The sequence below is a fragment of the Rhodococcus sp. DN22 genome (assembly GCF_036669995.1).
In the GTDB taxonomy this organism is placed as follows: Bacteria; Actinomycetota; Actinomycetes; order Mycobacteriales; family Mycobacteriaceae; genus Rhodococcus_F; species Rhodococcus_F erythropolis.
In genome coordinates this window covers 288,358-343,770 of sequence record NZ_CP133326.1, presented here as the reverse complement: position 1 = coordinate 343,770, position 55,413 = coordinate 288,358, and the positions used below count along the sequence as shown (strand labels likewise).

The 55,413-nt window shown below is 62.0% G+C and carries 63 protein-coding genes and 3 tRNA genes (2 of these 66 cut by a window edge); 26 read left to right on the top strand and 40 right to left on the bottom strand.

Annotation, left to right across the window (positions count from 1 at the left end; all coding sequences use genetic code 11):
* From RA302_RS01560 to RA302_RS01540, 5 genes are all read right to left on the bottom strand, one after another.
* Positions 1–206 carry the 5' portion of a hypothetical protein gene (locus RA302_RS01560; RefSeq protein WP_161121138.1) on the bottom strand. 52 nt of this gene lie to the left of the window's left edge, so 206 of the gene's 258 nt are visible here — the first part of the coding sequence; the start codon lies at positions 204–206; its stop codon lies off the left edge, out of view.
* Positions 207–391: 185 nt separating this feature from the next.
* Complete coding sequence (locus RA302_RS01555) at positions 392–937, bottom strand: DnaB-like helicase N-terminal domain-containing protein (RefSeq protein WP_161121139.1); 546 nt, start codon at positions 935–937, stop codon at positions 392–394.
* Positions 937–1,299 (bottom strand): hypothetical protein, encoded by a 363-nt coding sequence (locus RA302_RS01550; RefSeq protein WP_161121140.1) that lies wholly within the window; start codon positions 1,297–1,299, stop codon positions 937–939. Before RA302_RS01550 ends, RA302_RS01555 begins: the two co-directional genes overlap by 1 nt.
* Positions 1,299–1,847 carry a hypothetical protein gene (locus tag RA302_RS01545; RefSeq protein ID WP_161121141.1) on the bottom strand — a complete coding sequence of 183 codons (549 nt, stop codon included), beginning with the start codon at positions 1,845–1,847 and terminating at the stop codon, positions 1,299–1,301. Before RA302_RS01545 ends, RA302_RS01550 begins: the two co-directional genes overlap by 1 nt.
* A gap of 101 nt (positions 1,848–1,948) precedes the next feature.
* Positions 1,949–2,203, bottom strand: a complete 255-nt coding sequence (locus RA302_RS01540; RefSeq protein WP_308251807.1) for a hypothetical protein — start codon at positions 2,201–2,203, stop codon at positions 1,949–1,951.
* A 45-nt stretch (positions 2,204–2,248) separates the two neighbouring features.
* On the opposite strand from RA302_RS01540, the gene RA302_RS01535 reads away from it, so the two are divergent.
* A complete protein-coding gene (locus RA302_RS01535; protein ID WP_338479127.1) occupies positions 2,249–2,932 on the top strand; it encodes a helix-turn-helix transcriptional regulator in 684 nt (227 codons plus the stop codon).
* Positions 2,925–4,136: a tyrosine-type recombinase/integrase gene (locus RA302_RS01530; protein ID WP_161121143.1), complete on the top strand. Its 1,212-nt coding sequence runs from the start codon at positions 2,925–2,927 to the stop codon at positions 4,134–4,136. The genes RA302_RS01535 and RA302_RS01530 overlap by 8 nt, the downstream gene beginning before the upstream one ends.
* On the opposite strand, the gene RA302_RS01525 is transcribed toward RA302_RS01530, so the two are convergent.
* Complete coding sequence (locus tag RA302_RS01525) at positions 4,133–4,588, bottom strand: hypothetical protein (protein WP_161121144.1); 456 nt, start codon at positions 4,586–4,588, stop codon at positions 4,133–4,135. The two genes, RA302_RS01530 and RA302_RS01525, sit on opposite strands and share 4 nt — an antisense overlap.
* A gap of 243 nt (positions 4,589–4,831) precedes the next feature.
* Here RA302_RS01525 and RA302_RS01520 point away from each other — a divergent pair, with 243 nt between their 5' ends.
* Entirely contained in the window at positions 4,832–5,014 is a 183-nt protein-coding gene (locus RA302_RS01520; protein ID WP_161121202.1) for a helix-turn-helix domain-containing protein, read from the top strand.
* 93 nt (positions 5,015–5,107) lie between these two features.
* On the opposite strand, the gene RA302_RS01515 is transcribed toward RA302_RS01520, so the two are convergent.
* The 3 genes from RA302_RS01515 to RA302_RS01505 all read right to left on the bottom strand — a co-directional run bounded on the left by RA302_RS01515 (position 5,108) and on the right by RA302_RS01505 (position 6,170).
* Positions 5,108–5,180: transfer RNA gene (locus tag RA302_RS01515), tRNA-Arg, on the bottom strand.
* 82 nt (positions 5,181–5,262) lie between these two features.
* Positions 5,263–5,354: transfer RNA gene (locus tag RA302_RS01510), tRNA-Ser, on the bottom strand.
* A gap of 96 nt (positions 5,355–5,450) precedes the next feature.
* Complete coding sequence (locus RA302_RS01505) at positions 5,451–6,170, bottom strand: dienelactone hydrolase family protein (RefSeq protein WP_113683463.1); 720 nt, start codon at positions 6,168–6,170, stop codon at positions 5,451–5,453.
* A 61-nt stretch (positions 6,171–6,231) separates the two neighbouring features.
* On the opposite strand from RA302_RS01505, the gene hisC reads away from it, so the two are divergent.
* From hisC to RA302_RS01490, 3 genes are all read left to right on the top strand, one after another.
* Positions 6,232–7,308 carry a histidinol-phosphate transaminase gene (gene hisC, locus RA302_RS01500; RefSeq protein WP_166501654.1) on the top strand — a complete coding sequence of 359 codons (1,077 nt, stop codon included), beginning with the start codon at positions 6,232–6,234 and terminating at the stop codon, positions 7,306–7,308.
* A gap of 100 nt (positions 7,309–7,408) precedes the next feature.
* A complete protein-coding gene (locus RA302_RS01495; protein ID WP_166501653.1) occupies positions 7,409–9,103 on the top strand; it encodes a bifunctional UDP-sugar hydrolase/5'-nucleotidase in 1,695 nt (564 codons plus the stop codon).
* A 37-nt stretch (positions 9,104–9,140) separates the two neighbouring features.
* On the top strand, positions 9,141–10,010 hold the full coding sequence (locus tag RA302_RS01490; protein WP_095969529.1) for an MYG1 family protein: 870 nt from the start codon (positions 9,141–9,143) through the stop codon (positions 10,008–10,010).
* Between the two features lie 20 nt (positions 10,011–10,030).
* Here the strand turns inward: RA302_RS01490 and RA302_RS01485 are convergent, their stop codons facing one another.
* Positions 10,031–11,041, bottom strand: a complete 1,011-nt coding sequence (locus RA302_RS01485) for an alpha/beta hydrolase family protein (protein WP_206029860.1) — start codon at positions 11,039–11,041, stop codon at positions 10,031–10,033.
* Between the two features lie 399 nt (positions 11,042–11,440).
* On the opposite strand from RA302_RS01485, the gene RA302_RS01480 reads away from it, so the two are divergent.
* Both RA302_RS01480 and RA302_RS01475 read left to right on the top strand, forming a co-directional pair.
* Positions 11,441–12,061, top strand: coding sequence for a LysE family translocator (locus RA302_RS01480; protein ID WP_095969527.1), 621 nt, complete (start codon positions 11,441–11,443; stop codon positions 12,059–12,061).
* Between the two features lie 25 nt (positions 12,062–12,086).
* Positions 12,087–12,494: a DUF4259 domain-containing protein gene (locus RA302_RS01475; protein WP_095969526.1), complete on the top strand. Its 408-nt coding sequence runs from the start codon at positions 12,087–12,089 to the stop codon at positions 12,492–12,494.
* Here the strand turns inward: RA302_RS01475 and RA302_RS01470 are convergent.
* From RA302_RS01470 to RA302_RS01415, 12 genes are all read right to left on the bottom strand, one after another.
* Positions 12,488–13,414 carry a D-isomer specific 2-hydroxyacid dehydrogenase family protein gene (locus RA302_RS01470; protein WP_095969525.1) on the bottom strand — a complete coding sequence of 309 codons (927 nt, stop codon included), beginning with the start codon at positions 13,412–13,414 and terminating at the stop codon, positions 12,488–12,490. The genes RA302_RS01475 and RA302_RS01470 overlap by 7 nt on opposite strands.
* An 89-nt stretch (positions 13,415–13,503) precedes the next feature.
* On the bottom strand, positions 13,504–14,547 hold the full coding sequence (gene yut / locus RA302_RS01465; RefSeq protein WP_019746465.1) for an urea transporter: 1,044 nt from the start codon (positions 14,545–14,547) through the stop codon (positions 13,504–13,506).
* Positions 14,548–14,581: 34 nt separating this feature from the next.
* Positions 14,582–15,529 (bottom strand): urease accessory protein UreD, encoded by a 948-nt coding sequence (locus RA302_RS01460; protein ID WP_047888769.1) that lies wholly within the window; start codon positions 15,527–15,529, stop codon positions 14,582–14,584.
* Positions 15,526–16,167, bottom strand: coding sequence for an urease accessory protein UreG (gene ureG, locus RA302_RS01455; protein WP_019746463.1), 642 nt, complete (start codon positions 16,165–16,167; stop codon positions 15,526–15,528). The genes RA302_RS01460 and ureG overlap by 4 nt, the downstream gene beginning before the upstream one ends.
* Before the next feature lie 10 nt (positions 16,168–16,177).
* On the bottom strand, positions 16,178–16,891 hold the full coding sequence (locus tag RA302_RS01450) for an urease accessory protein UreF (RefSeq protein WP_019746462.1): 714 nt from the start codon (positions 16,889–16,891) through the stop codon (positions 16,178–16,180).
* Entirely contained in the window at positions 16,875–17,522 is a 648-nt protein-coding gene (ureE, locus tag RA302_RS01445) for an urease accessory protein UreE (protein ID WP_019746461.1), read from the bottom strand. Before ureE ends, RA302_RS01450 begins: the two co-directional genes overlap by 17 nt.
* A gap of 9 nt (positions 17,523–17,531) precedes the next feature.
* Entirely contained in the window at positions 17,532–19,250 is a 1,719-nt protein-coding gene (locus RA302_RS01440; protein ID WP_003943847.1) for an urease subunit alpha, read from the bottom strand.
* 35 nt (positions 19,251–19,285) lie between these two features.
* A complete protein-coding gene (locus tag RA302_RS01435; RefSeq protein WP_003943812.1) occupies positions 19,286–19,723 on the bottom strand; it encodes an urease subunit beta in 438 nt (145 codons plus the stop codon).
* Positions 19,724–19,752: 29 nt separating this feature from the next.
* Complete coding sequence (locus RA302_RS01430; RefSeq protein WP_003943837.1) at positions 19,753–20,055, bottom strand: urease subunit gamma; 303 nt, start codon at positions 20,053–20,055, stop codon at positions 19,753–19,755.
* A gap of 51 nt (positions 20,056–20,106) precedes the next feature.
* On the bottom strand, positions 20,107–21,792 hold the full coding sequence (locus tag RA302_RS01425) for an ammonium transporter (protein WP_020905829.1): 1,686 nt from the start codon (positions 21,790–21,792) through the stop codon (positions 20,107–20,109).
* A 569-nt stretch (positions 21,793–22,361) separates the two neighbouring features.
* Complete coding sequence (locus RA302_RS01420; RefSeq protein ID WP_238054107.1) at positions 22,362–23,357, bottom strand: squalene cyclase; 996 nt, start codon at positions 23,355–23,357, stop codon at positions 22,362–22,364.
* Positions 23,358–23,449: 92 nt separating this feature from the next.
* The gene (locus RA302_RS01415) at positions 23,450–24,145 is read right to left on the bottom strand and encodes an Imm52 family immunity protein (RefSeq protein ID WP_225320230.1); all 696 of its coding nucleotides are present in this window, start codon (positions 24,143–24,145) and stop codon (positions 23,450–23,452) included.
* 245 nt (positions 24,146–24,390) lie between these two features.
* Between RA302_RS01415 and RA302_RS01410 the strand changes: the two genes are divergently transcribed.
* Complete coding sequence (locus tag RA302_RS01410; RefSeq protein ID WP_154606700.1) at positions 24,391–24,528, top strand: hypothetical protein; 138 nt, start codon at positions 24,391–24,393, stop codon at positions 24,526–24,528.
* 267 nt (positions 24,529–24,795) lie between these two features.
* Here the strand turns inward: RA302_RS01410 and RA302_RS01405 are convergent, their stop codons facing one another.
* Positions 24,796–25,197 (bottom strand): hypothetical protein, encoded by a 402-nt coding sequence (locus RA302_RS01405; protein WP_042950357.1) that lies wholly within the window; start codon positions 25,195–25,197, stop codon positions 24,796–24,798.
* Positions 25,198–25,278: 81 nt separating this feature from the next.
* On the opposite strand from RA302_RS01405, the gene RA302_RS01400 reads away from it, so the two are divergent.
* On the top strand, positions 25,279–25,461 hold the full coding sequence (locus tag RA302_RS01400) for a hypothetical protein (RefSeq protein ID WP_125461318.1): 183 nt from the start codon (positions 25,279–25,281) through the stop codon (positions 25,459–25,461).
* A 50-nt stretch (positions 25,462–25,511) separates the two neighbouring features.
* On the opposite strand, the gene RA302_RS01395 is transcribed toward RA302_RS01400, so the two are convergent.
* Positions 25,512–25,751 (bottom strand): hypothetical protein, encoded by a 240-nt coding sequence (locus RA302_RS01395; RefSeq protein ID WP_113683461.1) that lies wholly within the window; start codon positions 25,749–25,751, stop codon positions 25,512–25,514.
* A gap of 72 nt (positions 25,752–25,823) precedes the next feature.
* Between RA302_RS01395 and RA302_RS01390 the strand changes: the two genes are divergently transcribed.
* A complete protein-coding gene (locus tag RA302_RS01390; protein WP_238054106.1) occupies positions 25,824–26,120 on the top strand; it encodes a hypothetical protein in 297 nt (98 codons plus the stop codon).
* Here the strand turns inward: RA302_RS01390 and RA302_RS01385 are convergent, their stop codons facing one another.
* The 5 genes from RA302_RS01385 to RA302_RS01365 form a co-directional block, all read right to left on the bottom strand.
* Entirely contained in the window at positions 26,121–27,548 is a 1,428-nt protein-coding gene (locus RA302_RS01385) for a hypothetical protein (RefSeq protein WP_225320229.1), read from the bottom strand.
* Complete coding sequence (locus RA302_RS01380; protein WP_166501651.1) at positions 27,545–27,883, bottom strand: hypothetical protein; 339 nt, start codon at positions 27,881–27,883, stop codon at positions 27,545–27,547. The genes RA302_RS01385 and RA302_RS01380 overlap by 4 nt, the downstream gene beginning before the upstream one ends.
* A gap of 53 nt (positions 27,884–27,936) precedes the next feature.
* Positions 27,937–28,329, bottom strand: a complete 393-nt coding sequence (locus RA302_RS01375; protein WP_046377755.1) for a hypothetical protein — start codon at positions 28,327–28,329, stop codon at positions 27,937–27,939.
* A gap of 91 nt (positions 28,330–28,420) precedes the next feature.
* Positions 28,421–29,104 carry an MspA family porin gene (locus RA302_RS01370; RefSeq protein WP_166501650.1) on the bottom strand — a complete coding sequence of 228 codons (684 nt, stop codon included), beginning with the start codon at positions 29,102–29,104 and terminating at the stop codon, positions 28,421–28,423.
* A 590-nt stretch (positions 29,105–29,694) separates the two neighbouring features.
* Positions 29,695–30,546 carry a glycoside hydrolase family 43 protein gene (locus tag RA302_RS01365; RefSeq protein ID WP_225320427.1) on the bottom strand — a complete coding sequence of 284 codons (852 nt, stop codon included), beginning with the start codon at positions 30,544–30,546 and terminating at the stop codon, positions 29,695–29,697.
* Between the two features lie 252 nt (positions 30,547–30,798).
* Here RA302_RS01365 and RA302_RS01360 point away from each other — a divergent pair, with 252 nt between their 5' ends.
* On the top strand, positions 30,799–31,293 hold the full coding sequence (locus tag RA302_RS01360) for a DUF1877 family protein (RefSeq protein ID WP_019746449.1): 495 nt from the start codon (positions 30,799–30,801) through the stop codon (positions 31,291–31,293).
* An 88-nt stretch (positions 31,294–31,381) separates the two neighbouring features.
* Here RA302_RS01360 and RA302_RS01355 read toward each other — a convergent pair.
* The 3 genes from RA302_RS01355 to RA302_RS01345 form a co-directional block, all read right to left on the bottom strand.
* Positions 31,382–31,471, bottom strand: a tRNA-Ser gene (locus tag RA302_RS01355).
* 50 nt (positions 31,472–31,521) lie between these two features.
* Positions 31,522–31,947: a MarR family transcriptional regulator gene (locus RA302_RS01350; protein ID WP_020968140.1), complete on the bottom strand. Its 426-nt coding sequence runs from the start codon at positions 31,945–31,947 to the stop codon at positions 31,522–31,524.
* Positions 31,948–32,075: 128 nt separating this feature from the next.
* Positions 32,076–33,314, bottom strand: coding sequence for a lactate 2-monooxygenase (locus RA302_RS01345; RefSeq protein WP_003943926.1), 1,239 nt, complete (start codon positions 33,312–33,314; stop codon positions 32,076–32,078).
* On the opposite strand from RA302_RS01345, the gene RA302_RS01340 reads away from it, so the two are divergent.
* Positions 33,313–34,302, top strand: coding sequence for an NAD(P)H-quinone oxidoreductase (locus RA302_RS01340; RefSeq protein ID WP_007731765.1), 990 nt, complete (start codon positions 33,313–33,315; stop codon positions 34,300–34,302). The genes RA302_RS01345 and RA302_RS01340 overlap by 2 nt on opposite strands.
* A gap of 15 nt (positions 34,303–34,317) precedes the next feature.
* On the opposite strand, the gene RA302_RS01335 is transcribed toward RA302_RS01340, so the two are convergent.
* A complete protein-coding gene (locus tag RA302_RS01335) occupies positions 34,318–35,520 on the bottom strand; it encodes a cysteine desulfurase-like protein (protein WP_007731767.1) in 1,203 nt (400 codons plus the stop codon).
* A 132-nt stretch (positions 35,521–35,652) separates the two neighbouring features.
* On the opposite strand from RA302_RS01335, the gene RA302_RS01330 reads away from it, so the two are divergent.
* The 4 genes from RA302_RS01330 (at position 35,653) to RA302_RS01315 (ending at position 38,987) form a co-directional block, all read left to right on the top strand.
* Positions 35,653–36,222: a bacterial proteasome activator family protein gene (locus RA302_RS01330; protein ID WP_166501649.1), complete on the top strand. Its 570-nt coding sequence runs from the start codon at positions 35,653–35,655 to the stop codon at positions 36,220–36,222.
* A 157-nt stretch (positions 36,223–36,379) separates the two neighbouring features.
* Positions 36,380–37,222, top strand: coding sequence for an ABC transporter ATP-binding protein (locus RA302_RS01325; protein WP_166501648.1), 843 nt, complete (start codon positions 36,380–36,382; stop codon positions 37,220–37,222).
* Positions 37,215–38,102, top strand: a complete 888-nt coding sequence (locus RA302_RS01320; RefSeq protein WP_166501647.1) for a glycosyltransferase family 2 protein — start codon at positions 37,215–37,217, stop codon at positions 38,100–38,102. The genes RA302_RS01325 and RA302_RS01320 overlap by 8 nt, the downstream gene beginning before the upstream one ends.
* Positions 38,103–38,138: 36 nt before the next feature.
* A complete protein-coding gene (locus RA302_RS01315; RefSeq protein WP_003943943.1) occupies positions 38,139–38,987 on the top strand; it encodes an ABC transporter permease in 849 nt (282 codons plus the stop codon).
* Here the strand turns inward: RA302_RS01315 and RA302_RS01310 are convergent, their stop codons facing one another.
* The 3 genes from RA302_RS01310 to rfbB form a co-directional block, all read right to left on the bottom strand.
* Positions 38,988–40,556 carry a glycosyltransferase family 39 protein gene (locus tag RA302_RS01310; protein WP_225320228.1) on the bottom strand — a complete coding sequence of 523 codons (1,569 nt, stop codon included), beginning with the start codon at positions 40,554–40,556 and terminating at the stop codon, positions 38,988–38,990.
* A 3-nt stretch (positions 40,557–40,559) separates the two neighbouring features.
* On the bottom strand, positions 40,560–42,461 hold the full coding sequence (locus tag RA302_RS01305; protein WP_166501646.1) for a glycosyltransferase: 1,902 nt from the start codon (positions 42,459–42,461) through the stop codon (positions 40,560–40,562).
* Between the two features lie 81 nt (positions 42,462–42,542).
* The gene (gene rfbB / locus RA302_RS01300; protein ID WP_166501645.1) at positions 42,543–43,547 is read right to left on the bottom strand and encodes a dTDP-glucose 4,6-dehydratase; all 1,005 of its coding nucleotides are present in this window, start codon (positions 43,545–43,547) and stop codon (positions 42,543–42,545) included.
* Positions 43,548–43,645: 98 nt separating this feature from the next.
* Between rfbB and rfbA the strand changes: the two genes are divergently transcribed.
* Genes rfbA through RA302_RS01280 form a run of 4 tightly spaced genes read left to right on the top strand, consistent with a single transcriptional unit; the run spans position 43,646 to position 47,166 of the window.
* Entirely contained in the window at positions 43,646–44,521 is an 876-nt protein-coding gene (gene rfbA / locus RA302_RS01295; RefSeq protein ID WP_166501644.1) for a glucose-1-phosphate thymidylyltransferase RfbA, read from the top strand.
* A 1-nt stretch (position 44,522) separates the two neighbouring features.
* The gene (rfbC, locus tag RA302_RS01290; protein ID WP_166501643.1) at positions 44,523–45,128 is read left to right on the top strand and encodes a dTDP-4-dehydrorhamnose 3,5-epimerase; all 606 of its coding nucleotides are present in this window, start codon (positions 44,523–44,525) and stop codon (positions 45,126–45,128) included.
* Between the two features lie 51 nt (positions 45,129–45,179).
* The gene (locus RA302_RS01285; RefSeq protein WP_166502882.1) at positions 45,180–46,271 is read left to right on the top strand and encodes a trypsin-like peptidase domain-containing protein; all 1,092 of its coding nucleotides are present in this window, start codon (positions 45,180–45,182) and stop codon (positions 46,269–46,271) included.
* Between the two features lie 34 nt (positions 46,272–46,305).
* The gene (locus tag RA302_RS01280; RefSeq protein ID WP_166501642.1) at positions 46,306–47,166 is read left to right on the top strand and encodes a hypothetical protein; all 861 of its coding nucleotides are present in this window, start codon (positions 46,306–46,308) and stop codon (positions 47,164–47,166) included.
* On the opposite strand, the gene RA302_RS01275 is transcribed toward RA302_RS01280, so the two are convergent.
* From RA302_RS01275 to RA302_RS01265, 3 genes are read right to left on the bottom strand one after another with little or no spacing between them, the layout of a single operon-like run.
* Positions 47,152–48,123, bottom strand: a complete 972-nt coding sequence (locus tag RA302_RS01275; protein ID WP_166501641.1) for an alpha/beta hydrolase — start codon at positions 48,121–48,123, stop codon at positions 47,152–47,154. The two genes, RA302_RS01280 and RA302_RS01275, sit on opposite strands and share 15 nt — an antisense overlap.
* A 19-nt stretch (positions 48,124–48,142) precedes the next feature.
* Positions 48,143–49,069, bottom strand: a complete 927-nt coding sequence (locus RA302_RS01270; RefSeq protein WP_166501640.1) for a PIN domain-containing protein — start codon at positions 49,067–49,069, stop codon at positions 48,143–48,145.
* A gap of 54 nt (positions 49,070–49,123) precedes the next feature.
* Positions 49,124–49,600 (bottom strand): GtrA family protein, encoded by a 477-nt coding sequence (locus RA302_RS01265; RefSeq protein ID WP_078377459.1) that lies wholly within the window; start codon positions 49,598–49,600, stop codon positions 49,124–49,126.
* A gap of 63 nt (positions 49,601–49,663) precedes the next feature.
* On the opposite strand from RA302_RS01265, the gene RA302_RS01260 reads away from it, so the two are divergent.
* From RA302_RS01260 to RA302_RS01240, 5 genes are all read left to right on the top strand, one after another.
* Positions 49,664–51,097, top strand: a complete 1,434-nt coding sequence (locus tag RA302_RS01260) for an FAD-binding oxidoreductase (protein ID WP_003943934.1) — start codon at positions 49,664–49,666, stop codon at positions 51,095–51,097.
* Entirely contained in the window at positions 51,094–51,855 is a 762-nt protein-coding gene (locus tag RA302_RS01255) for a decaprenylphospho-beta-D-erythro-pentofuranosid-2-ulose 2-reductase (protein ID WP_019746424.1), read from the top strand. Before RA302_RS01260 ends, RA302_RS01255 begins: the two co-directional genes overlap by 4 nt.
* Positions 51,856–51,945: 90 nt before the next feature.
* Positions 51,946–53,799 carry a galactan 5-O-arabinofuranosyltransferase gene (locus RA302_RS01250; protein WP_084325026.1) on the top strand — a complete coding sequence of 618 codons (1,854 nt, stop codon included), beginning with the start codon at positions 51,946–51,948 and terminating at the stop codon, positions 53,797–53,799.
* 73 nt (positions 53,800–53,872) lie between these two features.
* Complete coding sequence (locus RA302_RS01245; protein WP_024487671.1) at positions 53,873–54,481, top strand: TetR/AcrR family transcriptional regulator; 609 nt, start codon at positions 53,873–53,875, stop codon at positions 54,479–54,481.
* Between the two features lie 99 nt (positions 54,482–54,580).
* Complete coding sequence (locus tag RA302_RS01240) at positions 54,581–55,213, top strand: hypothetical protein (RefSeq protein ID WP_198586327.1); 633 nt, start codon at positions 54,581–54,583, stop codon at positions 55,211–55,213.
* A 22-nt stretch (positions 55,214–55,235) separates the two neighbouring features.
* Here the strand turns inward: RA302_RS01240 and RA302_RS01235 are convergent, their stop codons facing one another.
* Positions 55,236–55,413: the final stretch of an MspA family porin gene (locus tag RA302_RS01235; RefSeq protein ID WP_020968119.1), read on the bottom strand. Its footprint extends 494 nt past the window's final position; 178 of the gene's 672 nt are visible here — the last part of the coding sequence; its start codon lies beyond the right edge, outside the window; its stop codon occupies positions 55,236–55,238.

The window sequence follows — 55,413 nt, the reverse complement described above, 5'->3', positions numbered from 1 at the left end:
AGAATCTCGACCGTCTGATGGGTGTTCAGATGCTTGAGAAAGGCGTCGAGGCATTCGCCTTGGGATGTCGCAGCGGCCAAGTCCAAGCGCGTCAACTCTTCCGGCGATAGACCACCGAGCATTGTCTTCACACCTGTGGTGTCATCCCGCTCGATGCCGGAGACGAGGGCAGCCAAGTCGCTGCGTCCAGATTCGTTGTCATCCATAGAGATTTCTCCTGAGGTTTGTGAGATGGGGCTTGCATTGAAGACACGGAATCGGGTGTCCATCGGTGTCTGTTCCGAGCCACCCGCGGCGGCAATCGGGATGGTGAGGGCGAGTCGTCGGCGGTGGATCGTCCGCTTCCTCGCCGTACCTGTTGGGCATATCTGCCTCCTGAAAGATGGGATGTTCACGCGGCAGCTCCAGAGGCTTCGCGTAGGGAAGTCAGTCGCTTCGAGTGCTCGCGGCATTCGCTGCCAGCGCGCACCAGATAGCCCAGCAATTCATGCTCAGGCAGAGATGAACTCAGCTCCGTCAGAGCGGTGCCGAGCTGTTCGTACCGTCGTCGGTACGACTCGCCCACCACGGCCGCTGCGTAGGACATGACCGCCTCGCCAGCAGCAGCAGATGTCGCAGCATCCGTCAGGCACTTCGACAAACGCATACCGTGCTCGCCGGCCAACTTCCCGCCGCGCATCAGATCATCCGCGAGCAGAGCCGCATCAACTTCCCGAGTGCCCCGAGCGCGTTCCCGGATCAATCCGAAAACCGTTCGATGGTAAGGGTTTTCGAGATCATCGTCGGTGACGAACGTGACAACAGAGAGACGGTCGGAAGGATTCGAGTACAGCAGTGAACCGATCAACATCACTTCCGAAGACGGGGTTTGCACACCGATCGGATGCACCCTCGAATGAACCCGAGCGCTCGGCTCAACCTTCACAGCCGATGTCATCACGCACCCCGTCCCGCGTCGTTGATCAATGCGAACGCCGCAGTCGTCAGGTCCGCTGCAAGCTGGATCGCGGCCTCCGGTGTCAGCAGGAAGGGATCAGTGACAACGCCGCCTCGGATGTTCACTCCGTCGATGCTCACGTACCGCTGAACGACGTCGGTATCGGTCCACCTGTGAACTGAAGTGCGAACGCCAACCGATTTGTTCGGCTGCTCGAAGTCGCACTGCGCCAACAAGACTGGTCGGCAATGATCCTCGTAGATATCGCCGTCCGGCTGACGAGCTGCCGGCAACTGTCGAATGCGACCGAAACCAGCGGGGTCCGAGTAGAAGCCATCGAGATCGGAGTAGGTAGGAGACATCACGCCACCGCCGAATCATCAGACGTGCCGCGAGCAAGGTCGATGACAAGCAGCAGCAGGTGCGCCAACTCGGCAGCCTCACTCAGGGTGAAGCGGGTCTCGGAGCCTTTAACTGTGGTCGGCTTCTCGCCGCTGTTCTGCTCAGCTTTCCTGCGCATCAACACGAACGGTTCCACTTCGTTTGCCTGCTGCATCAGCTGCACCTCGGCCCGCGCAGAGAGTCGGTAACCATCCATAATTGTGCCGGGATGCAGATCCAGGCGCGTAGCCCAGGCGCGGGATGCCACGACGTGGTGAGCACCGTGCTGAGACACGATGTCGCAGTCGGGATCAGCCCATGTTGGCCGGCCACCAGCCAGAAGCTCCACCGGCTCCAGCAGGGATTCGATCGCGTTGAAGTAGAAGGCGCGACGTTCGAGCTTCCACAGCGCACTCTCGGGCGTCAGGCCCCTGTCTGCGGCCAGCGCAGCGAAATCCAATTCCATCCGCTCGTACTCGCTCAACACGTCGGGTGCACTGTCGACATCGGATGCGTTATCGTGAGACATCTGGATCTCCTCTTGAGTGGGGTTGGTTCGGGAGCCCTCGCCGCTCGTAGCTCTAACTACGGGATTCACGGCGGGGGCTTTCTTGTTTTTGCGGGCACGGATCATGCAGCACTCCCGCCGACTTCCTGAGCGGCGAGCCAGGCATCGACATCGCTCCAGCGGTAGCGGACACTCCCGTTCTCGAACTTGATGAACTTCGGCCCAATGCCATTCATGCGCCAAACAGCAAGACCTTGAACCGTCTTACCGAGGTATTCCGCCAGCTCGGGCGGCTTGGCCAACGAAGCGCGGTCGTCGGGAGACTTCACCATCACGTCCCCGGATGCGATGCGCCTCGATGCAGATTTCGTGGTCACGATTCCTCCGTTCATATTTCTACTCATTCAGTCATGATTTCTGACATGGATGATGATGCCACGATTGTGATTCACGCGCAAGTAGATTCATGGACATTGAATCTGATATCGTCATATTTCATGACAACGAGTTCGGAAGGTTGGCCCGAGGCGCTGACCAAATCAGTCGTCGCGCAGATCAGCAGCTACCGCAAAAAGCGTGGTCTCAGCTATCAACAACTAGCTGACAAATGCACTGAACTCGGCTACCCAACTCTCCGCACCACACTCGCGAATCTTGAAGCGCACAAACGGAAGTCGCTCACGCTGCATGAGCTGATAATCCTCGCGGCTGCACTCGACGTTCCGCCGGTTGAGCTACTTTTCCCCGGCATCCCGGATGGCGAAGTTCAGATCCTTCCGAACAAGAAGCAGAACGCATGGGAAGCCTTGCAGTGGTTCACAGGAGAGACGCCCACACTCGATCCCGCTGACGCCCCTGAGCCCACTGACCCCAACTACCACATCTCACTGATACGAGACATGAAATATGGCGTCCGCCAAAACCAGTTGGTCACCGACGAGGAGCTTGAGAACATCAGCTCGGGCGATGACACCCAGAATGCGAATCTCGCTTTTCGGATGCTTCTCAATGCAATCGCGCCGGACCTACTGACAAACGTCAACCTCGACGTGCTGCGCAAGGCCGGCTTCACCATCAACGAACCGAAGGATGACACCGATGTCTAGACAACGAATCGCCATCGGGCAATGGGGAAAGATCTCGTCTAAGCAGGTCACTCCCGGCCGATTCCGTGCCTGGGCACGCTACCGCGACCAAGACGGCGAAACCCGCACCGTACAAGCATTCGGAACAAGCGGCGCCCAAGCCGAAACACGCCTACGCGCAGCACTCCACGAGCGCGCACAATCCAACCAATCCGACATCACACCAGCCACCGACATCGCCACACTCAGCACGCTCTGGCTAGCCGAAATCGAAGCCGGCGGCGAAGTCCTCCCCCAAACCCTCGCCCAATACCGAACCGACGTCGAGAAGACCATCTGCGCACCGCACACCGGAATCGCCGGCGTCACCCTCCGCGAAGCCACCACATCCCGCCTCGACAGATTCATCAAACGCGTCAGCGCAGAACACCCAGCCAAAGCACGACGCATCAAAACCATCCTCAGCCAAATGCTCGGCCTCGCCGTACGCCACGACGCACTCGACACCAACCCCGTCCGAGAAGTCGCCCGCATCAAAGGCACCAAAAAAAATGTCCGAGCACTCACACTCGACGAACTCGCCACACTCCGCCGCCGAGTCCAACTCTGGGAAACCGGCAACGACGACCCCGACAAACAACACACCGGCCGCCCCCGAACCAAAGGCCTACTCGACTTCGTCGACGTGCTACTCGGTACCGGCGCACGCATCGGTGAAGTCCTCGCGATCCGCTGGGAATCCGACGTAGACCTCACCACCAACCCTGCCACCGTCACCATCTCAGGCACAGTCGTACGCCTACCCGGCAAAGCCGCAGACGGCGGAGGACTCATCCGGCAGTCACACCCCAAGACAGACGCCGGATACCGCACCGTCAAACTCCCAGCCTTCGCCCGAGACACCCTCATGCGCCTCTACCTCAACGCCACACCCACCGCAGACGACCTCGTATTCCCCTCCGCAGCCGGAACACTCCGAGACCCCCACAACGTCCGCAGACAATGGCGCGACGCCCGCGGCGAACAATTCGCATGGGTCACCCCCCACAGCTTCCGCAAGACCGTCGCCACACTCATCGACAGAGAAGCCACCACCGAGGACGCAGCAAGCCAGCTCGGCCACTCAGGCACCGCAGTCACCCGCAAGCACTACATCGAGAAAGCCGCCTCGGCCCCCGACCTCACCGACCTACTCAACCAACTCGGACGACACGCCGGCACCTAGCACTGCGCGCCGTCTCGGATGATGGTCGCAGCTTGGAACTTGCTCGAAAGGCCCGTCTGAGCAAGTCCCAGATTGTCCAACGCAAAAGAGGATGTACCCAAGGTCACGCCCCCGGTGTCCTCAGCGGACGATCCACATTGGATGTCGACATGCCACCCGCCTGACTCGCCTGAGTGCATGTCCACTACGTCCTGCATGACCCGGGTCATTTGCGCGGCCGGATACCGCATCGGGACCACCACTGTGATGTAGCGAGGTCCATTCACTCGCGTCCAGTAGTCGGGGACCGTGTACGGCGTTGTTGTCACTGGGCCCATGGTCGTGGTGGTAGTGGGCACCAGGACGGTTGTGGAGGACGCCATGCCTTCCCTCGTCGTCTCCCCCTTGCCGCAACCAACGAGAGCCAGCACCGCAACACCACACACCAACACACCCGAGACAGTCCGATTCATCAGCAATACATACCAGACCAATCGGACCGGAACCCCCACATCCACCCCACCGAGTCAGTGGGTCACGAGTGGGTCAGCACTGAGTTAGACCCAGTACTGAGTCAGTGGGTCAGTGGGTATTAGTACAACCCACTGACCAACTCACTCACCCAGGCGAAACAGCACACCCAAGAACCACACACCCTTAACTCACTCAACCCCCAATGAAAGGACGCTATGACCGAGAACCAGACCACCGAGTTCATGACCCTGCGAGAGGTAGCCGAGTGGATCCACATTGCCCCGGATACCCTCCGCTACTGGCGCACGATCGACAGTGGGCCGGCGTCATTCAAGGTCGGTAAGCGAGTCCTGTACCGACGTAGCGAGGTGGAGGAGTGGTTCACGGCACAAGAGTCAGCCACTCGTCGAGGTGGTCATGCCTGACTAATTCGTGTCGATTACGTGTCGCAGTGACTTAGTAACGAGACACAAGAAAGCCCCTCACTGGCATCTCTGCTGGTGAGGGGCTTCCTGTTGTGCGCCCGAAGGGATTCGAACCCCTAACCTCTTGATCCGTAGTCAAGTGCTCTATCCGTTGAGCTACGGGCGCATGTTCTGTTGTCTTGCTGGTCTTGCGTGTCTTACCGTCGTACTTTCTATCATTTCTAACCCGCCGGTCAAAATCACCGGCTTGGCGGAGGCGAGAGGATTTGAACCTCCGGTCCCTCGTAAAAGGGACAACTCATTAGCAGTGAGTCCCATTCGGCCGCTCTGGCACGCCTCCCTGGGGGTTCCGATCCTTTCGGACCGCCGGATCGAAAGATTACACACCCTTCGCCACCAAAGGCAAAACGCGTGGTCAGCGCCCTGATTTGTCGGCTTACCGCAGGTGGCTGTCGAACCAGTCGAAGATCCGGGTCTGAGCTTCGACGATCGAGGCCGAGCCAGGGTCGTCGAGGTCGGCGTCCTCGGACAGCTGTGGCGGCTCGTCCGCCCGGTGAGCCAGTCCGGCGTAGCTGACCACCAGTGTCGCGACGTCGGCCTTGGCGGTCGCTTCCCGGAGCAGAGTCACGTGCTCACGCGGCGTGCTGGGATCGTCCTCGCCGTACAGCGCCAGCCACGGCGCCTGCAGGGAAGTGGCCGCGTCGACGAGTGCCTGAGCATCCACCGACAAGGCTTCGACGATTCCCCGGGCGGCGACGCTCACCGCGGCACCGACGGGACGGCTGGTGGCCACGAGCATCGCGGCGGTCCCGGCGTCGTCGAATCCGAGCACCCCGACGGTGTCCGCGAGAACTTCGCGTCCGACGAGCCAATCGAGGGTCGCGTCGAAGTCGGCGAAGAGGTTGTCACCGAACACCTCGCCCTGCATGTGTTCGGGTTCGCGGTGGAACAGGTGCGGTGCGACGCTCACCCACCCTTCGCCGGCGAGTGCGCACATCAGATTCAGCAGAGCCGGGCTGAACTGGCGGGCTTCATGCAGGACGACGATCCCGCCCCGCGTCGGGCCGTCCGGCTCCACCACCGTCAGCGGAACAGCCGTGGCGACCTCCCCTTCGGCTCCGCGCAGATACGCGGTGGCCCGGAAGATTTCCGACATCTTCTAACTCTGACACGCAGACGGCCGCTACGCACCAAATCGGTGCGCGCATAATCGACTCGTGACCGCACACATTCGCCCTGACCTCGCCTCCATCCCCGCCTACGTTCCCGGACGCAATTTTCCGGGTGCGATCAAGCTGGCGAGCAACGAAACGACCGTAGGGCCGTTGCCCGGTGTGCGTGACGCCGTCGCCGACGCGGTCGCCAATGCCAACCGCTACCCGGACAATGCCGCGGTCGCACTCATCGAGGCGCTGGCCAGCTTCCTGAAAGTCGAACCGGCCAACGTCGCCGCTGGTTGTGGCTCCGTGACGCTGTGCCAGGAACTCGTGCAGATCACCTGCGATCAGGGTGACGAGGTCATCTACGCGTGGCGTTCGTTCGAGGCGTACCCCGTGGTCACCCAGGTCGGCCATGCCGTCTCGGTCAAGGTTCCGCTGACCGAGGACTTCGGCCACGACCTCGACGCGATGCTGGCCGCGATCACGGATCGCACGCGGTTGATCTTCGTGTGCAACCCCAACAACCCGACCGGCAACGCGCTGTCGAAGGCAGAGCTCGAGAGCTTCCTCGACGCGGTCCCGGCGCACGTCGTCGTCGCACTCGACGAGGCGTACTTCGAATACTCACGCTCGGACGCCGACGGCATCGAACTGTTCCGCAGCCGCCCCAACGTGGTTGTTCTGCGCACCTTCTCGAAGGCGTATGGCCTCGCGGGAATTCGCGTGGGTTACGCGGTCGCGGATTCGGAGATCATCGTGGCCCTCGGCAAGGTGCACACCCCGTTCACCGTGAGCGCTGTCGCGCAGGCCGCCGCAATCGCTTCCCTGGCTGCAGCAGACGAACTGCTTGCCCGCACCGAAGGCGTCATCGCCGAGCGGACGCGAGTGCGCAGTGCACTGATCGAAGCCGGGTACACCGTCCCCGAGTCGTCGGCGAACTTCGTCTATCTCCCCCTCGGAGAGCTCTCCCCCGGTTTCGCCGAGGCGAGTACCGAGGCGGGCATTCTGATCCGTCAGTACGGCGTCGAGGGCGTCCGGATGACCATCGGCGATCCACACGAGAACGACGCGTTCCTCGCTTTCGCGAACACCGACGTCGCGAAGCAGGCTGCGGGCATCGGCGTCACCGCGTGACACTCGATACATAACTGTTACGCCGAGGACTGGAATTCGTTTCGGCGGACGGGCACACTCAGGGAGGTTCGAGGCCGGTCCGAGTGAGGGAGCACGACGCATGACGCGACGCATGACACGAACGTGTGCCGTGCTCGCAACGACCCTTCTCGCCACCTCCGCGACCTCCCTGAGTGCCGTCGCCACCGCCGAGTCCCAGGACACGGTGTCGGTACGTCTGTTGGCCTTCAACGATCTGCACGGCAGCCTCCGCCCGCCGGAAGGCATTCGCAGCGAGATCAGGCAGGCCGACGGCTCGCTCACCCCCGCAGGTGGCGCGGCGTATCTCGCGGCATACGTGACGCAACTTCGCAGCCAAGCCACCAACTCGCTGCTGTATTCGGTCGGTGACAACTGGGGATCGTCGGCATTGGAATCGGCGATGTTCAACGACGAACCGACGGTCGAACTGCTGAATCGGATGAAGATCGACGCTTCCGCGATCGGCAACCACGAACTGGACAAAGGGCTCGCCGAGTTCCGTCGTATGCAGTCCGGCGGTTGCTCCGCCGTCGACGCGTGCACGTTCAGTCCGTCCTTCGGCGGCGCCAACTTCCCACTGATGGCCGCGAACATGACGTACACCAACGGCACTCCGGCCACGCTGCCCTTCACCGTGAACATGGTCGACGGCATTCCGCTCGGAGTCATCGCGATTTCCCCCGCCAACACGTCGCAGATCGTGACACCGGGTGGGATCGCCGATCTGCAGTTCGGCGACGAGGTCGAAGCGATCAACCGCACCGCCGATGTCCTCGACTTCTTCGGCGTCAAAGCCATCACCGTTCTCCTGCACCGTGGGGACGAACCGGCCGTCGAAGGTGGGCCCAACGACTGCAACGTCGAGTCCGGCCCGGCCCGCGACATCGCTCTTCGTGCCTCACCGAAGGTGGACGTCATCTTCACCGCCGACAGCCACCAGCAGTACAACTGCGAATTCCCTGATCCCGCAGGCAATCCCAGAGTCGTCATGCAGGGCGCTTCGCACGGCCGGATCGTGTCCGTCGCCGACGTCACCATCGACCGCAACACACGCGAGGTGGTTCGCGATCAGACGTCCGCTTTCAATCAGATAGTGACACACGATATTTCGCCGGATCCCGATATTCAGGCTCTCGCCGACCGGGCCTGGTCGGAGGCGTCGGAAAGCGCTCAGCGACCGGTGGGGACCATCACCGCCGATCTGACACGGGATCGCGTCCCCAGCGGTGAATCGACACTCGGCAACCTGGTCGCCGACGCTCAACTCGCGGCCGGATCGACACGAGGCGCTCAACTCGCGTTGACGAACCCGGGCGGTATGCGCGAGGACTTGGACTTCGGCACTTCCGGCCAGGTCACCTACCGCCAGGCCTACGGTGTTCAACCGTTCGGCAACAGCCTCGAAGTGCTCTCCGTCACAGGAGCGGTGTTGAAGGACGCTCTCGAACAGCAATTCCAGATCGACCTCGACGGCACCGCTACCGAGCGCATCCTCTCCCCGTCCGCGGGCTTCACCTACGCCATGGACCGGCGAGCAGCGCCGGGCTCGCGAATCTCGGAAATGCGCTTGAACGGGCAGGACATCGCCCCCGACGGCGTCTACAGCGTCGTGGTGAACAAGTTCCTCGCCGAGGGCGGGGACGGTTTCACCGCACTGAAGAACTCCACCCAGATGACCGGCGCGGGCAACGACCTCGACGCCTTGACTGCCCTGTTCGCAGCCGGGTCCCCGGTCTCGCCGCCTGCCACCGATCGCATCCGCACCGTCGGCTGAATAGGCATCCCCCCGCTCGATTGCCTAGTCTCGACGGGTGATCATCGCGACCCATAACGGCAAGTTCCATGCAGACGACGTCTTCGGCGTATCGCTGCTCAAGCAGCTGCACCCCGACGCCACCGTCGTTCGCAGCCGTGACGAGTCCGTCCTCGACAGCGCGGACATCGTGCTCGACGTCGGCGGTCGCTACAACCCGGCCGAGGGTCGCTTCGACCATCATCAGCGCGATGCCGGCGAGCGCAGCAACGGCATCCTGTACTCCGCCTTCGGTCTGCTCTGGCAGGAATACGGCCTGCAGTTCTGTGAAGGCGACGCCTCCGTTTTTCGCCGAATCGACAGTCGTCTGGTCGAGGGCATCGACGCCGTCGACAACGGCCAGGAGATCTACACCCTCAACGACTACGGCACCAAGCCTTTTGATCTGTCCTCGGTACTGGACCTGTTCAACCCGATCTCGTCCACCGACGAGGAGTTCGACACCCAGTTCGAGCTGGCCGTGGTTCTCGCAACTCAGGTCCTGATTCGCCTGCGCGCCAAGTACGCCGGCGACGCGGCAGCCGAGCGCGAGTTCACCGAGACCTACGAGAAAGCGTCGGATCCGCGCTTCGTCGTGCTGGAACGCTTCGTTCCCCACGGCCGCGCCGCGTCGGCCCAGCCGGAACTTCTGTTCACCATCTTCCCGAACACCAACGGCGGCTGGTCGATTCAGACGGTCAAGCCTGCGGACTCCAAGTTCGGTTCACGAAAGCTGTTGCCGGAGCCGTGGCGCGGCCTGAACGGCTCGGACCTTGCTGCCGAGACGGGCGTCGACGGTTCGGTGTTCTGCCACAAGGCGGGGTTCATCGCGGCTGCGCAGACCCGTGACGGCGCCCTCCAGTTGCTCGAACTGGCACTGGCCGAGTAGTTCTCAGCTCGCAGTCCAGTTCACATTCCCAGGGCGGTCTTCACTGTCGGCCAGGAATCGTGAAGCGCGTCTTGCCAGTACGGCCATGAATGGGTGCCGTCGTTTCGATACGCGAACACTGCGGGAATCGACAACTCCCCCAACCTCGCTTCGAACAGTTGTGTACACGTGTTGGCAAGCGCCTCGAGCGGTCCGCCTTCGATGGCAGTCTGCAGTCCACTCGGCGTGAAGACGTTGTCGTACTCTCCGGGCGCGCCCGTGCCGGAAGAAACGTAGATCGTCTTCCCACGCAGCGTTTCCGCGTTGGTGGACGGGTCGTGCTTTTGCCAGTCGGGATCCGATGCCGGGCCCCACATGTTGGTGGCGTCGCCTGCCTTACTGGCCACGGTCAGCCGCACGGAATCCTGCGAAGACGACTCGGAGTTGTCGAGACAGCCGCTGTACGAGGCTAATCCGGTGTAGAGCTTCGGGTGATGCGTGATGAGGTTGGCCGCGCCGAGCGCACCCATGGACACCCCACCGACCACATTCGTCCCGTTTCCGGAGAACGCAGAATCGATCAACGCCGGAAGCTCTTCAGCGAGAAACGATTCCCACTTGTTCACACCGAGGTTCGGATCGTCGTTCTTCCAGTTGGTGTAGAAACTGCCGGTACCGCCAACGGGGAGAACGACGTTGACGTTCTTGTCGGCGAAAAACGTTTCGATGTCGGTCTTCTGGGTCCAGGTGCTCTCGGAGTACCCGGATTCCGAACCGGCACTTACTCCGTCGAGCAGGTAGAAGGACGGACGCGAACCTGCACTGGTCGCTGGATGCAGAACTTGCACTTGCACCTCGCGTCGCATGGCCGGCGACTCGACGAACACGGCACTGCGAGTGGGCGACAATTGCTCGATGCGATTGATGTGAGCACCGGTCTGACCGGCCAAATCTCCGGGTGGGTTTTCAGGCGCCGGATCGGCATACGCAACTGCGCCCACGACAAGCGCGAGCACGACCAACACAATCCCGACAAACCCAAATCTCCGCATCCGTCAAGCGCCCCCTGAGCATCGCACGACTACCGCTAACCCTCGATTGGACAGGACGAACGTCCCGGGGTCAACCCACTGGTTGGGATTTATTACTCGCGGGTATCCAATGGAGTTGGACAGTTCTCCACCGATGCACACACAGGTGTGGATAACTTCATTCACATCCACTTCCCAGTTGTGCATAACCTGTGGACAAAAGGATGAATTACAACAGAGGTATTCCTTCTACCTGCATCGTTCCGTTTCCCCACAGTGTGCATAACTTTGTCGAACTGTGCTCACGAGACGCCGGTTTCCGGGCGTGTCCATGCAGTTCACACCGCGGCGCCACTCTTTGTTCACAGGCACGACACCACCGCCCGACTTCGCTCCCCACCCCGACTTCATACTTGTTGCATGCTGACCGCTCTGCTCGCCGCCACAGCCGTGCTCGCCCTACTGACTCTGGTCCCGGGGCCGGACATGGCCGTCGTGACGCAGGCAGCTCTCGGCGCGGGCAGATCCGCCGGTTTCCGGGTAGCGGCCGGCATCGTCTCGGGCCTTCTGGTGTGGGGTCTGCTGACTGTCCTCGGGCTTTCGGCGATCCTGGCCGCGTCGGCCGAGGCGTACACCGTGGTCAAGCTCGCCGGTGCTGCCTACTTGATCTATCTCGGTGTGCGAGCACTGTGGGAGAGCCGGACCTCACGGATGCAACACAATGCCGACGCCCCGCGCGCGCCGAAGGCCGGGACATGGAAGACGGGCTTTACCACCAACCTGCTCAACCCCAAGATCGCCGTCTTCTACACCGGACTGCTGCCTCAGTTGGTTCCGGCCGGATGGCCGACGGGACCATCGCTTGCGCTGCTGGTGCTCATCCATGCAGCCATCACCATCGTGTGGCTCAGTGGCTACGTGGTCCTTCTCTCGCGGGCGCGTAGCACCTTCGAGAAGCCCCGAGTGCGACAGGCACTCGAGCGCATAACCGGAACAGTTCTTCTAGGATTCGGAGCGAAGATCGCGCTCGAAGCGCGCTGACACGGCAATCGGAAAAGAGTAGACAGTGGGCGCGTGGGGATCGGGACCGTTCGAGAACGACGGTGCAGGGGATTTGATCGCGTCCATCGGACACGGTGACTTCACCTTCGAATCGGTGGAGTGGGCATTCGAGGACGACTACCTCGAGGTGGACGGCGGCCAAATCGCCGTCGCCTTGCTCGAATTGGTGTTGATCGTGCGCGCCGATCGCAAACGCGACCCTGCCACCCAAGACCTCGATCTCGATTCCTTCACCTCGACCCTGACCAGCGAGCGGCTCACCTGGCTGATCGAGATGGTCGAGCGCACCATCGCATCGACCGATTCGGAACTGTTCGAACTGTGGGACGAGCAGGGACCGGAAGAGCTTGCGTCGTGGCGAGTTCCCGTCGTGGACGGTCTAGAGGATTTGCGCGTTCTGTCGGTTCAGTAGCCCGCCGACGGATCGATTACCGCAGCGAGGTCCTCACCCGCAGCGAATCGAGCGACGTTGGCGGCCACGTGATCTGCCAGCACACGCGTGAGCGTCGTAGCCGGGTTGGCGACGTGCGGAGTGATGATCGCGTTGGGGAGCTTCCACAACCGGTGCCCGTCCGGGAGCGGCTCGGGGTCGGTGACGTCCAGTGCTGCACCCCCGATCGAACCAGCTTCGAGAGCATCGACCAGCGCCTCGGTGTCGACCAGGTTGCCTCGTGCGATGTTCACGATCCAGCTCGACTCCGACATCTGGTCCAGTTCAGCCTTGCCGACCAGATGCCGCGTCGCGGATGTCGACGGCGCCGCGATCACGAAGTGATCAGCCTTGGACCAGATTTCGCCGGTGCGGTCGGCCGAGAGCGTTTCGGAAGCACCATCGACAGGGGTCCCGGAGCGGGTGATCGCGATGACCTTGACCTTGGACGCGGCGAGGTACGGGATCAACGCACGGCCGATGCCGCCGCAACCGATGATCGCCACCGTCGAGCCCTGCAAGGTACCCACCCGCGGGTCGAACTCTTCCTTGCGCCACGACTGCGCCGCCAATTGTTCGGGGAGAGAGCGCACACCGGCGAGGAGAAGCATCATCGTATGTTCGGCGACATTGCCCGCGTACGCCCCGGCAGCAGACGTCCAGACCCGCTTGTCGTCGATCACACCGGCGTCGAACCAGGGCTCGATCCCGGCGAACGGCAACTGCACCCAGCGAACCGAATCGGGTAGCGACGACGGGAACGTCTCCGGCCCCTGTACCCACACGACGCCCTCGGCTTCTGCCAGTGGAACGAGAGCTCCACCGGCTCGGCGTATTCCGTCGGCGACGTGAGGATCCTCGACGGGACCGAGGTGGATGCGAGGGGCGCTGGCGTCTGTCATGTGGGTGCTTTCTGTTCGACGGTGGCGGCAGGGCGAATAGATGTACTCATCGCATGCCCTAGCGTACGGGCGCCTCGCCGATCACCTTTCTATCCGTTGGCCTTCGCGATCGAATCCTTGCCCTCGGCCGCTCCGCCCTCGATGGTGTCGTGCTGGATGGGAACGAATTTCTTCTTCGGCAGCAGGAACAGCCATGTAGCGAAGACGAACGGGCCCGTCCCGGCGGGCAGGCCAATCGGGGCGAAGGCCGATACCAGCGTGCCGTGGATGACAACAGTCACCAGCACGCCGAAGACGGTGTAGACGAACACACGCCACGACGGGTTGTAGAACACCGACCCCAGAGCGATTGCCGTCAGCACCGAACTGAGCCCGTAAAGACCGTTGCCGACGTCTACGGTGTTGGCACCCAGCGCCAGCACCGCACCCATCGCTATCGCGGAACCGATGAGCGCGAACAACGCCGCCCAGCGTGACGCGACCAGCAGCGCGATCACGAAGATGATGCCGGTGACGGTGTTGTTGATCAGAAAGATCTGGGAGACGTTGCGGAACAGCGTGTCCCACAGGAAGCTGAACGTGATGTCGGCATGAACCGACGCGTCCCCGATGTGTTGCGGAAACTGGCCCGCGCTGAGGTCCGACGTTTCGATCCGCAAGAACTGGAATGCCGCGAGGAGAAAGAACCAGTTGACGAGGTTGAACGGAAATGTCAGTGCCGGTACGCCCCACGTCTTGAAGACATTGGCAACCGCCAGGAACGCGATGGTCGACGCAGCAGCTCCCACCACGAGGTAGATCCACAGCATCACGCCACCGGCAAGGAATGTCGGAAAGGCAGCTCCCACAAGAATTCCGTTGTACCCGTACAGGCCGATACGCATCGAATCGTCGTCAGAATGCAGCATCATGCCGGTGACGGTGGATACCACCAGACCCACCACGGCACCGATCGCGACGGTGATCGTGTCCGCGGCTATCGCGCCCCAGAAGATGCCGACCAGAAACAGCAGGCCGGTCAGCGCATTGCCCTGAAACATCACTTGCCCGGAGCCTTTGAGATTCGTGTCGATGAATCTGAGCACGACGTTCTTGTCCGCGACGTCGTCCCACGGCTTGGTGATGGTGGTCATCGCACGTCCCTCGATCCTTCTCCGGCGATCCGCGTCATCCCCAGAGCGGGACGGGCGGAATGGTGGTGTCCAGAACTGCCTTTCGCACCAGAGCCCAGAAATCACGAACCTTTGCCTTGACGGGTTCGCTCTCCGGACCGAGGACTTTGAAGATGAGACCGGCGTCGTTCGGTAGCCGACTCGCTCCGGAAACGACCTTGCCGTCACGGCCCGGAACTACCTCTTCGAGAATCGCGTCGGCATGCTCTTTCGGTGTCAACAAGATGACATTGCCGAACACGTCGTGATCACCCATGATTCCGCCGTATCGCACGGGAAAACGTGCCGGTTCGATCACCAGCTTCTCGGTGAAGAGGTTCTCCCCGTCCGGACGCTCCGCCTTGATCATTGTGGAGTACAGGTCGTAGACGAACATCTCTCCGCCGTCGTGGTACTTACGACCTGGCATGACGATCTCCGAGAACAACAGCGTTGCAGTCGGATCCACCGTGATGTCGGTGCGCGCGTAGTACCTCGCGTTGCGGTGCGGAATCGTCACCCCCGGCATCAGTTCGAGATACGAATTCTCCGCGAGCACCACTTTCTGGAGTTGCGACGCGTGATTGGCATCCATCCGGTGGACCTTCGTGGCCGACTGAGTGGTCACGTGCGCGAGGGAACCCGGCTCCATCTCGATGGTGAGGAACAGTCGATCGCCTTGCAACACACTGCCGGACGTGGAAATCATGTAGACGCACGGCATGGTCGGCAACGCTTCGTCCCAGTACAGCGCCTGCTGAACCAGCAGCGGTGTCTTGCGGTACATGTCCCGCAGAATCGTCTTGTCGCCACGGTCGACAAATCGCATCTCGAGAACGCCGGTCTTCCCGACCTTGCCGGCCGGGGCCTGCTTCGGTTGGTCCTGGTACTGGTCGAGTTCCGGGATGGTCGGGATCGGCCCCGGGAGCGCTCGCGATGCTCCCGGGACGGGCGGTGCGCTCACGGTGCGCTCGCTCCCACTTCCTCTTCGTCGAAGAGGACTCCGTGCACGATGAGGTCCACCACGTCCTTGATGCCTTCCCCTGTCATGCAATTGGTGAAGACGAACGGCTTGTCTCCCCGCATTCCCTTGGAGTCGCGATCCATGACTCCGAGATCTGCGTTGACGTACGGTGCGAGATCGGTCTTGTTGATGACCAGGATGTCGGACTGCGAGATTCCCGGACCGTTCTTGCGCGGAATCTTGTCGCCTGCGGCTACGTCGATGACGTAGATGAAGAAGTCGACCAAAGCAGGGCTGAACGTCAGTGTGAGGTTGTCGCCACCACTTTCGATGAAGACCACGTCGGTGTCCGGGAACGTCTTCTCCATGTCCTCGACGGCCGCGAGATTCATACTCGGGTCTTCGCGAACGGCGGTGTGTGGGCAGGCACCCGTCTCGACGCCGACAATGCGTTCCTCCACGAGAACACCTTTGAGAGCCTTACGCACGTGCTTGGCATCTTCGGTGGTGACCACGTCGTTGGTGATGATCAGAACGCTGGTGCCCCGCTTGATGAACTCCGGCGTGATCGCCTCGATGAGTGCGGTCTTACCCGAACCCACGGGTCCGCCGATTCCGATGCGCGTTGTCTTCTTCATCTTTCTCCTTCTAGTTCATGAACATTCGGACGTGCGCCTTGACGTGAACCGCAGCCAGAATGTCGATCATCGGGGCGAAATTGGACATGTCGTCGAGTCCGTAGTCACGCACTGCCGCGTACTCACGGCCGGCGCTCTGATTGACCTCGAACAGAATCTCCTGTGTCGCAAGGTGATCTACTCGGACGATGCGAAGGGCAGCGCCGAGCAACGTCATCGCGACACCGTACTGATTGACCGTGAAAGCGTCCTCCTCCGGAGAACCCATCTCCGCGAAAGCAATTCCGAGGCCGACGGGGTAGGTACCCGGCGTCTCCCCCGATGCGATCGCGGCCAACCACTTGTTGAACAGGGTCTCACCGGCCAAGCGCCCGCCGAGTTCGGCCAACTTCTTACCCATCCGGGTACTCATCGTGCGTGCTTCTTCGTTGAGCTTGCGTTCGATCACTGCATGATCGGCGGCGAGGATCGCCGAGAAGTCACCGGCTGTCGCGCCCCGGTGCGCTGCGAGTACGGCGATACCGTCGCACGTCGCCCCCTGATGCGCCGCCGAGAGTACGAACTCCCGCAGCGACGGACCGTCGGTGACAATTCCCTGCGCCACGGCCGATTCCAAACCGTTGGAGAACGAGAAGGAACCGACCGGGAACATGGAATCGGAAAACTGCATCATCCGCATCGCGCGGTTGATGCTGAGCCCGGATCCCTCAGACGAGAGGGTCATGGGTATGCCCCTCGCCCTCACGAGCGGCCGCACCGAACAAACGGCGTGCCTCGTGTGGAGCGATGTAGGGAATGACCTCGGCACCCGGGATGAAGGTGTACTCGATGCCCTCGAAAGCATGTGTCCGCATCACCGAGCCCATGACCGCCTTGTCGACCGTCAACGGAACGTAGACCTTCATTCCCTTCACCACGGCAGGCCAGTGCTGGTTGCCCACGGCATGTCCCAACTCCAGGCACGTCTGAATCATCTTCTCGGGCGTGACGTCGACCAGTGCGCTCAGGTCGATCTCCAACACGTCCTTGAGGTTGATCCTGGCCACGACGACGGTGTTCGCCGGCTCGTCCCACAGCAGAATGTCGCCGTCCTGCAACTGAATACCCCGATCGAGCGAGACGGCCAATTCACGGCCACCGATCGTGGTGCGTCGTAGCCGACTCTTCTGCGCTTCCCACTGATCGAGCGACAAGACGTCGACTACCGCATTGTCGAGTCGACCGACCCACTCCTCGTCGGTCTCCTTCCCGAGCAGCGCGTCGATTCGCGTCGGCTTTCCGCTCGGCGCGGTCATCTCGCCGTGCGTGTGTGGCGTCGCATCGGCGCCGTGCGTGTGTGTGATTGTTCCCGACACAGGAGACCCCTAACTGAAGAAGTAAAGTTGGTTCAAGCGAATGGATTCGGCAGGTTCGACGTATGCGTGGACGCCGTCCGCAGTCACCGCGAAGGTCTCCGGGTCCACCTTGATTTCCGGAGTGGCCGAGTTGCGAACCAGATCACGCTTGGTGACTGTTCTGGTTCCCTCGACAGCAACAACCTGACGTTCGAGTCCGAGTCGATCCTTGATGCCGTCGTCGAGCGCCGCTCGCGAGACGAACGAGACCGAACTCTGCGGCAACGCCTTGCCGAATCCACCGAACATCGGCCGGTAGATCACCGGTTGTGGTGTCGGGAGCGACGCATTCGGATCTCCCATGGCGTGCCAGCTGATCAGACCGTTCTTGATGATCGTCTTCGGCTTCGCACCGAAGAATGCGGGCTCCCAGAGAACAAGATCCGCCATCTTCCCGACACCGATCGACCCGACCACATGCGAAAGACCGAACGTCAACGCGGGATTGATCGTGACCTTCGCGACGTAACGCAACACGCGGAAGTTGTCGTGCGTCGGCGAATCCTCGGGCAGCTTCCCGCGGGACCGCTTCATGCAGTCCGCTGTTTGGATCGCGCGTAGCCAGTTTTCTCCGACGCGGCCCATCGCCTGTGAGTCACTCGAGAACATCGAGATGACGCCCATGTCCTGCAGTACGTTCTCGGCACCGATCGTCTCGGCGCGAACGCGGGACTCGGCAAAAGAAACATCCGAGGGCACTTTGGGATTGAGGTTGTGACAGACCATGATCATGTCGAAGAGTTCGGCCTGAGTGTTGATGCCGTACGGCAACGTCGGGTTGGTCGACGCCGGAAGTACGTTGTCCTCTCCCGTCACCCGCAGAATGTCGGGTGCGTGTCCGCCACCCGCGCCCTCGCTGTGATAGGTGTGAATCGTGCGTCCTTCGAAGGCCGCGATGGTGTCCTCGACGTAGCCGGCCTCGTTGAGCGTATCCGTGTGAATGGCGACCTGAACATCCATTTCGTCTGCCACCCGCAGAGACTCACGAATCGTGGCCGGGGTTGCGCCCCAGTCCTCGTGGACCTTCAGACCGGCCGCACCGGCCTTGATCTGTTCGACCAGGGACTGATGCCCGGACGAGTTGCCCTTGCCCAGCATGCAGACGTTGACCGGCAAACCCTCGTTGGCCTTGAGCATCATCTCCATGTTCCAGATGCCGGAAGTGATGGTGGTGCCGTTGGTTCCGTCGGTCGGGCCGATGCCGCCACCGATCAGCGTGGTCACTCCCCCACTGAGCGCGTGATACGCCTGCTGCGGTGACACGAGGTGCACGTGTGGATCGATGCCGGCAGCAGTGAGAATCATCTGCTCACCGGAGATCGCGTCGGTCGCCGGACCGGTCGTCAGCCCCGGAGTGACGCCTTCCATCGTGCTGGAGTTTCCCGCCTTGCCCCAGCCGACGATCTTCCCGTCCTTGATTCCCACGTCTGCCTTGACGACGCCGATGGTTGCATCGACGATGACCACGTTGGTGATCACGAGGTCGAGGGCACCGTCGATGCTGCACGACTCCGGATCCTGGCCCATGCCGTCGCGCAGCGTCTTGCCGCCGCCGTAGATCGACTCGTCTCCGATGGTTCGAAGATCTTCCTCGACCTCGATGTACAGGTCGGTATTGCCCAGTCTGATCTGGTCACCCGTGGTGACCCCGAAAAGGCCCGAATACTCTTGTCTCGAAATGCTTGTCATGGGTGTCGCTCTCCTTCGTCCGCCGTGAACGAGAATCAGTCGGTTTGAGGTTCGGACAGGAAGCCGAGTTCTTCGGCACGCTGGACGGCTCCGGGAAGCCGAGGGCGGTAGGCGGCGTGGGTCGGCGCCCAACCGTCGACAAGTCCGTTGAAGCCTTGAACCCGTTGCTTGCCGCCGAACGGCACCAACGTCACTTCCTTTTCGTCGCCCGGCTCGAATCTGACCGCCGTGCCCGCTGGAATGTCGAGGCGCCAGCCGAAGGACTGTTCACGATCGAAGGACAACGCGCGATTGACTTCCATGAAGTGATAGTGCGAACCCACCTGGATGGGACGGTCACCGGTGTTTCGGACTCGCAACTTCAAACGGGGACGGCCCTCGTTCAGTTCGATCGGCTCGTCCCGCAACACGTATCCGCCGACCGGCACTTTCTTCTCGCCGCCGGAATCCTTCTTCGTCGATTTGCTTGCCATCTTGGAGTGCTCCTGACATCTCGGTCGGGCTACTGGATCGGAGAGTGCACGGTGACGAGCCGGCTACCGTCGAGGAACACCGCCTCGACCTGCACACGCGGAATCATCTCCGCGACACCTTCCATCACGTCGTCGACCGTCAAGGCGTGCGATGCGTCGGCCATGACCTCCTCGAGAGTCTTGCCCTCCCGAGCTCCCTCCAGAGCGGCTGCAGTGATGACTGCGACGGACTCCGGATGATTGAGTTTGAGCCCCTTTGCCTTTCGCCTCAGTGCGACATCCGCCAACATGAGAATTGTCAGCTTGTCGAGTTCTCGCGGTGTCAGATGCATTCCGAACGCTCCTTGTCGATCATGCGGTAACTCCCTGTCGTCGAATACATGTCAGCTCCCCTGTTCCGTCGCTTCGGTGAGTGGTTCGGCCGCTTGCTGGACAAAACCGCTCCGCCTGCCGCCCGAGTACTCGTTGATCGCGTCCAGAACCGCCTGGGCATGTTCCGAGGCGACCAACACCTCGACACGCAACCGCTCGGTGAACACGACGTCGTTGCGTTGTCCGCGGAACTTGAGCGAGGCCGAGTCACTCGCGGAGACATGCGCTTCCGATACGACTATCGACTCCGCTCCGGCAGCCAGCAGCGCCTCCCGAAGCTTCTCGGACTCGATGGTCTGCAATACCGCGGTGATGAGTTCGTGCTTCGGGGCGGCGAGGTTCGGAACAAGTTTTGTCCCCTCGACCAGGACCCCCGAGTCGAACCCGCTGGTCTGCGGCGCACCACCGGCGTCGACGAACGCGGCGTTGTAGCGGTATGCGTCCATGCCTTGCTGACGACGGTCGATGTCCACCTGGTCTTTCGGGGCCAGCTTGAGACCGATGGTCTTCTCGATGCCCGTGGCGATCAGCCAGGTCACCACGAACGAGAAAGCGATGACGACGATCAACGCCAGCGCCTGCTCGCCGAGTAGTCCTGCCCCGCCGCCGAAGAAGAGTCCGTCGCGGCCGATCGAATTGATGGCTTTTTCGCCGAACAAACCGAGAAGGAGTGAACCGAGGATGCCGCCGATGAAGTGGACCGCGATGACGTCGAGCGCGTCGTCGAACTTGAAGATCGACTTGAGCGCGAGCGCGAAGTGGCAGACCAGTCCGGCAAGCGCGCCGATCGCCAACGCGGAGAAGGTGCTGACGAAGCCGGCGCAGGGGGTGACGGTCGCGAGACCGGCTACCGCGCCGGTGATCCCACCGATCGCCGTGGCCTTGCCCTCGGTATACCTTTCGATGACGAGCCAGACGACCATGCCGCCCGCTGCGGCTATGTGAGTGTTCATCAAGGCTTGTGCCGCAACACCATCGGCGGCCAATCCGTCGCCTGCGTTGAATCCGAACCAGCCGAACCACAGGATGCCTGCGCCGATCAACGCCAGGGGCACCGAGTGCGGGACTGCCTCGGCGTTGGGCCATCCCGGGCGTTTACCGACCACCAGCAAGATTGCCAGGGCGGCGGCACCGGCGGATGCGTGGACGACAATTCCGCCGGCCCAGTCCTGAGCTCCTCGGAGCGCCAGCCAGCCTTCGGGATTGAAGAGCCAGTGCGCAATCGGGGGGTAGACGATGATCGACCACAGCACGAGCAGAACGGCCCAGCCCAAGGGCTTGAGCCGGTTTGCGGTCGCACCGGTGATCAGCGCGGGCGTGATGATCGCGAACATCATCTGATAGACCACGAACGCCAGAGTCGGTACCGCGACTGCACCTTCGATCAGGTGGAAGCCCGGGGCGGCGGCTGTGTGTATGTCCTGCAAGCCGAACAATTTCAAGTCACCGAGGAAGCCGGAACCCCAGTCTCCGCTGAACGCGAAGCTGTATCCGAACACGACCCAGGTAATCGAGACGAGTCCGAGTGGGACGAGGTTCTGCTGCAACATGACGAGCGCACTGCTACCGCGCACCAGACCGGCGTAGAAGAAGGCGAGTCCGGGAACCATGAAGAGAACCAGGCCGGCGGAGATCAGCACCCACGCCGTGTCCCCACTGTCTATCACTGCTTCGGCTAACACCATTTCCATCGACATCGACGACCTCCGAGCATTATTCGGACCTGAACAAAGTCATTGGTTAGAGCAGCAATTCGCAATGTTCCGGTTCGCTGCGACAGTTACGCTACGCCCCATAGTTGCACCTTCTCAGCAAAATCGGGGGAACATCCGGTTTTCACGTTTAGTAGAGCATTGTTCTGGGAAAAGATGGGCCTTTGCCTAAACATTGCGGACGCTCCACAACCTACAATTGCGGGACCAATTCTCGCCGAAAGTGGTTTAAGTCCTGCAAAATGGGGAACGTAGCCGCTGGTGAGCGACACTTTCGGAGCAGAAATGCCGTTTCCAGCTCGGGACTTAGCTCCCTAACCGAGACAGCCGCGAGCGCCTTATTTGATTACCAACGTCGGTGACCCGCCTATCCAATCGGGTAGGTAATTTCACCGAACATCTTCTCACCTGTTCAGATGATTAACCTTCACCGCACTGAGGGCAATCCTGTCGTTAATATGTTCTTCATCCGTACTGGATATTTCAACTGGAAGGTCGAAGATCACCTTTCGATAACCTTTAAAGGTGAAATGAATCTCGCTGTAACTCTTTTGTTATGCAGAACCTAGAGGGGAGGATTGATCCCACCAGGCGAGCACTCGGATGCCGGACAAAGTCAGCCACTTCGACGGCTCCCCCGCCTCTGTGTCGACCTCGAACCACACCCGCCCCGGTTGGCGACCGGCCTGGAGCCACGTCCCATCCGAGGCTCGAGCGGCCCGGATCATCTCGATCGCGTCCGCCATTCGCGGATCAGGCTCATTTCCATACGACAACGACGCTTCACGGAAGTAGTCGGCTGCGTTGAGCACGTTGTAGCGCCACCGGAACGGGTACGCGAACCGGCCGACCCAAGGCCCCACCGGTTCGCCGGTCGAGAGTCGCCGGAACAGACCGCGCTGCAGCAAGAATTCCTCACCGGATCGTCGAGCCGCGCACGTCTCCTTTGTTCCCCCGGTCGCGATCTCGTACGCGAGAAGCCCTTTGAGTGAATTGAGGGACGAATGAAACGACGATCGCGTCGAACCTTCGATCCACTCGCAGTTCCACCCGCCATCCGGAAGTTGATGCTGCACAAACCAATCAGCCAGTTCATCAACACGCATGTCGAGCCACACACCGTTTGCCACCGTCCAGGCGTTGATGCAGCAATCGACCTCACCGTCCCAGTACGGCCGGCCCTCGTACTCCCAGCGACAGTTCTCCGCGAGCAGTTCTGCGGTACGACGCTCCCGCAGAACACCGGCATCGAGGCCCCACTCACGCAAGGAGTTGAGCGTCCAAGTAGTTGCCGTCCAGGGTTGCGGACCTTGTTCTGCTGCTTCGGGTCCCGCAAAGTCGAATTCTGCCGGGAAAAACGCCCCACCCGCCCATTGGCCGTCTCGATCCTGCAATGAAAGCAGGCGTGCACCAAATCCTTTGGTAGCGATCGACGCGCGCGTCGCCACCCACACAGTGGGCGCTTCGTTCAACAGATCGCGCTCCACCTGCCACCGAATCGCTGGATCCGAATCGAGGAGCCACGCGAGCAAGTCGGTTCGGAGTGCCATCTGACGATACTATCGAAAGGCGAAGCAGGCCATCCGGTTAACACATTTCTCGACGTCTGATGCAATGGTGAACTCCGGACCCATTGCGGGGCCTACACCGGGTAACCCAACGCCGCCCGCACCGCCACAATGTCGGCGGTATCAACCTGCATAGGCTTGTCCCCCAACCGAATCAACGTGCCATTGAGCAGATCCTCTACCACCGCAGACTGGGGCAGCGCGCTGCGATCGAACGTAACTCCGGAATGGAAGTATGTTTCCCATCCCACCTCCACCTCACCTTTCGACCGATTCTGAAGGTGCCGGTAGTCGCCGATGCTCCACCGAGCCCGATCCGGTTCCCAATGCTTGACGATCACTCTCACGATCGCGTCTCCGATATCCGGGTCGAGCAGCTGCCGGGTGCTGTCGGTGAGCTGCTTCTCCGTCGGCAACGACACCCGGACACTGTTGGGAGCACTGGTTTCCAGCCCGCCGACCCAGGCACCGACCCGGCGCGCGGTCCCGTCTTCCGGCGACAAGTCGATGTCGTAGCCCGGTCCCGGGGTGTCCGAATACCCCATCTCCTTCGAGCGGGAATGCTCGAAGATTCGCACCAACCCATCCACACTGAGATCTGCTGGCACCTTGTCGAACTCGGCAGTCGAGACCCAAGGCAACGCCAACCCCGAGTCGACCGCTTCCAGATCATCGAGGAAAGCCCGCATCGTCTGCGCCACCTCCTGACTCGACTGCACCCGCGTGCCCCAATATCCGGCTACCGTCGGCCGCCGCCCGAACATGCTCATCGCCCCGTCCTTTCCAACCATTGAACTTAGGAGCCCACGCTCGGCGGTCGTCACCACGTCAGGGGAAGATGGAGACGCCATCACATTCGTGAGCTGGGCGGGAACGCCTGGTGTCACGTCTAGGGTGCCAGAGCCCTCGTGAACCTTGGGTAGACGCACCTCCGGTCGTCCCGGTCGGCAATCTTGCTGCAGCGCGGATGCTTAGGATATCGTCGGCGGCCCACAGGGCGCTTGGATCACGCTGGATGACGATCGTTCTGTTCCCGTACGGAAAAGCCTCCACCCTGGGGTGGGAGTTGTGTTTCGTCGATCAGCAACTCAAGGCCGAAGTAGGTGCAACTGCCCACGATCGCGTCGCCGGGTACGTTGCGCTGAGGCGATGATTCGGTCCGGTGGTAGAGCACGGTGACACGAGAGGCCCAGATATCGGCCTGCCCCCGTACGACCCTTAACGCCAGCGCAATCAGCGATTCGTCGGCAAAGGTGCAGGAGAACGAGTCGGTGCGTGAGGTACCCCCCGGAAACCGATCATGACCTCGAGATCCCTTCTGGTCAGACAAATTGATCATCTGCTCTTTGGAGACTGGATCCGAGGCACGTGCCACGTGGGGGTATTGAGGACATCACGTCAAAGCGCTCTACGCGCCGGCTCAGGTGTTGACCTGATTTCCGTCAGAATCGGTATCTCGTGCTTGGCGGTCAGTGTCTTTGTAGTGCAGTTTGTCGTACCTGTTTACCGGAGGTGCATCCTTCTGCTCGCGGTAGAGCGCCCGTGTCAGCCAAGCACCGAAAACATCGTTGAATCCGGTGGGATGCCTTCGCGTGAGGAAGGGGGTCCACCACCACGCCACGAACACAGCAGCGAAACCGCACAAGAGGACAGGTCCGAGAATCGACCGCTGAGGAGCGGTGAGCCAAGCGAAAACGATGGTCAGGATCGACGAACTCCAGTAGATCGTTCTCGCATGACTGCGGTACATCACGTAGGGCGTGGATACGATCAACGCCACAGCCCCTGCGGTAATCGCACAAATCGCATAGAAGGTGGTCATGGTGCCGATTCCGCTCGAGGAACGGTGTCGCGTCGGTATATGGAACTCTTTGGGAGAAAACGCAAAACGAGGACCGCCGCAGTGCCCGCGACAGCGCCGATCCGGGTGGTCGAATTGTCTGTCACGAGGAAGACCATCCCACTCGCAGCCGTCAACGAAACGGCCAAGGTTATCGCGCCCCGCATCGGATTGCCTGCTGCGGCATCAAGCGCCGACAGCACCCCCGAGGCTAGGCAGAACGCAATGGCAGCGATCAGCAGGTAATGCATGGTCTCAGTCCCTTCTCTTGGAGCGATCGATCATTTGCTAAGGCTTCAATCAAATGATCGGCCTGCCCGGGTACCCAAATATGCCCCGAGTAGCGATCCTCCGATTGCACCGATTCCGCCCCCGACTGCGGCACCTATCGGGCCGCCGAGAAACCCGCCGAGTGCGGCGCCACCTTTGCCGCCTGCCCATCCCAATGCGATTGCGCCACCGGAATTTCCCACAGTTTCGCCACTTGGCGCGCCTTCGCGCCACTTGATGACACCCGAGGCAACCTCAGCTGCCACCGATAATCTGCTTAAAACAGTACCCACCGCCGCCGACCGACCGGCCTGCGCAGCGCTCGGAAGCGAACCAGCATGATGCACACCAGTGTTCGCAAGGGTGCCCGCAGATTGCAAGCCCGAGGCGGGGCCACCGAGCGCGGTGCTGCCTTTACTCAAGACAGTCGCGATCTCGGAATCTGTATAGCCGCGGTCTCGCATCTGATCCACCTGCCATTGCAGGTCGTCAAGTTGTTGCTGTGCGGTCAGAGGGACGTTGCCAGGGAAGTCAGCAGGTACGTCGCCATGGGCGAGCGCCCGTTGGTTCGCGGCCCTCTGCGCGGGGCTGATCAAACCGTTGTTGGGATCAGAGTCAAAGATCCCGAATGGTAGTTACATTGGAGGATCTGGCTGCGTCTGCGTTTCCATGTCGAGGTTGTCGAGTGGGTTCCACGGAGGCTCGCTCGTATCGGTGCCCGAGTCGGTCGGCGATCCGATATCGAACGGCAGAGGCGTTGTCGGTGCCGGCTGCGTCGGCGGATCCATGTCGAGATTGCCCAGTGGGTCGATCCCGCCGAGGTCGTTGTAGGGGGAGTCTGTCGGGACGTTGACCATGACCGGTCCGCCGGACTGGTTGACCGCCTCACCGCCCCCTTGAAGGGGTGTAGCGGTGATGTCTCGTCCGGTGACCGGGTCGCTGCCGCCGTAGGGGCCGTCAGCGGTGACCGGGTAGATGACGCCCGGGGTCGGGATAACGACTTGGTAGAGCTTGCCGTCACGGATCTCGTAGTAGGTGGGAACCGGATCGCCGTTGACGTCGTACGCCCACGCAGCGGCAACGGTGCCCTGCAAGTCTCCGTTCGCGTCGTAGACACCGACGGACCCGTCGTCGTTGATGCTCATGTGTCCGCCGGGCGGTACGTCGACCACCATTTGAGCTTCATGCGAGGAGGTTTCGTCGTGAATGAGGAAGATGGTGCGTTGTCCGCCACCTGGGTCGGGGATGACCACGACGTCCTGACCGCCGACGAAATACGGCATGAACGGTTTCGCGACCGTACCGACTACATGGGAGAGAACCGACTCCCACGGACGCGCGCTCGCAAGCGCACTGAACGGTCCCGGCCGCCCCCGCACTCCCATACCCGCAGCGGTGAACGCCGCGGCCCCGACGAGGACCAGTTCGAGATACCTGTCACGGCCCGAGTCCTCCCCGTTTGTAGAGACATCTGCTGCCGGGTCCGGAACCGGCTGGGCCGGTGCGATATTCGAATCCGAATCCGTGGGGATCGGTCCGGGACCACGATCGGTGGTGGTTCCCTCACCCGGGGTGGGTGTGGGTGAGGGAACCGCTGATGCCGATGCATTGGGGAATGCACCGACACCAGTTTCCGAGGCCGGGGACTCGGAAGCAATGGGCGGAACCTCGATCGTCGGAACCGGGACGATGGGGGTGCCGTTGTAGGTGGGAAAGTTCGTCGGAGCATTGGCCCCGACATTCGGGCCACCGCCTGGAGCTTGCGCACCGGGGAGCCCGACGGTGGTCGTCGGCGCAGCTGTCGCCGTCGTGGACGGCGCACTCAGGCACGGGTTGATGATCTCTGGCGGGATGGGTGCGCCAGGTGGCAGCGACGCAATGAGATTCAGGTAGATCTGATGATCACGTGCTCGCACCGCCGCGCAGTCTTCTTCCGGCGTCGCGTTCGCCGGAGCGGCGGAGAGTGCAATTCCCGCACCGATCGCTCCGGCCGCTCCGGTCAACAGCGCCCCAGCGGCAAGCACTCCCGCGAGAGTCCGGCGAAGTCGTCTACCGGACTTCACCGGTGCGCACCACGATTGTCACTCTTCTTCGTTCGGAGTAGCGCGATGTGTTTGTCTGCGCCACACCAGAACAACCGTCCGGAGATCGACATCCACAAGAAGAACGCCAGGTAAACCAGGATCGTCCCGTAGTCGTTCGCCCAGCCGGCGAGCTTCCCGATCACCGCGAATGCCGCGATCAGCAACCCCAGTCCAACTGCCGTAGCGATCACAGCCTTGGAGAGTGGACTGAGTTCACTGTCCGGATCCCAGTCATCAACGTCTGCAACGTCTTTCCTATCGACGGCAGTGGATTCCGACTGGACACTGCGGCGTTCGGCGTTGTTGACGGTCATGGCTGGAACTCCAAATAGGAAGGGAGAGCGGGTCGCCGGCGTTCGGCCTGGTATCAGTTCCAGTACTGCTCCGTCAGCACTATGTGCCCCTCACTGGCGGGGTGATTCGGTTCGGAGACAAAGACATTGGCATGCCCACCACGCGCGGCTGCTTCACCGAGCACAGCTCCTTCGAGGGCGTCGACCTTGCCATCGGTAACAGTTATCGCGGAACCAGGCGCCAACCAGACCCCCCTCAGCGAACCTGGAACGATGTTCGCAATCGCATCAGGAATCGGGCTCGCCGCCAGCGCCGCCGTTTCGGCGTTCGAAAGTGAAAGTCCGATCCGGCCATGTTCCGGTTGCACGATCGGAGTTGCAGCAGATGCCACGCCGGCGCCGAGAACACCGATCAGGGCGATACCTGCGGTGAGGGTTCCGGCAGTGGCCAAGGTACGAATCTTCATGATTTCTCCTTTGTGAGCGTGATGAGTAACCACCCCGGGACGGGACGGATCAGGAATTGCTCGCCAGCAGCGCCGGCGAAGTCTGCGTGGGTTAGAGCCAGGTGGGATCGGAGTACACGAACAACGTGTTATCCGACGTTGCCGTCGACACCGAGAGTTGTGCGTAGGAGCGAATCGTCACCGGCCCCATGCACGCATCAACCTTCACGTGCACGTTCTCTGCCGTGATCGACGCCTTCGACGCCTCGAGATCCTTCTTCCCCAACGGAATCGTCGTGATCGTGCCCGGCGCAATCGTCGACTGAATACTCGGATTCACCGACGCATTCACACCCACGTTCGCCGACGGGACACCCGAAATACTCACACCGACAGACGGGCCGAGCGAAAAGCCAAGCCCCAAGCCAAGTCCGGAGGAGACATCGATCTGGCAGCCGATCTGCAATCCCTGCTCGACATAACCGGTCTTCACTGCCGAATCGCCCGCACCACCGATCGTGCCGGTCACCTTCGCCGACACGAACCCCTCACGGGTGAACGCCGTCGTCGCCAGATTCGGCACCGGGTTCGCCGACAGTTTTGTGGCCGCAAGATCCAACGACCAACCGTCATCGGTGACCGTGCTCGCGAATTTGTCCGCCAACGCCGTCGGCGTTGCCGATGCACTCCCTGCGAAGACCACACCCGACGACAGCGCGGCAACCGCACACGCCGCGAGCCCTACCGCGACCCTCGATCGACGATGGGATAGGCCGTTTTGCGATTCGAGCGACATGAACTGCTCCTCCACGTGACACAGCAACCAGAGCGGTAGCCGACAACTAACTGAATTAGTTACCGGACGGTACCAATCGTCCCGTTTGCCCGCCAGCGCGCCATCTCCCCCATCCTGGATTTAGGGTGAACTTTCGGTAACAGATATATATCGACAGGCTTATCAGCAGCGAAAAAGACTTAGGTCCCACTATGAGCAAGGTCACCGTTTACGAACGAGAAGATCCCTCAGAAACAGTGCGGCAAATCGAATTGAATCCGCCTCCCGCGGGCCTCAGAGCAGTTGAAGGCCGAAAGTGCGGGTACCAGGCCGGTGCGCGTACTTGAATATGAAACTAACAGGCATTACTTGGCAATCAATCGTGAAGTACGGCGCCCGAGCGGGGCCTGGGAGCGCAACTCTGCACAGCTCACGCGGAGATACTCACTTCGTGGTCGGCGCGAAATCGTAGAACCCACTGGCATCGCATCGTTAGCTTGTCAATCACTGATTCGCGCAGACTACGCACACAAGTAGTACGCAAGTACGAGAAAAGGCTCTGACCAAGACCGGAGTCCTTGATCAGAGCCCTACCAACTCGGGGTCGAAAGTTATGCCGGTTCTCTCATGATGCCGAGATGCCGTGCAGTCCCGGACACCCCAGGAACCTCTTGCACCGGAGACCAGGTGTTCAGCCCGTCCGTGCTGTCGGAGTAGAGATACTTTCCTTCGGTATAGGCGTCGAGATAGATCCGCCAGTCGCCGCTCGGCAACTGAACCACGGCCGGACCTTCGACAAGCGAACCCCAATTTCCGGGCGGGACAAACGAATAAGGTCCCGTCACCGAAGGAGCGACCGCATGCTCGACGACCTTCTTCGTCTCGTTCTTGGTGAACGCATGATAGGTCGATCCGACTTTGACCACGGTGGTGTCGATGTGGTCCGCACCGATCCCGGCGAGCGGAACAGGCGGGCTCCACAACCGGAGCGACGGTTCCAACGCCGTCATCAGATACGGCACAAATCCTCCACCGGTCGACATCGACAGGATGACGTTGACGCGATCGCCGTCCACAAACCATTCAGGCGCCCAGGCCTTGGTGACGAATGGTGACAGCGACGGTCCGTCGCTGAATCCGGCCGAACCCGAGAAGCCCGGGGGGCTCGCAGAACCGGTGCCATCTCCCGTACCAGGCATCAAGGCGCAGCAAAACGGAACCGGATAGTTCCCCAGCGGCGTCCAGTTGATGCGGTCGCTGCTGCGTGCGAACCCGATGTTCGCCCCACCACCCGTCGTGTAGGTGAGGTAGTACAACCCGTCCGTGTTCCGGAAGATGCTCGGATCACGCACGAGCCCAGACGGCGGCCTGTACGCCGACTGCTGGACGAGCTGAAAGCCGGTGCCGTCGACCGACTCGTAGACATCCATGTCACGGTCGCTGGCATTGCTGAACGCCACCATTGTGTATTTCCAGTCAGGCGGCGGCGCGGCGCTGCTGGCAGGGGCTGCGACCAGCAACCCCGCGACGACGAGGATCACCAGCGATACAACAGAAAGGCCGGTCCGTTTTGTCGGAATCACCGATGAAGTATGTATGACAGCAGGCCCACCATGGGTAACTTCGGTCGGAGGCAGAGCAGGATCGTTACCTAAGGCGATTCGCCTTGTAGTGAGGGCGGGGACGCCGGCAAGGTCGGCCTTTAGCATCACGCCATGGAACTTGGGGTGCATTTCGCGCTGTCAGACAGCGTGGCAGCGGAACTTCTGGACGCGCGCGGCGACGACGACAAACTCGGCGCTGTGGTCGAGGACATCGAGGAGACGGGCCGATCCGAGTTCTCGTGCGACACGGACAAGGCGTGGGATCCGATCCTGTGCGCCCTCTCCAGCACGGGGTACGAGCGCGTGTCCGAGAACTGGCCGGCCTACGGCGTGATCTTGGGGGACGAAGACCTCAACACCGACACCGACGACCAACTCGTCACCTACCTGGCACCCGATCGGGTCGCCGAAGTCTCCTCGTACCTGGCGGAAATCACCGAATCCGAGTTCGGCGTGCGCTACGACGCGATGCCACTCGACGACCGCAACCCGGAGTACGGTTCCGACGAGCGCGGGTACGCCTGGGGCTGGCTTCAGGAAGTGGCGGACTTTTTCCAGCGCGCGGCCCGAGAGCGTCGCCACGTGGTATTCACCGTGCGGTTCTGACGCCCACTACCCGAGCAGTGTGACTCCGAAAACAGTAAAGGCTCTGACCTGGACCGAAGTCCGAGGTCCGAGGTCAGAGCCTTTGCTTTGGCGGAAGCGGAGGGATTTGAACCCCCGGTGGGTTTAACGCCACGCTCGCTTTCAAGGCGAGTGCATTCGGCCGCTCTGCCACGCTTCCGTGGGCGATCCTATCGGGTGTTCCCACGGACCGCGAAAACGGCTCCGACGTCAGCGCTCGCCGATGGCTTTGTCGACCTTCTCGAAGACGTCTGCCAGCACGTCCAGTTCCTGGGGAGTCAGCAGATCGACCAGATTGTTCCGCACTCCGGCCACGTGAGTAGGTGCCGCCTCGGCGAGGCGACGCCTACCCTCTTCCGTGATCCGCGCAAGTACGCCGCGACCATCTTCGACGCAAGTGTCGCGCACGACGATGCCCTGAGATTCCATCCGCCGGATCTGGTGCGTGAGGCGGCTGCGCGAAGACAGCACGCCGTCTGCCAGGTCACTCATCCGCAACGACCCGTCAGCTGACTCCGAGAGCATGACCAGAATGCGGTAATCGGCCAACGACAGGTCGTGTGAATCCTGCAGTTCGCGGTTGAGAACCTCCATGAGGCGCTGATTACCGTCCATGTAGCCGCGCCATGCACGCATCTCGCATGGCGTCAGCCACGGTGTCTCACCGTGCGCCGCCTGCGAGATCTCCTCGGTTGTCGCTTCAGCTGTCACAGGTTCCAAGTTTAGACCTGTGTCCGCCCGTCACAGTAAGACTCACCCTAAAGTCACGAATTGGACATCAGGATCGAACGGTCGATTTCGGCGACCGATGCCAGCCCCGCCAGCCCCATGGTGAGATCCAGGTCGGCCAGGAGACTGCGCAATGCATGACGCACTCCGTCCGCTCCGGCCAATCCCAACCCGTACACCCACGGCCGCCCGTACAGCACTGCGTCGGCACCCAAGGCCAGAGCCTTGATTACGTCTGCGCCACAACGAATTCCGGAGTCCATCAGAATGTCCACCTCATGCCCCACCGCATCAGCGACAGGACCGAGAGCATCGAGTGCCGAAATCGACCCGTCGACCTGACGCCCACCATGGTTGCTCACGACAATGCCGTTGGCGCCGGCCGCGACGGCCTCACGTGCGTCGTCGGGATGGACAATTCCCTTCACCGCGATCGGAAGTGTCGTCCACTGGCGAAGTTTCGCGATATCCGCGATCCGCACCGCGTGATTGCCGAACAACGACACCCACGTCAGAACCGCGATCTGCAGGGCTTCTGCACTCTCCTCGGGAGGCGTGGCCAGTTTTGCGCGGAACACCGGATCCGACAGATAGTTGGCAATACCCTTCGCCTGCAGGAACGGGAGGTGACCGAGTTCGAGATCCCTTGGACGCCAACCCATACCGGGAGTGTCGGCAGTCAGGACGATTGCCTTCGCGCCCGCCGTCTCCGCCCGACGGACAAACGACTCCGCAAGTTCGTCGTCGGCCGGCCAGTACAGCTGGTACCACCAGTTCTCGCCGGAGGCCGCCGCTACGTCTTCGATGGTTGAGGATGCCGCCGTCGAGAGAATCGATCCGATCCCCAACTCGGCAGTGACCGAACCGACCGCAACCTCGGCGTCGTCGTGGACCAAGCCGAGCACGCCCACCGGAGCCGTCAGGATCGGTGCAGCCAACCGCGTCCCCAACACCTCGACGCTCAGATCGCGCGCGTCGGGCGCCGCAGTCCCCCGCAACATCCGCGGCACGATCGCATGCTTGTCGAACGCACGCAGATTCGACTCCGCGGTTCGTTCGGTCGACGCGCTACCGGCGATGTACCCGAAAGCCTCTGGTGAGAGTTGCTCGCGCGCGGCATCTTCCAAGCCCGCCGCAGTCATCGGCAAAGCCGGCTTCGCGCCGCTCAGTCCCGTCAGATAGATCTCGTTCTGCATGTTCCCGAAGTAAGTCACGTCCGCGACGGTAGCGGCAAAACACCCGTCAGCGGGGAGATTCGCTAGCGTCGTATCCATGTACGCCATAACGATCGATCAGCCCGGCGGTCCCGAGGTCATGAAATGGGCGCAGCAGCCCGATCCTGAACTACCTCGCGGGCACGTACTCGTCGAGGTCGCCGCGACCGCAGTCAACCGCGCCGACCTGCTCCAACGTCAAGGCTTCTACCCGCCGCCGCCCGGCGCGAGTGACATTCTCGGCCTCGAATGCTCGGGTGTGATCACCGAACTCGGCGAAGACGTCACCGGTTGGTCCGTCGGCGACGAAGTCTGCGCATTGCTGGCCGGCGGTGGCTATGCCGAGAAGGTTGCGGTCCCGGCAACACAACTTCTCCCCGTTCCCGCGGGCGTCGATCTCCGTGTCGCAGCGTCTCTGCCGGAAGTTGCGTGCACGGTGTGGTCGAACGTCGTGATGCGCGGCGGCCTACGACGCGGACAGGTACTACTCGTCCATGGCGGTGGCGGCGGAATCGGCACCCACGCCATCCAGGTCGGCAAAGCCCTCGGCGCCCGCGTCGCAGTTACCGCGGGTTCGGAGGACAAATTGAACCGCTGCCGCGAATTGGGCGCGGATATTCTCATCAACTATCGCGACAGCGACTTCGTAGCATCACTCGCCGAAGCCACCGACAACCACGGCGCCGATGTGGTTCTGGACAACATGGGAGCGTCGTACCTCGGGCGCAACGTCGACGCACTCGCCATGGATGGCCACGTCGTGATCATCGGAATGCAGGGTGGCCGCAAGGGCGAGGTCGACATCGCCAAGCTGATGGGAAAGCGCGGAAACATCACGTCGACGGGCCTGCGCGGGCGTCCGCTCACCGGCCCCGGCGGTAAAGCGGACATCGTCGCCGACGTCCGTGCGAAGTTGTGGCCGTTGATCGCCGATGGATCGGTTCAACCGATCGTGTCGACCGAACTTCCGATCACCGAGGCGCCATTAGCCCATCAGTTGCTGGATTCGCCGGAAACCGTAGGCAAGGTCATCCTCACCGTGAAGTGAGCCGAGCGGGATCGATCAGCCCAGGGCGCCGAGTTCGGCGACCAGCTGATTGATCTCGTACCGAGTCGTGTACGGCGCAAGGCCGACGGTGACCGCGCCGCCTTCGTCGTTGACACCGAGGGCGTCGAGCAGCCTGGAACCACCATGCGTACCGCTGACCGTTGCGATGCGCTTGTCGGCCAGGTGCGCGGCGACCTTGTCTGCCGCCATCCCCTCGAGCGTGAAGCTGAGCGTCGGCACCCGCGTGGGTGCGCCGCCGATCACCATCACGTTGGGCAGGGCTGCGAGAGAACGCATGAGGTGATCGAACAGACCGTCCTGATAGTCCTGCAGCGAGCTGATCGAGGTTTCGAGGCGCTCACGCCTGGTTCCCGTTGCCGATTCGTCCAAGCCCGCCAGGAAATCGATCGACGACGTGAGACCGGACAGCAGCGCGAACTGATGACCGCCCACCTCGAGTCGCTCGGCGCCACGCGCGTACGGGTTGAGCGACACGGCCGGAATTCGGTCGAGCAGTCCGGGATCGCGGAAGACGAGTGCGCCCACCTGTGGACCGCCCCACGACGGCGCGCTGACGGCAACGATGTCCGCCCCGAGGTCAGCCATGTCCACATGCGCATATGGCGCTGCACCGACCGCGTCGACCACCATCAGTCCGCCGAATTCGTGCAGACGATCAGCTGCGGCACGGACGTTCGGAGCCGAACCGACGACCGGTGATGCGGCCGTCAAGGCCACCAAGCGAGTCGTCGAGGTGATGAGATCGTTGAACTGCCAACTCGGGAGCTCACACGTTTCGATTTCTACCTCGGCCCATCGCACCTGGGCGCCGTAGCGACTGGCCACACGAAGCCAGGGCGCGACGTTGGCCTCTTCGTCGAGGCGCGAGAGCACGAGACCGGTTCCGAGGCCCAACCGCGAACTCAGCGACTCGGCGAGCCAAGCCAACAACACCGCTCGGTCTGATCCGAGAACGACTCCCGCAGGATCTCCGCCGACCAGATCGGCGACCGCGGTGCGCGCACTCTCGAGAATGGCAGCACTACGACGGTTCGAGACGTGGCGACCGGAGGAAGAAGATGCAGAGGCACGGAACGCGGTGGAGACCGTCCGCGAGACGGCGTCCGGGATCTGCATTCCGGCCTGCGGATCGAGGTGGATCCAGCCGTCACCGAGTGAGGGAATCAACCCCCGTACGCGGGCAACGTCGTAAGCCATGCTCGACACTCTAGGTGCAGACGCCCGCTTAGTCGAAGGCAGTCACCCAATTACCCGTCAGTACAGTTATTCGATAGCTAACTTTTTGGGGGTTACGCGGCGTTTGTCGCCCACACACGACAAGATGGAAGCATGACGAACCCCGACAAAGAGCAGGTACTCGTTATCGGACCCGACGGTCGACCCGTCGCGATACCGGCGGCCGAGGCAGAAGCCGCCACCTCCGGCACCACCGAAGGCGCGGAAACAGAAGCCGAGTCCGTCGCCGAGATGGTCGAGCAGCCGGCCAAGGTCATGCGAATCGGCACGATGATCAAACAACTCTTGGAAGAAGTGCGCGCCGCACCGCTCGACGACGCCAGCCGCAAGCGCCTCAAGGACATCCACACCTCGTCCATCCGAGAACTGGAACAAGGCCTGGCACCCGAACTCCGTGAAGAACTCGAGCGACTGAGCCTCCCGTTCACCGACGACTCCATTCCCTCGGACGCCGAACTGCGAATCGCGCAGGCCCAACTCGTCGGCTGGCTCGAAGGACTGTTCCACGGAATTCAGACCGCACTGTTCGCGCAGCAGATGGCAGCGCGCGCTCAGCTCGAACAAATGCGTCAGGGCGCACTGCCTCCCGGCATGAGCATCGGGGCTCCGCATTCGCCTGCACATCCGGACCAACAGAGCCCAGGAACCGGCCAGTATCTGTAACGAGCAGCGCTGCGTCCCCAGTTGAAGTCTTCACGGTGTTGCGCCCCGGTAGGCTCGGTGCTCGTGCCCGACTCCGCGAACTGAGCGGATTCAATCCCGGCGACGCCGAACCGGGGAGCCCGCCCAACCAGGCGCTCCACCGGATGCAAGGAGCAGAATGACCGAGAACGTCAGCATCGAAACACGCGGAGCGTGTGTCGACTTCCCGATCTTCGACGCGAAATCGCGTTCGCTGAAAAAGGCGTTCCTCGGTCGTGCAGGCGGCGCAATCGGACGAAACGACTCCGACGTCGTTGTCGTCGAAGCTTTGCGGGACGTGACGTTGTCCTTGAAGGAAGGCGACCGAATCGGACTCGTCGGCCACAACGGTGCAGGCAAATCCACCTTGCTCCGACTGTTGTCCGGGATCTACGAGCCGACTCGCGGATCAGCCGCAATTCGTGGCCGCGTAGCCCCTGTCTTCGATCTTGGGGTGGGTATGGATCCCGAGATCTCGGGATACGAGAACATCATCATCCGCGGAATGTTCCTCGGAATGACCCGTAAACAGATGCTCGCGAAAATGGACGAGATCGCAGACTTCACCGAGTTGGGCGACTACCTCTCGATGCCGCTTCGCACCTACTCGACCGGAATGCGGGTCCGAGTGGCGCTCGGTGTGGTGACCAGCATCGATCCGGAGATCCTTCTCCTCGACGAAGGCATCGGTGCCGTCGACGCAGAATTCATGAAGAAGGCGCGAACCCGTCTCCAAGACCTCGTCAAACGATCTGGAATCTTGGTTTTCGCGAGCCACTCGAACGAATTTCTGGCGCAACTGTGCGACCGCGCGATGTGGATCGATCACGGAACGGTCAGACAGTCCGGTGGAATCGAAGAAATCGTCCGAGCGTACGAGGGCAACGATGCCGGCGACCACGTCGCTCATGTGATTCGCGAAATGGAACGCGAAGACGCCGCGGCGGCGGCGATTGCCGAAACGAGCTCGGACGATGCCTGAGCGGATAATCGGCGTCGTCGTCACCCATCGGCGTCGTGAACTTCTCGCTTCATCCTTGAAAGTACTCACAACCCAGACGCGCCCACTAGACCACCTCGTCGTCGTCGACAACGCCGACGAATCCGATGTCCGCACGCTCGTGGACGACTGCTCGATCCCCACGACGTACATCGGATCGGCACACAATCTCGGCGGCGCCGGGGGTTTCGCCCTCGGAATGTTGCTGGCATTGTCACTCGGTGCAGACCGAATCTGGCTGGCCGACGACGACGGCCGCCCCGAGGGGCCCGAGGTACTCTCGACGCTTCTCGATTGCGCAATTCGTCACAACCTGGCGGAAGTATCTCCCGTCGTGTGCGACATCTCCGAACCCGACAAGCTGGCCTTCCCGCTACGCCGTGGGGTCGAATGGCGTCGACGGCGTAGCGAGCTGGGTGAAGGTGATCTTCTCCCAGGAATCGCGTCCCTCTTCAACGGTGCGCTGTTCACCGCGGAAGCGATCGAGACCGTTGGCGTTCCCGATTTGCGGCTCTTCGTCCGTGGCGACGAGGTGGAGGTCCATCGCCGACTGATCCGTTCCGGACTTCGGTTCGGCACCTGCTTACAGACTGCTTACCTGCACCCTGACGGCGCCGACGAATTCAAACCCATTCTCGGCGGCCGCATGCACACGCAGTACCCGGACAACGAGACCAAGCGTTTCTACACCTATCGCAACCGTGGCTATTTACTCTCGCAACCCGGGATGCGACGGCTCCTTCCACAGGAATGGGTGCGATTCGGTTGGTACTTCCTCATCACCAGGCGTGACGTCTCCGGACTGCGCGAGTGGATGAGGTTACGCAAGCTGGGTAGATCCGAACGCTTCTCTCGCATCTGATCGGGCCCGATCGGCGACCGAGTAGGCTTGGCGGCTGTGTCTGCCCCAACCCTTGCCGACAAGGCCCCCATAGCGCCGGCGTCCCGCACGTTCGCGCGAGCAATCCAGGATCTGCGCGAGGGTCTCGGCCATCGAGAACTTTGGTTCCATCTCGGGTGGCAGGACATCAAGCAGCGCTACCGACGATCCATCCTCGGACCGTTCTGGATCACTATCGCCACTGGCACCACTGCAGTCGCGATGGGCATCCTCTACTCGTCATTGTTCAATCTGGACGTCGCAGAGTTCCTCCCGTACGTCACTCTTGGCTTCATCGTGTGGAACATGATCTCCGGTGCCATCCTCGAGGGCGCCGAAGTCTTTATTTCCAACGAGGGACTGATCAAACAGCTACCCACGCCGTTGAGCGTTCACGTGTATCGGCTGGTCTGGCGCCAGTTGATTCTCTTCGCCCACAACTTCGTGATCTACATCGTCATTTTGATCGTGTTCCCGAAACAGCTGTCCTGGACGGATCTTTCGTTCATCCCCGCCTTGGCGTTGATCGCGATCAACGCCGTGTGGGTTTCCCTGGTTTTCGGCATCCTCTCCACTCGGTACCGTGACATCGGCCCGTTGCTCGCGAGCGTCGTTCAACTCTTGTTCTTCATGACTCCCATCATCTGGACCGAGAAGTCACTGCAAGGAACAGCCAACGCTGAACGAGCACGAATCGCGGAGCTCAATCCCCTGTATCACTTCCTCGACATCGTGCGAACGCCGCTCCTGGGCGGGGACCAGCAGCTATACCACTGGGTCATCGTGCTCGCCGTCACCGTCGTCGGGTGGGGCCTGGCACTTCTGGCCATGCGCAACTACCGTTCACGCGTCGCGTACTGGGTGTAGTCACCTGCGTGTGGAAGGAACCATCTGCACGATCTGTAGGTGGTGCAGCGGTGTCGCTGTTTCGACAACGAACCCTCGCGCTGAAAGTTGCATGAACAGTTCCGTGTCGATGAAATGGAATGGCTCGAAATTCCACACGACATTGGCCGTATGAAGCAGTGCCTCATAGCTCTGACGCTCACCGTCGGTGACGACCCAGACGGTCTGGCAGTTCTGTGCTCGTTCGACGGTCTCGTCTACTGAATATTCGGAATCCCATAGCTCGTCGATCGAGTTCGCATCATGCGCGAGGCCGACATCTCGCAAACCTTCGATCGAGTCAGGCCGCACCTCGGCGACAGCATGCAACGAACTCGGCGCCCAGGACACCACCGGCTGGAACGCGACGCAATCGCCCGCATTCGCATTGGCTTTCAGAAAGTCCGCAGCCGTGCTGTAGTCCATCCCACCTGATTTTCCCCACGGCTCTCGCTGGCCGACGTACGCAGGTAGAGACGCCGCAGCAAGAAGTATCACCGCCGCCGAGGCCAGGACCCAGCTCGACGCCAGGCGGCTGATGATGACACCCAGCAGCAAGGCCACACCCGGCGCAGTGAATATGACGTACCGATCGATGTAGATGTTTCCCAGGACGAACGAATACACGAGAAACAGCGCCATCGGGACCAACATCCATACCAGCGCGACAGTCGACGCACCGCGATCCCCGAACGTCCAACGACTGGGTGCGAAGAAATAGCCGGCAAACCCTGAGAGCACGATGATCCCCGCCACGACAGCAAACAACGGACTCGAAAGGAACCATTGGTCAACGGCGATCGTCGTGAAAATATGCCGATCCAACGGTGGTATCCAACTGACTTGCCTCGATTGGCCAAGCGACAGGGCGATCAGCGGGGACACAAGCAGGACCGCGGACGCGGAAGCACCGACAAAGCACAACCCGTTGAAACGATTCCGCTTCGAATCGGCGTCCGGAATCACCTTGGCCCCGAACACCACGATGACAGCGTGTACCAGCAGCAGCACGGCGCTGTAGAGAAACAGTGCTACAGAGACAGCAGCCAACACGCCGTACAGGATCCACCACGCGCGCTTCGACGTTCGCAGCGAACACACGAGCACCAGCATTGTGACCGTGGACAATGCCAACACCATTGCATACGAGCGGGCCTCGGTGGCTGCCCAGGTAACTCGGGGAAGCACCATGAACGTGACGCCGACGATAACGCCGAGTCTGGTACCCCCGAACATCCGCGCCAGCGCTACCAACGCTGCCGTCGCGATTCCGACTGCCAGCGCACTCGGTGCTCGCGCAGAGAATTCCGATACCCCGAAAACCTGAAACCACCAGTGGATCAGCACGTAATAGAGCCCATGGACCGCATCCACGTGTCCGAGGGTTGCCAGCGTCGAACGCAGCGATCGGTCCGCCATCGAGACCGTCGCCGCTTCGTCCCACCAGAACGACGGACGACCGGACCACGCGGCACCGACGCCGGTAGCCGTGAGCCCCAGTAGAGCCGGCACGCGCCACTGGGCCAACCTCTGCCCCAGCGGGAGGGCCACAAGCTATCCGATCTTGTTTCCGTACAAGCGCGTCCAGTTCTCGGCGCTCGTGAGGCGCGGCATGGCGTCCGAGTACGCCTTCTTCATCTCAGGTGCTCGCTTGCGCAGCTCCCAACAGACTTTGGCCGCGCGCTTGGCCAACTCGGTGGCCTGCTTCTTGTTGCGCCGACGGACGCGGACGCCGTTCTGCGACGCGTCCGTGACAGCTGCATTTTCGAACAATGACACATGCCACCAGTCGCCGAAGATCGCAGGAACCGTTACCGGTCGACGGTCGACACGCCCAGTCCACTGTTGAACTACACGCTTGAGAAGCACCAGACCCTCGCGGTTCTCGTCGGGCTCGAACTCCCACACCGTCATCTGCGTATGTGGATCGGCCTCCGCACCGACTGCCGAGGCCGGCTGCATTTTCGTCTCAGGGTATTCATTACGTAGAGCGCGAACGTCGACAAGAGCAGACTGCCCGCCGTCGTTGAGGAAGTCAGGCCCCTGCAGGAAATCCTCAGCCGCCTTGACGAATGTTGCCGCCAACCCGTACTGCATTCCCACGATGAGCTGAGTGATCTTGCGTAACAAGAACTTCGAGATCACCTTACCGTCGAACGGGCCGTAGATCGAAGAAACGATCAACCCATTTCGAATGCTGAAGTACCGGGACCAGTCGTCGTAATCCTTCAGATGGAAATCCGCATGCCAGACACCGGCATTGGGCAGAGTGATCGTCGGGTGGCCGGCGAAGCGCGCTCGGATTCCGTACTCGATGTCATCCCACTGGAAGAAAAGGGGTATCGGCAAGCCCAGCTCGGAGATGATCTCGGCCGGCAGCAGGCAAGTCCACCAACCATTCCAGCCCGCGTCGAAGCGCATCTCCTGCTTCTTCTTCAACAGGTCGACGCCCATCATCGCGCCAGGAGTCAGGACCCCGGCCTTGAGCTCGTCGAGAACCTCTCGCTCCGCACTGACATGCAACATGGTCGGATTGTTCAGTGACAACATCTGAGCCCCGACGATTGCCGGCTCGACCGTCATGTTTGCGAATGCATTCATCCTGAGCACCGATTCGGGCTCGCAGAGAATGTCGTCGTCCATGAGGATGACGTTGGCGTGCTCAGAACCTGACGAGGAAGTGATTTCGAGCATTCCACGCGAGAAACCGCCCGCGCCACCAAGATTCGGCTGCGTCAGATAGATCAACTTCTTGCCGAGATCATGCGCGACAGTCTTGAAACGATCCCTGGATTGAACCTGATCCGTGCCCTGATCGACCACACAGACGGCGTCGATACCGGTCATCGCACCCGCATCGGACGCCATGGTTGCAACGGTTTCGACACAGTCGTCGGCACGATTGAAAGTGCAGATGACAACAGCCGCCGGGCGTATGAACTCTGGGGCCGAGACAGTCCATGACACACCGGAAACGACAGCTGAACCTTTGGTCGCGACGAATTCCAACCACATCGCCCCGCCGTCGACGAAATGAGCGAGCGGCGCGTCGATCGCGAGTTCACCAGAACCGGCGACCGAGTGAAGTGAAATCGTCCTCTTGCGTCCGCGCACATCCGATGCATGCAGGCTGACGTCGAGCCCACCGTCGCCGACGTAACTCAGCTGAATCCGCACCGAACTCACACGCGTCCACCGCTGCCAGAAACTGGCAGCAAATCGTCCGAAATACGTGTTGGTGCTCGCGGTCGCCGCTTCGCCCAATGTCAGAGAATGCCGATCGACGATCGCATCTCCCTTGGTAACGACATACATTGCCTCTGGCACCTTGGGGGACATGGATCGGAAGATGCCACGCTGGACCAGAAATCGATCCCCGTGTGGATGCTCGACCATTACCTCGTCAAGCACAGCCGTGTCATTTGCGACCGGCGTATCCGCGGAGGCCTCGTTCATCTACTGATCCCTACCGTTGTTGATGTAGCTACATCTGAGCACGTATCGGGCTCGAGGGTATCAACCGCGGCAGCCGGAGGTTCAGCGGACGACGGATTCTCCGGCTGAATACGTTGCCTCGACGCCGGCCTTCTGCGGACGCCACCACTGCTCGTTGTCGCGATACCACTCGACGGTGGCTTCCAGTCCGCTTCGGAAATCGCGGTACTGCGGCTTCCACCCAAGCTCCTGCTGCAGTCGCGTCGAATCGATCGCATACCGCAGATCGTGACCAGGGCGGTCGGTGACGAAGTCGAAATCATCCGGCTTGCGTCCGAAAATTTCGAGCAGAGCCGCAATCACCGTCCGGTTGTCGGTTTCACCGTCGGCGCCGATCAGATAAGTCTCGCCGGACTTTCCGCGGTCCAGGATGTCCCAGACGGCGCGGTTGTGGTCTTCGACGTGAATCCAGTCGCGGACGTTGCGACCTTCCCCGTACAACCGCGGACGCACCCCGTCGAGCAGATTGGTGATCTGGCGTGGGATGAACTTCTCCACATGCTGGAACGGGCCGTAATTGTTGGAGCAGTTGGAGATGGTGGCCGCGATCCCGAACGAGCGCACCCAGGCACGCACGAACAGATCACTCGACGCCTTGGACGCCGAGTACGGACTCGACGGGTTGTACGGTGTCGTCTCCGTGAACTTCGCCGGATCATCCAGTTCGAGGTCGCCGTACACCTCGTCGGTGGAAATGTGGTGATAACGGACCCCGTGTGAACGCACTGCCTGCAGGAGCGAGAAAGTGCCCATGACGTTGGTGCGCAGAAACGGTTCGGGGTCGGCGAGGGAATTGTCGTTGTGGCTTTCGGCGGCGAAGTGCACGACTGCGTCGGAGCGCGAGACAAGATCGTCGACCAGCGGCTCGTCGGCCACGTTGCCGTGAACAAACGTGATCCGGTCCTCGACGGACGCCAGGGACTCGCGATTTCCGGCGTAGGTCAGAGCGTCGAGAACCGTGACTTCCACGTCGGGACGCGTCGACACCGTCTGATGAACGAAATTGGCACCGATGAAGCCGGCACCCCCGGTGACCAGTAGTCGCACTTCATCTCCTCAGGTTCATCGAACGAACTCCCACTTTAGCGGCAGAATTCGCCATGTCCCGTTTGCATCGGCGGGCAGGAGTGCAGGACACTGCACGCATGCGCGGAATCATTCTGGCCGGTGGCACCGGGTCGCGGTTGCACCCGATCACCCTCGGAGTGAGCAAGCAACTCTTGCCTGTCTACGACAAGCCGATGATCTATTACCCGCTCTCCACTCTCATGCTCGCGGACATTCGCGACATCTTGATCATCACGACTCCACACGACGCCGAGCAATTCCGACGAGTTCTCGGCGACGGCTCACAATTCGGTGTGAATCTCACGTACGCGATCCAGCACGAACCCAACGGCCTCGCAACGGCATTCACCCTCGGCGCGGATCACATCGGATCGGAATCCGTGGCGCTTGTCCTCGGCGACAACATCTTCTACGGCCCCGGTCTCGGAACTCAACTCAGGCGTTTCTCCGATATCGACGGTGGCGCCGTGTTCGCTTACTGGGTATCGAATCCGACCGCCTATGGCGTTGTCGAATTCGACGACTCGGGTCGAGCAGTGTCCATCGAGGAAAAACCGACGTCACCGAAATCCAATTACGCAGTCCCTGGCCTCTACTTCTACGACAGCGACGTCGTCGACATCGCACGCACGCTGAAGCCCTCTGCGCGTGGCGAATACGAAATCAGCGACATCAATCGGCGCTATCTCGAAGCAGGCAAACTCACCGTCGACGTCCTCCCCCGCGGAACGGCGTGGCTCGACACCGGAACACCCGATTCCCTGCTCGAGGCTGCAAACTACGTGCGGACCATCGAACACCGCCAGGGTCTCAAGATCGGTTCACCCGAAGAGGTCGCGTGGCGTCAGGGATTCATCGACTCCGACCAATTGCGCACTCAGGCAGAAGCATTGGGCAAATCCGGGTACGGCGACTACCTACTTGAACTGATCGAGCACGGCAAGGAATGGTGACGTGGAAATTCGTCCACTGAAGATCGCTGGAGCGTGGGAGATTACGCCGAAGCAGTTCGGCGACCACCGCGGCGTCTTTCTCGAATGGTTCAAAAGCTCTACCTTCACCGCCGCGACCGGCCGCACACTCGACCTGGCCCAGGCCAACTGCTCCGTTTCCGAAGCCGGCAGCCTCCGCGGGATCCACTTCACGGACAATCCGCCCGGACAGGCGAAATACATCACCTGCGTGAAAGGTGCCTTCCTCGACGTTGTCGTAGACCTACGGGTCGGATCACCGACCTTCGGCGAGTGGGATGCGGTGGTGATCGACGACGTCGATCGACGAGCGGTGTTCCTGGCGGAAGGCCTCGGCCACGCGATCCTTTCACTCGAGGACGGATCGACAGTGATGTACCTGTGCAGCATCGAATACTCCCCCAACCTGGACCGGGACCTCGATCCCTTCGATCCTGAACTCGCAATCGAATGGCCGACCACGGATCGTGAAGGCAACCCCCTGACCTACGAGCTCTCCGCAAAGGACGCCGCCGCACCGTCCCTGGCGACGCTCCGCGCGGACGGCCTGTTGCCCGGTTTTGTGGCCGAAGATTCGCCGAATCGGTAATCTTCACCTTTCACACTCGATGGGATGACGACCGGCGGGACGGACGGCTGGATGACCAAACGTGCGGGCAGACGCGGTCTGTGGACGGCCGCCGTTCTCGCAGCCGGACTCGGCGCCCTCGCACTGGTCGCACCGCCTCTGACTCCTGGCACGATCGAGTCCGCACCGGTCACGGTCATCACGACCACCCCACCCGCGCCGGTTGTTCCGCTCACCCCGGAGGAGCTCTCGGCCCAGGTGGTCCCCACCATCGTCACCATCACCGCGCCGGCCGGATTCACCACCACCGCCGGAACCGGGATCGTGCTCTCCCCTGACGGAGTTGTGCTCACGAATCACCACGTCATCAGCGGGGCCTCGGACGTCACTGCCGTCAGCATGTCCAACGGACTGATCTACGACGCCGAGATCCTCGGGTACGACAGCGTCAGCGACCTTGCCGTCCTTCGACTCGCGGGCGCCACGGATCTGCCGGTGGCTGTGGTCGGCAAATCAGCAGAAGCCACTCGTGGGGATGCCGTCACCGCAATCGGAAATGCGGAAGGCGGCGGAGTGCCCGTCCCAGCTCCCGGCGTCATCACCAACCTCGGTGTCACCGTCAACACCCGCAACGTGTCCGACGGATCGCGAAACCAGTTGAAGGGCCTCATCGAGGTCGACGCGGACATCCGGCCGGGCGATTCCGGTGGCCCCCTGGTCAACGCCGTTGGCGAGCTGATCGGCGTCAGCAGTGCGGGCAACGCCGTCACCGACCGCACCGAAACCTCGCCGGCGCCTCAGTCCTACGCGATACCGATCGACACCGCGCTACCGATCGTCGAGCAGGTACTCGGTGGCCGCTCCTCCGAAACCGTGCGTGTGGGACCGACACCCGTGCTCGGTGTCGCGGTGAAGGATCACGCGGAGATGCCGGCCGGCGCGGAAGTTGTTGCCGTGAGCTTCGATTCGCCGGCCGAGCGGGTGGGGCTGACCAAAGGTGCGGTCATCACCGAGTTCGGTGGCAGCCGGATCGCGTCGTCCGCTGATCTCAACGCGGCGATGAGCTCGCGCCGCCCCGGCGACACCGTCGCGGTGACGTGGGTGGACGCAATCGGGCAACCCGGGACCGGTTCGCTGGTCCTCGACGAGGGGCCACCTCGCTAGTCGGACAAGGCGCCAGCCGTGAAAGCATCGCGACATGACCACGGTTCTCCTGCTCACCTGTGACGGCGCCGCCCGCGAGGCGGATGTCGAAAGCAAACTCGTCATGGAAGCTCTCACCACCTACGGCGTTGCGTCGACAATGGCGCCGTGGTCGAGCCGGTCCCTCCTCGATATCGACGCCGACCTGGTTCTGATCCGGTCGACCTGGGACTACACCCAGCGCCTCGACGAATTTCTTGCCGTTCTCGATCAGCTGACCGCCCCGATCGCCAACCCGCTCCCGATCGTCGAGTGGAACGCCCACAAGGGATACCTCACCGAACTTGCCGCGGCCGGCGTACCTATCGTCCCAACCGCTGTGATCGCTGCCGGAAAGAGCGAAAAACTCACCCTCCCTTCGTTCGAAGGTGCCGACGTCATCGTCAAGCCTGCCGTGTCCGCCGGCGCTGTCGGAGTGGGAAAGTTTGCCGCCGGGTCCGAACAGGCCCACGCTCACCTCAGTTCAATCCTCGAGAGTGGCAACGACGCGCTGGTCCAGCCCTTCATCTCGGACGTCGTCGACGGCGAGCGCTCGATCATCCACCTCGGCGGACGCTACTCCCACGCCGTCCGGAAAATCCCGGCCACCAACGACTTCCGCGTGCAGGAATTCCACGGCGGAACCAACCACCTCCACGAGCCTTCCGCCGCCGAACTCGCGGTGGCGGACGCGGCACTGGCCGCGCCCCCATGCGGCCCCGGCGAATTGCTTTACGCGCGTGTGGACGTCGTGGGGCCGGTGGATCAACCACGGCTCATGGAAGTGGAATTGATCGAGCCCGAACTCTTTCTGCCATTCGCCCCTGGATCTGCCGACTCCCTCGCACGGGCAGTTGTCGCGTCACTGCGCACGTGACTCCTGGGGCGGGACCGCATCGATCCTGGCGCGAATGAACCTGGCAACGTCACGTAGCGCGGCCCGGCTCTCCGGCAAGCCAGGCCAGACGGCGGGAAACGCGTGAACCTGGCCGTTCCAGATCTGCAGCGAGCACGGCACCCCCGCGGCGGCGAGCCGTTGCGCCATCACCTCCGAATCGACTCTGAGCACCTCGGATTCGGCGGCGATCAGCAACGACGGCGGCAAAACTGCAAGATCGCCGTCGACGGGCGAGTTCGTCTGTCCGCCAAGCTTTCCGATCGCCATCAATGCCGACACCGGGGCGATCACGTCGCGTCGAGCGTTGGCATGGACCGATTTGGTGGTGCAATCGAGATCGAGGAGCGGTGAGAGCCCGACCAGGCCGGCCGGAACCTCGAGCCCCGCGGAAACTGCTGCAAGCGCCGTCCCGAAGACCAGGAAACCTCCGGCCGAATCACCAACGAAGACAACCTTTTCCGGAAAAGCTCCCTGTTCGAGAAGCCACCGGTATGCATCGAGGCAGTCGTCGACGGACCCGCTGATGCTCGTACTCGGCAACTGCCGATACGCGATGTGCAGGACCGGAAGGCCGGTTCGCTTGGCGATGCCGGCAACGACCGGCCGATGCGTGTTGAGCCCGCAGCACATGAACCCGCCGCCGTGCAGGTATAGAACTACACCGTCGCGCAGATCGGCCGTCGAGCCTGCTGTCCGGACGAGTTCACCGTCGAAACCTGGAAAACGAATCGCTTCCCGATCGATCCCGGAGGGAATGCGTACACCCGCGGCCGAGTCCAGAACTGCGGCGCGGCGCATTGCGCCAGGCGTCAGCGGCGCGATCCCAACTACGGGCCGAAGCATCCATCGACACGCGTTGTAGAGGACCTGCGATTCGATACTCGGCCTGCCGTATCGAGTTCCGGTCCTACGACTGACTGTCGGCAACAGAGACATCTGTCCAGATTAGAAGCGATCAGGCGCCGAAGAGGTCGACTTCGTCGAGATCGTCGACGATCGTGACCTTTCGTTTCCGCCCGCCGATGACCTTGCCCAGACCGCGCAGTCCACCGGACTGAGCTTTCGGGGCGGGTTCGATGCGCTGCGGCGCAACTCTCGTCCGCGCTGCGCGCTGTACGGGCTTGGGTGCGGGAGCTGTTGCCGGTGCCTCCGGAGCGATGGGCGCCGCCGGAACCTCGGGTTCGGGAATCTCTGTTGGAACGACCGCTTCCGGCTCCACGAAGCCCCGAGCAACCGGGGCCTCGGGCGCGACCTCAGCGACCTCAGCCACCTGCTCCACCTGCACCGGTCCGTCGATCACCGGGATGTCCGACGCCCAGCGGACCCGATACTCGAGGCCGCGCGATGCCAGTTCACGCGCGAGATCCGCGTGCCAGACCCCGTCTTCGCCGTCGCCGTATGCCCGTGCGTCGGTACTGACCCAGATGACGTCGACCTCCGGGTTACGGTCGGCGAGATCGAGCACGGTCAGCCAGTTCAGCGTCGCCGGGTAGCCGTCTCGCTTCTTCTTGTCGGTATAGGGCCGACGCAGCGAGATCGCCCTCTCGGCCACCTCGAGATGCGACACGTCGACTGGATCGACCACTTCGACGCCGATCGCCACGAGGTCTTCGATCACGTCGTCGACGTAGCCGTCGGCCTTGTCGTGAGCCGCGTCGACGAACCTCGTGAGGTCGCGCCGCAACCCCAGTCGGTCGTACATGCGCGCCTGGACGCTCAGGGCCGCGATCATCTCCGCCGATTCCTCGCGGTAGCGGCTCGCAACTTCGAGCACGACCAATCGAGGCACGACGACGCGGTGTCCGAGTGCGCGAGCGTCGGCGATGGCGGCGTCGAACCGTGCGCCCCTGGTCAGGGCCGAAGAATCGAGAACGATGATCATGGGCTCGATTCTCTCTCGAGAAACCGGACGAATGCGCTAATCCACCCCGAACCGTTACTTGATCTTGAAGATCACTGCCCGCTGAACGATGAAGTTGATGACCGTCGCGGTGCCCTGCGCGATGACGAAGGCCAGCGGCATGCGCCACCACTCGTCGGCGAGCACATGCACCATCAGCGCGTTGAGCCCGACCTGAACCGCAAAAGTGACCGCGTACAGCACGACAACAGCGATGAAGCGGGCGCGAGAAGGCTCGGCCTTGAACGTCCACCGCCGGTTGATCAGATACGCCGTCGTAGTGCCGGCGATAAAGCTGATCGACTTGGCCACGCTCAGATCGAGGCCGACGACCTTGAACAGGAATGCGTACAGCCCGTAGTCCACGACCGCCGACAGCCCACCCGTCGCGACGAACCGGACGATCTGCGTTTTCAGGTCCATCGCGTCGTCGGCGATGTCCGTCGTGACAGGAATCTCGACGGGCAGCGGGACATGGGGTTCGTGCTGGTGACTTGCAGGTGTTTCGGGCACGACGACGAGAGTAACCACTCGAGTCGGAGCCGTCGGCACTACTCCCAGGTAACCTCTACCTTGATGTCCACGACAGCAGAAGAGACGCCGCAGCCGGCTCTCCACACCCAAGCCCGCACCCTCACCGGTTGGGGACGCACCGCCGCCACCACCGCACAGGTGCTGTCCACCCCCGACGTGGAAGTGATCGCCAACGCGGTCGCCCAGGTTGCGGAACAGAACGATTCCAAGCCATCGCATCTGCGACGCGGTGTCATCGCGCGCGGCCTCGGCCGCTCGTACGGCGACCCGGCGCAGAATGCCGGTGGGCTGGTCATCGACATGAATGCACTCAGCCGCATTCATCGCATCGATCGCGACACCGCCCTGGTGGACGTCGACGCCGGTGTGAATCTGGATCAGCTGATGAAGGCTGCTCTGCCGTTCGGCCTGTGGGTTCCGGTCCTGCCGGGTACTCGCCAGGTCACGATCGGCGGCGCCATCGGCTCGGACATCCACGGCAAGAACCACCACAGCGCAGGTAGCTTCGGCAACCACGTCGTGTCGTTGGATCTACTGACGGCCGACGGCAAGGTTCGCACGCTCACCCCCAAGGGCGGGCGCAACGACCCGAAGGCCGCACTGTTCTGGGCCACGATCGGCGGCATGGGTCTGACGGGCATCATCTTGCGGGCAACCATCAAGATGACACCGACCGAGACGGCGTACTTCATCGCCGACGGCGACGTCACCAACAGCCTCGACGAGACCATCGCGCTGCACAGCGACGGCAGCGAGGCCAACTACGAGTACTCGAGCGCCTGGTTCGACGCGATTTCCGCGCCCCCGAAGCTCGGCCGTGCGGCAGTCTCGCGCGGATCTCTGGCGAAGCTCGACCAGCTTCCGGCCAAGCTGCAGAAGAACCCGCTCGCCTTCGATGCGCCGCAGTTGCTGACGTTCCCCGACGTCTTCCCCAACGGGCTGGCCAACAAGTTCAACTTCACCGCGATCGGTGAGGTCTGGTTCCGCAAGTCCGGCAAGTACCGCGGCAAGGTCCAGAATCTGACGCAGTTCTACCACCCGCTCGACATGTTCGGTGAGTGGAACCGGGCGTACGGATCCAACGGATTCCTGCAGTACCAGTTCGTGGTTCCGCCGGAGGCCGTCGACGAATTCAAGAAGATCATCGTCGACATCCAGCGCAGCGGGCACTACTCGTTCCTCAACGTGTTCAAGCTCTTCGGCGAGGGCAACCAGGCGCCGCTGAGCTTCCCGATCCCGGGCTGGAACATCTGCGTCGACTTCCGCATCAAGCCGGGCCTGAACGAGTTCGTCACCGAACTCGACAAGCGTGTCCTCGAATTCGGTGGGCGCCTGTACACGGCCAAGGATTCGCGGACGTCCGCGGAAACCTTCCACGCCATGTACCCGCGCATCGACGAGTGGATCGCGACGCGCCGCAAGTACGACCCCACAGGCGTTTTCGCCTCCGATATGTCCAGAAGGCTGGAACTGTGATCAACGCTGTAGGTAACCCGCAAACCGTTTTGCTTCTCGGTGGAACCTCCGAGATCGGCCTCGCCATCTGTGAGGAATACCTGAAGAAGGCGCCGCTCCGCGTCATTCTTGCCGCACTTCCCGGCGATCCGGGACGCGAAGCTGCGGTCAAGCAGCTCGAAGCGAAGGGTGCCACCTCGGTGGAGCTCATCGACTTCGACGCCGTTGATTTCGAATCGCACCCGAAGGTGATCGACCAGGCGTTCTCGAACGGGGACGTCGACGTCGCGATCGTCGCCTTCGCATTGGACGGTGACTCCGAAGAGCTGTGGCAGAACCAGCGCAAGGCGGTTCTGGTCGCAAACGTGAACTACACCGCATCCGTCTCGGTCGGTGTACTTCTCGGCGAGAAGATGAAGGCTCAGGGCTTCGGCAAGATCATCGCGATGTCGTCGGTTGCCGGCGAGCGCGTCAAGCGTGCCAACTTCGTCTACGGCTCCACCAAGGCGGGCCTCGACGGTTTCTACCTCGGACTCGGCGAGGCTCTCGCGGAATTCGGACCGCAGGTCACCGTCGTCCGTCCCGGCATGGTGCGCACGCAGTTCAGTGCCCACGTCAAGGAAGCTCCGCTGACGGTCAACAAGGACATCGTCGCGAAGCTCGCTGTTGCCGCCTCGGACAAGGGCAAGGAAATCGTCTGGACTCCCGGCCCGTGGCGTTTCGTCATGATGGGTCTTCGCCACGTGCCGCGCCCGATCTTCCGGAAGTTGCCGGTTTAAGCTCCTCCCGTGCCAGAAACAACAACTGCTCCGAGTACAGAACTTTCGACCCCGTCGCCGTGGCGTAATGCCGCGGCGACGGTGGTGGAAATGGCCCTCGGAGCGCTGGTCGCCGCTGTTGTAGCCGCTGTCGGGCTCTTTGCTTTCGGCCGAGTGCAGTGGCCGGCGTTCACGTCTTCCAACGTCACGCAGGCCGTCACGACGGTGCTGCAGGTGCTCTGCATCGCAGTGGTCGGTGTTGCGGTTCTGATGTTCCGCGCCCGCAAGGCCGAGCGGGTCGCAAAACTCCTCTCGTGGGCCGGGCTCTCCGGTTTCGTCACCACGACGCTCGGACTTCCCCTGGCCGCGACGAGTCTGTATCTGCACGGCGTCTCGGTCGATCAGCAGTTCCGGACCGAGTACCTGACCCGGCTGACGGATTCGGCTGCGCTGCAGGACATGACGTACGTGGATCTGCCGCCGTTCTACCCGGCCGGCTGGTTCTGGATCGGTGGACGCGTCGCGAACCTGCTGGGCATGGACGGTTGGGAAGCCTTCAAGCCCTACGCGATCGGCTCGCTGGCTGTCGTCGCCGTCGTTGCACTCGTGTTGTGGACCAAGCTGATTCGACGCGATTGGGCCGTAGTCGCAGCGTTGGCCGTCACTGCCGTCGTGTTGGCGTACAACTCCCCCGAGGCGTACGGCGCCGTCATCAACCTCCTGATCCCGCCGGTGCTGATCCTGGCGTGGGGGGCTCTCGATCGCCCGGGTGCCTCTCGATTTGCCGGAGCCGGCGCAATTCTCGGGACGGGCCTGTTCCTCGGTTTTGCCGCAACCGTCTACACGCTGTACCTCGGATTCGCCGCATTCGCCGTGACTCTGATGGCAGTCGTTGCCGCAGTACTTGCCGCCCGCGCTCAGAACACGTGGAAAGCCGCACTGGGTCCCCTTGTCAGGCTCGCTGTCATCGCCGTGATCTCCGGACTGGTCGCTCTGACGGTCTGGGCGCCCTACCTGTTGAAGGCACTCTCGGGTGCCACTGCAGAATCCGGCACGGCAATGCACTACCTCCCCGATTCCGGTGCGGTACTGCCCTTCCCGATGCTGAGCTTCACCCTCGTCGGCGGACTGTGCCTACTCGGCACGGTCTGGCTGATTTCTCGTTTCCTCTTCTCCCGCCGCGCCCGGGCACTCGGTATCGGTGTCATTGCCGTGTATCTGTGGGCACTGCTGTCGATGACGTTCACCGTTGCCGGCAGTACGCTCCTCGGTTTCCGACTGGAGCCGGTTCTGATCGGACTCCTTGCGGCCGCCGGCGTGTTCGGATTCTTCGAGTTCGCCGGTTGGATCGTCCTGGCCACCAGCGAAAATCCCCGCGTCAAAGCGGTACTGGTTGCACTCGGTGTCATCGGAGCCATCGCCTTCGCGCAGAACATCCCGCAGGTGCTGGCGCCGGATATCGCTGTGGCATACAGCGATACCGACGGCAACGGCGAGCGCGGGGACAAGCGACCTCCCGGGGCCGAAGCCAATTACGCGGACATCGACCGGATCATCCGCGAACAGTTGGGACGTGAACCCCATGACACGGTGGTACTCACCGCCGACATCGGCTTCCTGAGCTTCTACCCGTACTTCGGTTTCCAAGGTCTGACGTCGCACTACGCAAACCCCCTCGCCGATTTCCGTGCCCGCGCCGCACTGATCGAGCAGTGGTCGGAACTGAAGACCCCTGACGAACTGATAGCTGCGCTGGACGCGTCGCCGTGGCGCAGTCCCGACGCCTTCGTCTTCCGCCAGGGCGCCGACGGGTACACACTGCGGTTGGCCGAGGATGTCTACCCCAACGACCCGAACGTCCGCCGCTACACGGTCACGTTCCCCAAGGAACTGTTCGACGATCCTCGTTTCACAGTCACCGAGCAGGGCCCGTTTGTGGTCGTTACCCGCTCTGACGCGATCTAACCAGGAGATACGTCACAAAAGGCTTACCGTCGGGGTCGTTGACGCGACCCCGACGCACCCCTAACTTCATACCGTGACCCGAACCGATGCCCGAGCGGCAATGATCGATGCAGCCGAGCGTCTGGTTGCCGAACGAGGTCTGGCCGCTCTGACGCTTCGTGATGTTCAGACCGAAGCCGGACAGGCCAACAAATCGGCTGCGCAGTATCACTTCGGTTCACGTGAAGGTTTGCTGGCGGCCGTCGTCGAGTCCAGAATGCGACCTGCCGGTGAGCGTCGACGCGAGTTGCTCGACACGATCGATCTCGACGCGAATCCACCGACGATGCGTGCCCTCGTCGAGGCTCTCGTCCTGCCGTTGGCGGAACAGACCATCTACCGCGAGGGCACGTTGTACGCACGGTTCCTGGTGCAGTCGATCTTCGACCCCGCCATGTCGTCGACCATCCGTGATCACATGCAGGCCGAGAGTTTCCGCGAAGTTCAGCGGCGGATAGTCACTGCGTCCTCGTTGCCGGCAGAGATCGCCGAACTTCGGGCGGCAACTCTGACCGTGCTCGCCGTCGTCACTTTTGCCACGTGGGAGGGTCGCGTCGACAGCCGAGAACGTGCTCACGTGATTGTTGCCGACCTGATCGAAAGTTGCCTCGGAGCACTCTCGGCCCCGGCTGCGCAAATCTGACACGCTGTCCGGCGAGTTTGTTTCCGAAACTGCCGGGGTACTCAGCCCCTCCAAGCGCAGTCGAGCAAACGGCCGCATCAACCACCGGCGGGGTAGGTGATGACAGTGAGCGAACTCGTTACGCAAAGCCGCGAGCTTGTACCGCATCGTGCAGTTCTCGATTCCGCAGAACATGTTCTGGTCATTGCGCGCGGCAAACCGTTCGGGCGCGAGCAGGCCTTCCACGAAGTGTTGAGCGTCGCGATTCGCAATCGCATCGAAGTACTCACTCTGGCAAGGGCACTCATCGACGTTTCCGAGTCCCGCGACTACCGCGCGATCCCGACCGACACCGCACACACCGTTGCGGTGCTCGAATGGGGTGAGCTACTCGAGATCCCGACCGAACACCACGAGAAGTCCAGAGCCGAATCGGCTGGAGACGCCGATGAATCGAACGACTTCGACGATCCGATCGAGCCGGAGTATCTGGTCGAGACCGACGTGGGAGGACGCGTCGTCTTCGTCGCCCTCGCGTTCACGATCGGCGGGATAGTCGGATTTTTCGCGCACGACTGGGCGCTTCTGCTTCTGATCACCGCCGTGTACCTCGTGTGGATCGCGGCACGGCTGGTCGCGAAACTCGTCAGTGTTTCCCGCAGTGCCCATTGGGCGGACGCCGAGCCTATTCGTGGCACCGATTCGACAACTCACAACTCGGAACGCTCCCACCACCACGCTGTTGCAGCGTGAGGGCGGGAGCGCCGGTACTGCACTACAACCGTTGCGGCACACCGTAAGTGACGACGGTATCGCCATTCGACGTGACAGCCTTCGCGTAGGGCCTGATGGTTACCGGCCCGATTGCTCCCTGTACGTATCCGTGAACTCCGGAGAGCCGGACGGCTGCTTCAGGTCCGTCGAATTCCTGGTCTTCGAGTAGCGCGACGTCG

What these genes read in the sequence shown, in the direction of transcription:
- RA302_RS01280 (WP_166501642.1), top strand. Translation starts at nt 46,306, where the DNA reads ATGACCACGGTTCTCCTGCTCACCTGTGACGGCGCCGCCCGCGAGGCG.
- RA302_RS01420 (WP_238054107.1), bottom strand. Translation starts at nt 23,357, where the DNA reads ATGGCACTCCGAACCGACTTGCTCGCGTGGCTCCTCGATTCGGATCCA.
- RA302_RS01330 (WP_166501649.1), top strand. Translation starts at nt 35,653, where the DNA reads ATGACGAACCCCGACAAAGAGCAGGTACTCGTTATCGGACCCGACGGT.
- RA302_RS01485 (WP_206029860.1), bottom strand. Translation starts at nt 11,041, where the DNA reads ATGCGGAGATTTGGGTTTGTCGGGATTGTGTTGGTCGTGCTCGCGCTT.
- RA302_RS01495 (WP_166501653.1), top strand. Translation starts at nt 7,409, where the DNA reads ATGACGCGACGCATGACACGAACGTGTGCCGTGCTCGCAACGACCCTT.
- RA302_RS01285 (WP_166502882.1), top strand. Translation starts at nt 45,180, where the DNA reads ATGACCAAACGTGCGGGCAGACGCGGTCTGTGGACGGCCGCCGTTCTC.
- RA302_RS01375 (WP_046377755.1), bottom strand. Translation starts at nt 28,329, where the DNA reads ATGAAGATTCGTACCTTGGCCACTGCCGGAACCCTCACCGCAGGTATC.
- RA302_RS01275 (WP_166501641.1), bottom strand. Translation starts at nt 48,123, where the DNA reads ATGTCTCTGTTGCCGACAGTCAGTCGTAGGACCGGAACTCGATACGGC.
- RA302_RS01350 (WP_020968140.1), bottom strand. Translation starts at nt 31,947, where the DNA reads ATGCGTGCATGGCGCGGCTACATGGACGGTAATCAGCGCCTCATGGAG.
- RA302_RS01340 (WP_007731765.1), top strand. Translation starts at nt 33,313, where the DNA reads ATGTACGCCATAACGATCGATCAGCCCGGCGGTCCCGAGGTCATGAAA.
- RA302_RS01360 (WP_019746449.1), top strand. Translation starts at nt 30,799, where the DNA reads ATGGAACTTGGGGTGCATTTCGCGCTGTCAGACAGCGTGGCAGCGGAA.
- RA302_RS01435 (WP_003943812.1), bottom strand. Translation starts at nt 19,723, where the DNA reads ATGGCAAGCAAATCGACGAAGAAGGATTCCGGCGGCGAGAAGAAAGTG.
- RA302_RS01415 (WP_225320230.1), bottom strand. Translation starts at nt 24,145, where the DNA reads ATGAGCATGTTCGGGCGGCGGCCGACGGTAGCCGGATATTGGGGCACG.
- ureG (WP_019746463.1), bottom strand. Translation starts at nt 16,167, where the DNA reads ATGAAGAAGACAACGCGCATCGGAATCGGCGGACCCGTGGGTTCGGGT.
- RA302_RS01390 (WP_238054106.1), top strand. Translation starts at nt 25,824, where the DNA reads ATGATGCACACCAGTGTTCGCAAGGGTGCCCGCAGATTGCAAGCCCGA.
- RA302_RS01530 (WP_161121143.1), top strand. Translation starts at nt 2,925, where the DNA reads ATGTCTAGACAACGAATCGCCATCGGGCAATGGGGAAAGATCTCGTCT.
- RA302_RS01480 (WP_095969527.1), top strand. Translation starts at nt 11,441, where the DNA reads ATGCTGACCGCTCTGCTCGCCGCCACAGCCGTGCTCGCCCTACTGACT.
- RA302_RS01410 (WP_154606700.1), top strand. Translation starts at nt 24,391, where the DNA reads ATGACGATCGTTCTGTTCCCGTACGGAAAAGCCTCCACCCTGGGGTGG.
- RA302_RS01380 (WP_166501651.1), bottom strand. Translation starts at nt 27,883, where the DNA reads ATGACCGTCAACAACGCCGAACGCCGCAGTGTCCAGTCGGAATCCACT.
- RA302_RS01370 (WP_166501650.1), bottom strand. Translation starts at nt 29,104, where the DNA reads ATGTCGCTCGAATCGCAAAACGGCCTATCCCATCGTCGATCGAGGGTC.
- RA302_RS01260 (WP_003943934.1), top strand. Translation starts at nt 49,664, where the DNA reads ATGTCCACGACAGCAGAAGAGACGCCGCAGCCGGCTCTCCACACCCAA.
- RA302_RS01470 (WP_095969525.1), bottom strand. Translation starts at nt 13,414, where the DNA reads ATGACAGACGCCAGCGCCCCTCGCATCCACCTCGGTCCCGTCGAGGAT.
- yut (WP_019746465.1), bottom strand. Translation starts at nt 14,547, where the DNA reads ATGACCACCATCACCAAGCCGTGGGACGACGTCGCGGACAAGAACGTC.
- RA302_RS01335 (WP_007731767.1), bottom strand. Translation starts at nt 35,520, where the DNA reads ATGGCTTACGACGTTGCCCGCGTACGGGGGTTGATTCCCTCACTCGGT.
- RA302_RS01240 (WP_198586327.1), top strand. Translation starts at nt 54,581, where the DNA reads ATGACAGTGAGCGAACTCGTTACGCAAAGCCGCGAGCTTGTACCGCAT.
- RA302_RS01450 (WP_019746462.1), bottom strand. Translation starts at nt 16,891, where the DNA reads ATGACCCTCTCGTCTGAGGGATCCGGGCTCAGCATCAACCGCGCGATG.
- RA302_RS01535 (WP_338479127.1), top strand. Translation starts at nt 2,249, where the DNA reads ATGGATGATGATGCCACGATTGTGATTCACGCGCAAGTAGATTCATGG.
- RA302_RS01430 (WP_003943837.1), bottom strand. Translation starts at nt 20,055, where the DNA reads ATGCATCTGACACCGCGAGAACTCGACAAGCTGACAATTCTCATGTTG.
- RA302_RS01505 (WP_113683463.1), bottom strand. Translation starts at nt 6,170, where the DNA reads ATGTCGGAAATCTTCCGGGCCACCGCGTATCTGCGCGGAGCCGAAGGG.
- RA302_RS01305 (WP_166501646.1), bottom strand. Translation starts at nt 42,461, where the DNA reads ATGAACGAGGCCTCCGCGGATACGCCGGTCGCAAATGACACGGCTGTG.
- RA302_RS01270 (WP_166501640.1), bottom strand. Translation starts at nt 49,069, where the DNA reads ATGATCATCGTTCTCGATTCTTCGGCCCTGACCAGGGGCGCACGGTTC.
- RA302_RS01555 (WP_161121139.1), bottom strand. Translation starts at nt 937, where the DNA reads ATGACATCGGCTGTGAAGGTTGAGCCGAGCGCTCGGGTTCATTCGAGG.
- RA302_RS01345 (WP_003943926.1), bottom strand. Translation starts at nt 33,314, where the DNA reads ATGGATACGACGCTAGCGAATCTCCCCGCTGACGGGTGTTTTGCCGCT.
- RA302_RS01365 (WP_225320427.1), bottom strand. Translation starts at nt 30,546, where the DNA reads ATGGTGGCGTTCAGCAATGCCAGCGACCGTGACATGGATGTCTACGAG.
- RA302_RS01325 (WP_166501648.1), top strand. Translation starts at nt 36,380, where the DNA reads ATGACCGAGAACGTCAGCATCGAAACACGCGGAGCGTGTGTCGACTTC.
- RA302_RS01440 (WP_003943847.1), bottom strand. Translation starts at nt 19,250, where the DNA reads ATGACAAGCATTTCGAGACAAGAGTATTCGGGCCTTTTCGGGGTCACC.
- RA302_RS01550 (WP_161121140.1), bottom strand. Translation starts at nt 1,299, where the DNA reads ATGTCTCCTACCTACTCCGATCTCGATGGCTTCTACTCGGACCCCGCT.
- RA302_RS01250 (WP_084325026.1), top strand. Translation starts at nt 51,946, where the DNA reads ATGGCCCTCGGAGCGCTGGTCGCCGCTGTTGTAGCCGCTGTCGGGCTC.
- rfbA (WP_166501644.1), top strand. Translation starts at nt 43,646, where the DNA reads ATGCGCGGAATCATTCTGGCCGGTGGCACCGGGTCGCGGTTGCACCCG.
- RA302_RS01405 (WP_042950357.1), bottom strand. Translation starts at nt 25,197, where the DNA reads ATGACCACCTTCTATGCGATTTGTGCGATTACCGCAGGGGCTGTGGCG.
- RA302_RS01320 (WP_166501647.1), top strand. Translation starts at nt 37,215, where the DNA reads ATGCCTGAGCGGATAATCGGCGTCGTCGTCACCCATCGGCGTCGTGAA.
- RA302_RS01545 (WP_161121141.1), bottom strand. Translation starts at nt 1,847, where the DNA reads ATGTCTCACGATAACGCATCCGATGTCGACAGTGCACCCGACGTGTTG.
- RA302_RS01525 (WP_161121144.1), bottom strand. Translation starts at nt 4,588, where the DNA reads ATGAATCGGACTGTCTCGGGTGTGTTGGTGTGTGGTGTTGCGGTGCTG.
- RA302_RS01425 (WP_020905829.1), bottom strand. Translation starts at nt 21,792, where the DNA reads ATGTCGATGGAAATGGTGTTAGCCGAAGCAGTGATAGACAGTGGGGAC.
- RA302_RS01520 (WP_161121202.1), top strand. Translation starts at nt 4,832, where the DNA reads ATGACCCTGCGAGAGGTAGCCGAGTGGATCCACATTGCCCCGGATACC.